We start from the raw sequence: 57,671 nt of genomic DNA on the forward strand, positions 1-57,671 counted from the left end.
GCATTATCAACGTTATCTTGGCTCACCCAAGGCGCAACGCTTTCAGCTTCTGAAGCTTTAGGCTTGTCATGTGTATGACTTGTTGTTACTTGAAGCTCTGCTGCAGGTTGTTGTGTATCATCAGCAATGAAGCTAGGCTCAACCATTCGTTGTTTGCCTATAGCCGCATGCTCAAGGCTAGGTTCTACTCTTGCAGTATTAAAATCATTTTTCTGTGTAACTGCCGCTACGTTTGATGAACTAATTGTTGACTCATCGTCCTCATCATCGTCGTATTCTTCATCATCTTGACGAGAATTACGGCGCTCTTTGAAACGTTCTACTACAGATAAGAAACCGCGAGTATCTTCAGTATCACCAATCTCAGGTTTAAATTTACTCGGAAGATTTTTAATTGATTTAAATAACCAGATCGTTGCATAGCCGGTCAGATCTATTACCGTTAGCCAGCTTATGCCAGTTAACAGCGTAAAGCCTGCCCCCACAAAACATAGTAGCAATAGCGTCGTACCCAGCTTGTTGAAGTAAGGCAACATAGCCTGTGCTATTACATCGCCTGCGACCCCGCCAGCTGAAAAACCATAGATCCCATTCGCGTTCATGCTAGCTAATGCAGCTAACCCGAGTGCTATCAATAGAAAGCCTATTAATCGAAGGCCAACAGAAAAGTAATCAATTTCAAGTAATTTGTGGGTACGTTTAAACAGTAACCAACCTGTTAACGCTATGATGATTGGGATGATGTAGGCGCAATAGCCAAAGAAATATAACAATACATCAGCTAACCAAGCGCCTACAGCACCGGTTAAGTTATTTATTTCGCCATCAAAATTTGATTGGCTCCAACCTGGATCCGAAGAATGAAAACTACTCAAGGCTATTAAGACGTATGTTGCTAACATGCAACAAATAATGAGACTACCCTCAAGCAATCGTTGTACGCCAGAGAGCGTTTTAACGCTATTTCCCTTAGACAATGGAAAACCTACACTGAAAAATGTTAATTGAAGACAAGATACCAGAATTTAGGACTTTTTGCAGCGTTTGCCACTTTTGCGATTTCTTGCATAACTATGCAAAAACCAATTTTGCATCATTTTGTATCATTTGGGATTTTGTATAAAAAAAGGAGCCATTACGGCCCCTTTTGTAGCAATAAACACCAATTACGCATCTGCAACCGTATTAATTGCAACACGATTAGTTTGTTTAACTTCTTCCATCACGACATAAGTACGAGTGTCTGAAACTGCAGGCAGTTTAAGAAGTGTTTCGCCTAGAAGTCGACGATAAGCAGACATATCTGATACTCGAGTCTTCAATAGGTAGTCAAAATCACCAGACACTAAATGACATTCTTGGATATCATCTAGCAATTGAACTGCCTTATTAAACTTATCAAACACTTCAGCAGTATCGCGGTTTAACGTAATTTCAACAAAGACTAGCAACGAAGCGCCCAGATAATGTGGGTTAACTAATGCTGTGTATCCTTTGATATACCCTTGCTTTTCAAGCCTTTTAACGCGTTCAAGACAAGGCGTAGGACTTAACCCAACGCGCTTTGACAATTCAACGTTTGAAATTCGGCCATCAATTTGTAATTCATTAAGTATATTTCTATCGATACGATCTAAGTCTTTTATAGGACTCTTTTTATTATTAACCATATTTATAACCCTGATTGTCGTTAATAACGATATTTTTATCTGCGATTGAAAAATCTTCAGCAGCATAAACTACGGAATGAATACTATACTAGATTTCCCTGAAACATTCACGTTCAGGCAATATAAAATAACAATTACACCCATATAAAATGGGTTTTTATGCGAAATTGAGGCTCGAAGATGATTATAGGTGTTCCTAAAGAAATCAAAAATCACGAATATCGTGTTGGTATGGTTCCATCAAGTGTTCGTGAGTTGACGTCACGCGGTCATGAGGTTTTTATTGAGACAAATGCCGGCTCAGGTATTGGTTTCGCGGATCAAGATTATATCGCTGTCGGTGCAAAAATACTCGACACAGCAGCAGAAGTATTTGCACAAGCTGAAATGATAGTAAAAGTAAAAGAACCTCAAGCAGTTGAGCGTGCGATGTTACGTGAAGACCAACTACTATTCACTTACCTTCATTTAGCTCCAGACCTCCCACAAACAGAAGATCTTGTTAAGAGCGGTTCAGTCTGTATTGCCTATGAAACCGTTACAGATGATCGCGGTGCCCTACCACTGCTAGCTCCTATGTCTGAAGTAGCTGGTCGTATGTCTATTCAAGCTGGCGCTATGGCTCTTGAAAAATCAATGGGCGGCCGCGGCATGCTACTTGGCGGCGTACCAGGTGTTGAACCAGCAAAAGTCGTTATCATCGGTGGTGGCATGGTTGGTACAAACGCAGCACAAATGGCTGTAGGTCTTGGTGCTGACGTTGTTATTCTAGATAGAAGCATAGATGCACTACGTCGATTGAACGCGCAATTTGATAATAAAGTAAAAGCTATTTACTCAACAGCTGACGCTATTGAAAAGCATGTTCTTGAAGCAGACTTAGTTATCGGTGGTGTATTAGTTCCTGGTGCAGCAGCGCCTAAGCTTGTCACAAAAGAGCACATCAAGCGTATGAAGCCTGGTTCTGCCATTGTAGACGTTGCAATCGACCAAGGTGGTTGCATTGAAACCTCTCATGCAACAACTCACCAAGATCCAACTTATATCGTTGACGATGTTGTGCATTATTGTGTCGCTAACATGCCGGGCGCAGTAGCGCGAACCTCTACATTTGCGCTTAACAACGCAACCTTACCTTATATTATTAAACTAGCGCAGCTTGGCTATAGAGAAGCACTTTTACAAGACAAGCATCTGCTCAATGGTCTAAACGTAATGCACGGTAAGATCACTTGTGAAGAAGTAGCTGAAGCGCTAAATCTAGAATTTGTAGACCCGACAATTCTATTAAAATAATTCAAGACATTCGCGTTGGTTAGTTGATGCGAAACGTATAAAAAGGGAGCCTTAAGGCTCCCTTTTTAATTATCGAAACATCAACAGGATAGATTCTGCTTCGGTTTAACTTGCCTCAGCAAAGCTATACCCTTTCCCTCTAACAGTGTTAATTAATGTTTTTGGTAACTGCTTTTCAAATAACTTTCGCCGCGTGTTACTTATATGCATATCAAGGTTACGGTCAAACTGGCCGAGTTCTTTTTGTAACACTCTTAGCTGTAATTCTTGTTTAGTAACAACCTGCCCTTTACGCTCAAACAAATATTTAAACAACTTAAACTCTGTTTGGGTAAAAGCAACTGCACGCTCAGCAATTGAAATGATAAAGCGGCTATCGTCAAAACTTATGTCCTGGATCGGTTGAGCTTCGCCTGATTCTGCACGAATGACCTCTATGCGGCGTAATAAGGCTTGAATACGAACAACGAGCTCCCGATAACTAAATGGTTTACTTAAAAAGTCATCAGCGCCTAGTTCATAAATTTTTATTCTATCTTCTTCTGCTGTTAATGCTGAGATAACAATAACTGGCGCTTTATCCACACGAAGCTTTAATAAGTCGATGCCGTTTAGCTCTGGCATGTTAATGTCTAACAAGATCAAATCTGGAGTGTGTGATTTGAGCTTAGCTAGCGCTTCTAAACCATTATTAGCAACTGTAACTATAAAACCTTCTCGCTCTAGAACAGGTAATAAAGCACTTTGGAAAACAGGATCATCATCTACCAATAAAACGTGTTTCATCTCAATTAAACTTAATGCGAATTATTTTCATTTAGATTACAATAACTGCAACTGATTTACTAGCTGCTTTAACTAACAAACATAATATAATGCTAAGAAGTGAACAAAAAAAAGCCAATAGTGTTAGCTATTGGCCTTTTGATTGAAATTATTTACCGATTAATATGAGTTACTTGTTTAGCATCAGTTCGCGAATGTATTTAACTGGCGCGCTGCCATAACTCAAAAACTCTTCGTGAAAGGCTCTCAAGTCAAAGTCCTCACCTTTCAAGGCTTTGTACTCTTCCCTGAAGTCGTAAATCTCTCGATAGCCAGAATAATAGCTAGTCAACTGAACTTGGCTTAAAGTCGCTCGGCGCCATTTACCTTCTGCTTCAGCTTGCTGCTGAAATGCTTCGTTCATCATTAGGTCTAAGGCTTGCTCTTCAGACATATCTTTGACTTGAATGCTGTAATCTAAGATGGTGTTGGCAATAACTCGCAGATTCCATTTATAATACATAAGCCACATTTCAGGCTCAAAATCACCATAGCCTTCTTCTAACATCATGCGCTCGGTATATACAGCCCAACCTTCAACCATAGCGCCATTACCAAATAAACTCTTGATAAGACTTGGAGATTCATTTGAGTAAACGAGTTGCGTGTAGTGTCCAGGGATCGCTTCATGGATATTGAGCACTTGCAGGATCCAGTGGTTATATTCACGAAGGTAACTTTCTGCAGACTCCTCACTCATGCCATCAAGCGGTGTTACATTGTAATAGGTATTGCCTGATTTTTCATAAGGTCCAGGAGCGCTAATTGATGCTCCTGCATAGCCCCGCATATAAGCTGGTGTTTCTCTAACAACCAAAGGCTTATTTGGATCGAGTGTGACTAAGTTCTTTTTATTTACAAAATCGATTAACTCTGGAATTTGAGCCCGGACCTCGTCAACAAAGTCTTCCCGTTTTACGTGCTTAGCAGATAACTTATCAATCAACTGCTTTATGGCAACCTTATCGTCTTTCGGTATCGGCTTATCAATGTATTTACTCCATATTTTATGAGTAATTTTTGCCATTTCAGTCTGAACACGGTTTTTATCATTTACCGCCTTCTGGTAAAGTTCTTTTGCAGACATGCCAGCTTGAATATCAAACGCAAATTTCTGCTCATACAACTCCTCACCGATTCGGAAGCTGCGTGAGCCACCTTCTGCAAGTTTTGTTTCTAATGCTTTTAGCCAAGCAATATGTTCATTAATCGCCATTGTGACTTTATTAAAGCGATTCGCAAATAGCGCTTTTTCATCATTAGTTAAACCAGATTTAATCGCTTTATCAAGTAACTCTTTTGAAAATACGGAGAATGCGCCTTCATTTTGCATTATCGCAAGCTGTGTATGTTCTATTGTTGGGTTGGCGATATTCTCTCTTGCTGCCGCATAATAAGCTGGAACGTTTTCCATTCGTGCTATAACGGAGCGTAAACGCTCATCTAGCGGAGCAAAATCTTCATTAATTATTTGTGCAAACCCACCGGATACATTGTAACTTGCAGGGTTCCATTGCCATGAGTTAAAGGTTTCAAGATCCCATTTCATTTCACCTAATAGATTTTCGATTAAGCGATAATCAGTTAGCGTGGCAGGTGCCATAGATTGTGGATCGAATTTGGCTAAAGCTGCTTGTTGCTTTTCGATAAAAGCCATCGTTGCAGCCCGTGTTGCCGCATTGGGAACTTTTAAAACACCATCATATTTATGAAAGCCGCTATATAATGCCCAAGTTGGAGACTCTATCCACAAAGCATCAATGAAGTTTTGACTAAATTGGTCAAAAGCAAGTTTCTGGTCGGTAATTTCTACTCCAGCGGGAGCGGTTGCAGGCTGACTTTGACAGGCCGTTAAGCCGAGTAAAGAGAGCGCTATAGCCAATGGCAGCGCAGCTTTTTTCATGATGTGTTCCCTTAATTTGTTTATTTGTGGTCTTTGCCACTTTAAAATCGCCTCAAGTAAATCACGTTCTCTTTAATTTTTCAGTAATTAAACCGCAATAGACAACCTTTGTTACATAACTCAAACCGGCTATTGCGATTTATAATCCTCAAAGCTACTGATTCATATTTTTCTTAACCCAAGCAAGTACCTCAGTAAATCGATATTGCTCAAATTTTGCAAAACCAGATAATTGACGCATTTTAAGTTTGGTAAAAATCGGCGTTGTTAAGCCGCATAAAAAACGACTGATTAATACTGGAGTCGCTTTTTCTGCAAGTTTACTAATTGCATCACTACTCACTTGATTAAAACTTGCATCCGTTAAAGGATTGAGTGCTCGTGGTGCCGGTAAATATGCTGGTTTGCCTTGGCATACACTACAATGACCACAAGGTGAAGTTAAACGAGGATCAGCGAAATACTGAGCCAATTGCTGGCTTAAACATGACTCACTATCGAAAAAATTCACTAATTGGTTGATGCGCTCGATTTCGCTAGCTTCTTTCATGCTAAAGCGTTCAAAAAGGCGCGGCGCTAAAGTGTCATTAATGTTCGCACTAAAAACATCAAATACTTGAGTTAATTGCTTGCTTTCCAATTCAATCAATTGCTTCTGATGTAAGTAATCAAGTGCTTTTATCGCTCGGTCTCGGCTATTTGGAAGTATTTGCTCAAGCTTTGAAAAATCAGCGCTATACCAAATCTTGGCTTTAACTGAGCTATTAATAACTTGTGTAATAAAGGTCTGGCGTTCTTGGTCAAATTTAGACAGTAGCTCTTCCATAGAGCAAAGCAATTTAAATCTATAATCAGCAAAATAACTGTATTTGGGTTTAATGACACGCAGCATCTCTAAGTACACTAATAAAGTTTTTAAACTCAGCGCGCGGATATTAGATCCATTTGATAACGGCGTTAGCAATAACTCCCACTGGCCACCCTCTTCTGCCGCGTGGGTGATCTCATTTAAAACATATTCTATCGCGCTTGGCTCTGGCGTATCACCATAAACAAAGTTTTCTAGCACGTTCAGATTATCCCTGTTGGCTAAGACTAAACAATCTGAGTTCAACCCATCTCGTCCAGCGCGCCCAATTTCCTGTGCATAATTTTCTATTGATTTTGGTAAATCGTAATGGGCGACAAAACGAATATCACTTTTATCAATGCCCATACCAAAAGCAATTGTCGCCACAATAACCGGGATCTCTCCTTGCATAAATCGAGTTTGAATACTTTTACGCTTATCACTATCCATGCCCGCATGATACGCAGTGGCATTGATGCCACTTGCCAGCAAAGTTTTAGCTACCGATTCAGCAGTATGTTGCAGGGTCACATAAACAATGCCACTTTGCCCCTGCTTGTGAGTTAACCACTGTTTCAAATATGCCATTTTATCAGCAGAACTAATTCCGACGGCTTGCAAGTTTAAATTCGCACGGTAGAAGCCTGTCAGTGTGACACATTGCTTTTCAATGCCAAATTTACGCCCCATATCTTCAATGACTTTTGGGGTTGCTGTAGCCGTTAGCAAAAGAACTTGTGGGATATTAAGTTGTTTTTGGTATGCCGGTAACTTTAGATAATCCGGACGGAAATTATGGCCCCATTCCGAAATACAATGTGCCTCATCAATTACTAACATTGAAATAGGTACTGAAGATATAAACCGTCTAAATCGCTCATTGTTTAAACGCTCGACAGAGATCATCAAAATTTTAATACGGCCATCCATTACACCTTCTACTACAGCGCTAGACTGCGCATTAGTTTGCGTTGAGTCAATCGATGCTGCTGGGATCCCCTTTTTGTTTAGAAACTGTAATTGATCATCCATTAATGCCAGCAAGGGAGAAACCACTAATGTTAAGTGCGGCAGAGCAAGTGCTGGTAACTGATAACATAAGGACTTTCCCGAACCTGTAGGAAAAATAGCCGCAGCGCTATGGCCACTAAGCACATTGGCAACGACTTCATCTTGGCCTGGTCTAAATTGATTAAAACCAAAATATTGTTGCAGTAACGCTACGGCGTTATCCATATAATTTCCTATTATTGAGTGTAGCGATCCTGCTGCCAGACATTAATACAGGCAACAGAATTCAGTGGATTGGATAAATTGCGATTATTGGCAAAAGCTACCAACTAATTAGTAGTAACGGCACTATTAAGCTTTTTGGAAGGATACTTCTTTTGCAAACGAAAATAAGCTTTTACCGGATTATGATCTGAGCTTTCAGTGATTATAGACTCTGCTTTTACCAGCTCTAAATCCCGGTAGTAGATATGATCGAGTCTATGACCGAAAAATGTGGTGCGTGAGTCTTCATTCGGGATGGCTTCTATCAGACCGGTATTTTTTAGGAGTTGCGCAACAGCTTCACTACGCTGTTCACTCCACGTATTCATATCACCAGCAAAAATAATTGGACCAGTGTGGTTTAGTAGCGCCTCTTTAACCACACTTAGCTGGGCCTTATATTCGTCTAATCCCCAGGTAAAATTAATACTGTGAATGTTCACAGCGAGAAGCTGTGTAGCATCTGACAATAAGTAATACGATATCAACATTGATTTTGGGAAATGAATATAAGGCTCAGCTTTTCTAAATACGCAACTACTCAATGCGCGATCTCTGCTAAGATTCATTACCCCAATCGGTTCCTCTGCAAAGGTAAAAGCCCTAGCAAGCAACATATAGAGTTCTTGCTCTTCAACAAACGATTTCAAATCAGCGGTGTATTTTGCCTCTTGTAGTAACAACAGGTCAGAGCGCTCTGCAAGTTGCTTTAACGTCACATCCCAGCCAGAGCTGTTCTGCTTATATAGGTTCCAAGTTGTAACGTCTAGATTACCGTGCCTGTCCAACGGTTGCTCAACTTTTTGAGTAATACATTGAGCATTTTCGTCTAAGCGCGTCTCATTAGTCAGAAGCAGATCTTCAGTTGAGATCACCGCAGAGTCATATGCATATAGAACCACAGCGACGATTGCGATTATCGCTAAAAAAACAATTTTACGAATAATTTTGCCCATAATTGACTAATTCAACTCAGTGCTTAGATTTAAGGTAATCTTTTCATTATAATAGCTTATTAGTTTTGTTCCATCATCAATCCATCTTTAGATTAATAAGCTAAAGCTCATAGCTAACGTCACATAACCGTTAGGCACAAAGCCTAAGGATAGAATTATCAGACACAATATGTATGAATTTTATCAACTGCTTACCATAGCTGGCGTTTTTCTTTACTGGTTGGTTATTGCTGGTATTAGCATTCGCGTTGTTGCTAAGCGACGTACTATTGGTGTTTCACTCGCATGGTTGATGATTATTTATATCGTCCCACTAGGCGGCGCATTTGCTTATTTGCTATTTGGCGAGCTTAACTTAGGAAAAAAAAGAGCTGCACGCGCAGAGATGATGTTTAAACCCTATGGTGAATGGTTTAAAAAACTCTATGAATATCGGCAATATCGACCGCATGTAGCGAGTCTATACGGGCAATCTATCAGTGCTATTTGTGAAAAACAGGTTGGGATCCCTGCTCTCGCAGACAACCACCTCACTCTTTACGGCGAAACTTATGAGATTTTAGATAATCTTATTGATGATATTGATCAAGCGACCACGAGTATTTTGCTAGAGTTTTATATTTGGCACCCAGGAGGTCGTGCTGACGATGTCGCCAATGCGTTAATTTCCTCAGCAACGAGAGGCGTCAAAGTTCGTTTATTACTAGACGCAGCAGGCAGCCGTCACTTTTTTAAAAGCCATTGGCCTAAATTGATGAGAAATAGTGGTATTGATGTAGTAAGCGCATTAGAAGTATCACCGTTTCGAATGTTCTTTCGCCGCTTAGACTTACGTTTACACCGTAAAATAGTCGTTATCGATAACGCTATTGCTTACACAGGCTCAATGAATCTAGTCGATCCTAAATATTTCAATCAAGATGCTGGCGTTGGCCAATGGATTGATGTCATGGTACGAATCACGGGGACATCCGTGCCTGTACTCAATAGTATTCATGCTTGGGACTGGGAAGTAGAGACCGATGAACGTTTCTTACCAGAGCAACCTAAGTGTCTTTCTCACGAAGATAGTGAAATTACAGATTTAGTTCAGGTGATCCCTTCAGGACCAGGGATGCGTGAAGAAGTCATTCACCGAGTTTTGCTGCAAAGTATTTTCCAAGCACAACAAAGCATCGTTATTACTACCCCCTATTTTGTTCCCAGTGATAATTTACACACTGCGTTAGTCATTGCTGCTCAGCGTAACGTTAAAGTCGATATCATTATTCCAGATAAGAACGACTCAATAATGGTTGAATGGGCGAGCCGAGCTTTTTTCAGTGAACTATTAGAGGCTGGGGTCAACATTCATCGCTTCCAAGGTGGCTTACTACATACAAAATCTGTAGTTATTGACAGTAACCATTGCCTGATCGGCACCGTAAACTGGGATATGCGTAGTTTATGGTTAAATTTTGAAGTGACCTTAGCTGTGGACAACCTAGGATTTACCCAAAAGCTTGAGCAATTGCAGCAAGACTACCTAAAAGATTCGCTGCAAATTAGCTTCGAACAGTGGCAAAAAAGGTCTTTACCAAATCGTATTGCTGAGCGGCTTTTTTATCTATTTAGTCCTTTGCTGTAGCACTTGCTTTTATAAAAGTAAGACATGCAATCAGACTTACGAAACATCGAGTAGTTATCTATTTAGACCACTTAAGCTAAAATTACCCACGTTGTTAGTGGCTTAAGTTCATCTCGTACCATCAGGACCCATATGACCAAAGTTTTTATTATTGGGCTGCCAAGAACTGGCACAACTAGCATAAGTGTGGCTATGCTAGATTACGGCTATACCGTAGCCCACACAGCCTACACAAAACATGCTTTTCACTTAGCCGATGTGATCTCCGATTCCCCGTGCTTTTGCGATTATCAGCAATTAGATAAGCTGTTCCCAGGCTCTAAGTTTGTTTACCTTGAACGAGCACTATCGCTTTGGATCCCTTCAATGCAGATGTTAATCAATAAAATGAAGGCACAACTCGACTTTAAAACCGGCACTTTCAATCCGATTTTAAAACGAACATTTAATGAAACCTTTGATTTATCAACAACGGCGGAACCTGACGATGCAGAGCACCTTGCAATGTGTTACCGCCGCCATCAGCAGCAAGTGTTTAACTACTTTAAAGACCGAAAAGACTTCATCAGTATAGATGTGAGTGATACAGATAGCTTAATGAAGCTTTTGTCTTTTTTGGACGTTGAGTATCAAGGGGTGCCCTGCTTTCCACATCTAAATATTGGAAGGAAGGTTGCCTGCTGGAAAGAACATAAACATCCAAATAAAGTAAACTCAAATAGCGCTGGGCCAGAGCATCGAAAGTTTTTTGAATATGCATCTCGCTAACGCAAAACGTTTTTTGCAAGCAACAATTAGAGTCCTAAACTCGGACTCTTAGCGTTAGGCAAGTAATGTGATTGTAGGCTTGAGTTTTACGAATAGATAATAAAAGCTAGATGATAGAGAGTAAAACCTAGACAGCAGAAAGCCCGTTATCTTGCGATAACGGGCTTTCCTATATATGGCGGTGAGCGAGAGATTCGAACTCTCGTTAGGGATTAACCTAAACACACTTTCCAGGCGTGCGCCTTCAGCCACTCAGCCAGCTCACCGATGCAATATCTTTTACGTGTTTAGCACCACGGTTACCTTTAAACACCTAATAAACAGATATTTGCTAAGCAACGGAGCGCTACTTTACTGAAAACACCTAAGTGCGTCAAGACAAAAAGTGCTCTCGATAAGTGTTTGCATAATTGCTAGCCAATTTATTCCGCAATTGAAAGCAACTCGGTATTTAAGTTGCAAAAAAGCCCGTTAATACGGGCTTTTTATTAATAAACAATGATTAGGGTTTATGCGTTACCTTTCACTTTCATATTTAAAGTAGCTGCAAAATCTAACATTCTATCAAGCGGTTTTAACGCATCTAAACGTAAAGTGTCATCAACAAATATTTCATGGTCGCTTGAGTCTTTATTCTCTAATGCGCTTTCTATTGCCTTAAGACCATTCATCGCCATCCAAGGGCAATGTGCACAGCTCTTACATGTAGCACCGTTGCCGCCAGTAGGCGCAGCAATTAAGTTTTTGTTTGGAGCCGCTTGTTGCATCTTATAGAAGATGCCTTTATCAGTCGCAACGATAAACATATCGTTATCCATGGTCTGTGCAGCTTTTATTAATTGGCTAGTTGAGCCAACTGCATCGGCTAAGTCAACCACACTTGCTGGCGATTCAGGGTGAACTAACACCGCAGCTTCTGGATGCAGCTTTTTAAGCTCACGTAATGCTTTCGCCTGAAACTCGTCATGGACAATACACTCACCCTGCCACATCAGCATATCAGCCCCAGTTTGCTTAGCGATATAACTGCCTAAATGGCGATCTGGACCCCAGATAATTTTCTTATCTTGGCTATCTAAGTGTTCAACAATCTCTAACGCAATACTTGAAGTGACTACCCAGTCAGCACGAGCTTTAACAGCGGCTGAGGTATTAGCATAAACCACAACAGTATGATCTGGGTGAGCATCGCAAAAGTCACTGAAGGTTTCAATTGGGCAACCGAGATCCAATGAGCACGTAGCTTCAAGTGTTGGCATTAAAATGGTTTTATCTGGACTTAAGATCTTTGAAGTCTCGCCCATAAACTTAACGCCAGCAACAATTAAGGTCTTTGCCGGATGGTCACGACCAAAACGCGCCATTTCCAATGAATCAGAAACACAGCCGCCTGTTTCTTCTGCTAAGGCTTGAATTTCAGGGTCGGTATAATAATGCGCGACCAAGACTGCATCTTTTTCTTTTAGAAGCTGTTTAATTCTTGCTTTAGACTCAGCTTTTTCTTGATCAGATAAAGGAGTTGGCTTAGGCGGAAAAGGATATTCAATATTTTCGATAATTGGGGCTAACGCGCTCATAGAACAACCAATGGGCAATAACAGATTAGCGGAATTATACGGAATTGTTTACAAATTTAAAACTACTAATACTGATTGGCTTAATAGATTTAGGACTAAGTCATCCATAAAAAAGGCGCTATCTCTAGCGCCTTTAATCGATAAATAATTTCTATTGCATTGCGAGTAACATTTCTTGCGGCTGCTCTAGATAGAGCTTCCACAAGTTACAGAAGCGAGCAATGGTGCCGCCATCGATTACGCGATGATCTCCAGACCAGCTTACCTGCATGATCTTACGTGCTTCCACTTCCCCTTTATCATTAAAGCGAGGCAGAACTTGCAGCTTACCTAACGCTACAATGGCAACTTCCGGTTTATTAATGATAGGTGTTGCAACCGTGCCGCCCAATGCCCCGATATTAGAGATAGAGATACTGCCACCTTTTAGATCACTCGGTGATACACGACCGCTTCTCGCTGCAGTCGTTAAGCGGGTTATTTCCGCTGCGATTTCTAAAATGGTTTTGTCTTGTACATCTTTAACATTAGGGACTAATAGGCCAACTTTAGAGTCCACAGCCATACCGATGTTATGACTTGCAAGGAACGTCTGTTCGGTACAGTCAGCATTCACTTGACTATTCATATCAGGGAATTGGCTTAACGCAAGCGACATCGACTTCATAAAGAAAGGCATCATGGTGAGCTTAAGTTCATCAGTGGAATACTTTTTCTTCATGCTTTCACGAAGCGCAACTAAATCGGTTAAATCAAACTCTTCACAATAGGTAAAGTGAGGGATCGTTGAAACCGATTCGGTCATCATCTTCGCCATAACAGCGCGAACGCCTTTAATCGGCTCGACTCTATCACCTTGTCGCTTATCAGATTCTGATCCAGCAGTTTGGTTTACCACCGTTTGGCTGGTAGCTACCGGCGCAGTGTTAGCCACGAAACCCGACTGATGGCGTTCAATATCTTCTTTGTAAACTCGGCCATTTTTACCAGAGCCTTTTACCGAAGCAATATCGATATCCAAACTACGCGCCAAGCGGCGAACCGCTGGACTCGCAAGCGCTTTGCCTTGTGCAACAGGTTCATTGCTCTGTTGGCTAGGCGCCTTAGTTGGCGTGCTTACTTGAGCGGGCATGTCACTAACCACATCACTGGCAACTTCAATTGCAAATAACGGCGCATGCACCTTTGCAAGCTGGCCTTTACGGTAATGTAACTTCGCAATTTTACCGTTTTTAATCGCTGGAATTTGCACCAGTGCTTTGTCTGTCATCACATCAGCAATAGGTTGATCTTCAATAACCGTATCGCCTTCTTCGACTAGCCACTCAACAAGTTCACATTCAACAATTCCTTCACCGATATCCGGCAATAAGAACTCTTCAATAGTGAAGCCCGCAGGCGATGTATTTTGTGACGCTTCTGTAGCTTGAACATTTGTAGCTTCAACATTTTGCTCGTCAGCAACCTTGGTTTCAGGTTGGTTTGCAGCAGCATTGTCACCCTCTTCAACCACATCAACCGAATACAAAGGCGCATGTACTTTGGCAATTTCACCTTTTGCATAAAAAAGCTTAGTGATCACGCCGGCATTTGGCGCAGGGATCTGCACTAAGGCTTTATCTGTCATCACGTCAGCAATAGGTTGATCTTCAACAACACTATCGCCCTCAGCAACGAGCCATTCAACTAATTCGCACTCAACAACGCCTTCGCCAATATCCGGAAGGATAAAATCTTTAATCATGGCCGGCTCCTAAAATTTGACCGAAGCAATAATCGCTTCAAATGTCTTTAATGCGTCAGGCATATATTCTTTTTCGTGGATCAAAGGATACGGTGTATCTAAGCCACATACTCGAGCAATGGGAGACTCAAGGTATAAGAAGCATTCTTCTTGGATAGTTGCTGCAATCTCACCCGCAAAACCACCAGTTAACGGTGCTTCATGGTTGATCAACAAGCGGCCAGTCTTTTTAACTGACTCAGCAACTGTGTCCACATCCCAAGGAGATAAGGTTCTTAAATCGATGATTTCGCAAGAAACGCCTTTCTTTGCCGCCATGTCGGCCGCATTTTCAAGGATTTCCATCTGTGCGCCCCAACCTAATAATGTAATGTCGCTGCCCTGCTTAATCACTTCCGCTTTACCCAGCTCAATAACATGATTGCCTTCAGGCACTTCGCCAACTGATGCACGGTATAAGCGTTTGGGCTCAAAAAAGATCACCGGGTTTTTATCGCGGATCGACGCAATGAGTAATCCTTTAGCTTGTTCAGGGTTACGCGGCACAACGACTTTAAGACCAGGCGTCTGAGTAAAGTAAGCTTCTGGAGACTGAGAATGATAATGACCACCGGCAATGCCGCCACCATAAGGCGTTCTAAATACCAGTCCGCCAACATCAAATTCGTTACCACTGCGGTAACGGAATTTAGCACTCTCGTTCACAATCTGGTCAATTGCGGGGAAGATATAGTCGGCAAACTGAATTTCAGCTACAGCTGTCATCCCGTTCGACGCTAAACCGTTAGCAAAACCCGCAATGCCCTGTTCGGTTAAAGGCGTATTGAAACAGCGATCACGACCAAACTTCTCTTGCAGACCTGAAGTTGCTCTAAATACACCACCAAAATGTCCGACGTCTTCGCCAAACACCGTCATTGTTTGATCCGCTTCCATTTCCGAGCTTAGGGCTTGGTTAATGGCTTGCAACATATTCATTTGAGCCACGGCTTATACTCTCCCTGCGCTTTTTGGATAGGATTCTGGATATTTCTTAATATGCTTTTTAAGTTCAGCTAATTGCTTTTGCAAAATTGGAGTCGGCTTGTCATACACATCTTCGATAATGTAATCGATGTGCGGAGTCGGTACTTTTTCAGCAACTTTAAGCTCAGATAACACTTCTTCACGGTATTTAACGTAAAGATCTGCATCTGTTTGCTCATCCATCCAACCTTTGTTAATCATCCACAATTTAAAGCGCTTAACAGGATCATGTTGTTCCCACTTAGCTTCTTCATCTTTTGAGCGGTATCCCGATGGATCATCTGATGATGAATGAGCGCCCAGACGATATGTCATCGCTTCAATCAAGACCGGGGCATTATGTTCTAGCGCGAACGCTCGTGCCTGTTGAGTCGCAGCAAGCACTGCAAGCATGTCATTACCGTCAACGCGGATGGTATGCATACCATAACCCACGCCACGACTAGCAATACCATTGCCTTTAAATTGCTCTTCAGTAGGCGTTGAAATGGCGTAACCGTTATTACGACAAAAGAAAATAACTGGTGCATTCAATACGGCAGCCATATTTAGGCCAGCGTGAAAGTCACCTTCAGAAGCAGCGCCTTCGCCAAAGTAACAAATGGCAATATTGCGTTTATTTTGTCGCTTCAGGCCATAAGCTACACCAGTTGCTTGGGGGATTTGAGTGGCCAGCGGAGATGAAATGGTTTGATAGTTAAGTGCTTGGCTGCCGTAATGAATTGGCATTTGTCGGCCTTTACCAAAATCTTTTTCGTTACTGAACATCTGATTCATAAATTGTTCAGTGGTAAAACCACGATAGCGCAAAGCTGCATGCTCACGGTATTGCGCCAAGATAACGTCACCGTCATCTAAAGCAGCTGTACTGCCTATAATAGAGGCTTCTTCACCGGTACAGGTCATATAAAAGCTAATGCGACCTTGACGCTGCGCACCCAACATACGCTCGTCCAATACTCGAGTGAATACACAAGTATCGTGGACCTTTTTGGCCAAAGACTCGTCAATTACGGGTAACACTGCATTTTCATAAGCAGTGCCATCGGCTTGTAAAATTTTTAAGATCGGGATCGACAATGAGTCTTTATCGAGAAAGCTCACGCGATGGACTGTTTCAGCATTCGTTGTTGCGTTGCTCATAATGTGCTCTTGTTATTGATGGTGTTACTAAATAGCCTGTAGCAACACCTTTCTATTTTAATACGCGGGAAGAACATTACGTTAACGTAAACTAACTCTCAATACTTCCCATCATTGAAACGATAACTTAGCGGCTTATTGCATGTATATATTGGTTTACATGCACGATTATTCAGTCAACCTTAATCGATATTGCTGTCGTCTGCCGTCTTTAACATCAGAACTGTGCGCTGCCCCACTGGAACTTTGGCATTAGGGAAAACAATTGATTCAAATTCATGCTCAATTTTAATCTCATGGCCACCCTCTTTAGCTAAAGTATATCCTCGCGGGAACGCCGTAAAATTTTCAACATCATTAGCAAAGGTAAACTCAAAGTCGTCAAAATGCTTGTTAACTGAACGACAAACTTGATAAAGGTTAACGCGTTTTAAATCAAAATCTGCAAGTTGCAAATCTTTACCCGTCATTAGAAAAGTTAACATCTCTTTCATCGCTATAAAGCGAGTCATGTCATTTTGTCCCATAGGGAATACTTTACCGAGTTCGATAGTAAATGCGTCTGCATGGTAATTTTCAGAAGAGAAATAGCTAAAGGTAGTTGTTGGCTCATGGTGGAATAAGATGGTGTTGATGCCACAAGCCTCAAGGAACATAATTTGCTCGCGACTGTACTTTCGTTGACCTCTATAAGGATAGATAGCAAACTTTTCATGCTTCGAGCCGCGTATCGCTGTATGTAAGTCGTAATGAATACGTTGACGCTCCCCCTCCTGCGAACCAAAAAACTTATCGACATATAGCTCAAGTTTTTGTGCTCTTACCCGCTCAGGATTATTTAACCCTGGTCCTCGTGAATGTTCACCGTTAAATAAGCGATTGAGGTTTTCATCAATAAAGCGAGTGCCATTATGAATCGCTGCAGGGTTTCCGATAAGAAACATGACCCGTTCAGTTAATGCAGTCTCTTGGCTAAGCAGTTTATGCATTAGGTCATTGCATAACTCAATTGGAGCGGTTTCATTACCGTGAACCGCACAAGATAGGACGATATCTTTAGTGTGTTGCAGATCTAGCGGCTCAAAAACGATAACACCTGTATCCCAAACCTGAACATTAACTTGATTGTCGAGAGTAAATTGAAAACTTTCAGGTAAGTGCTGTGGATGAGCAAGGGTGAATGCTAAAAAGTCCTTCGACTGTTTCAATTCGTGAAACATAAACTACTCCTTATTATTGTTATTTTTGCTTTATGTCACTAGATATACACAAAAAATCAGTATATCGGTTTAGCAACCTAAACTTATTCTGCGACGCATAGTAGCATAATTGCTCGCCAATTCGGTTTAGGATTTACCTCGATTTGCACAACAAATACTCAGGCAGTCGAATTAACACTTGCATCCTTTATCAAAATAAAACAAGATAAAGCCATCTAGCCATCCAAATGGCTAAATAGGTTTAAAGGTTTTAAGGAGTTTGACATGGCATTAGCAACATTTGGCGCAGGCTGTTTTTGGGGTGTAGAGTACTTTTTTAAAAAAGTAACCGGCGTAACGGACTGTACCTGTGGCTATATGGGCGGAAAGGATCAGTTTACCCGCTACGAAGATGTCAAAAAAGGGATAAGCGGCCACGCAGAAGTTGTGCAAGTCGAATACGACCCAACCCTTGTCTCTTTTGAGGATTTACTCGACATATTTTGGCAAAATCACAATCCAACGACGCTCAACCAGCAAGGTGGCGACATTGGTAGCCAATATCGTAGTACCGTTTTTTTCCATAATAAGCAGCAAAAAACTGCAGCAGAAGCCGCTAAGCTTGCATTAGTTAGAAGCCAGAAATGGGGTTCTCGAGCAATCGTGACAGAGATTGTACCTTGCCAGCAATTTCATAAAGCAGAAGAGTATCATCAAGATTATTTGGCCAAAAACGACTTACCAAGTTGCCATATTAGCTATTAGTCATCACTAGCTAGTGGACTTCTCGCCGATTATTGCTTTTGAAGAAAAGTAATTTTATCTTTATGAAAATGATAAAGGCACCCAAAGGGTGCCTTTATTTATTCAGCGTTAGCTGATACGTACTGATTTACGCAATTTTTAAAGCTAACTTAAAGCCTGTGCGACGATTTCTTGCGCTTCTTTTAATAACTGAGATAAGTGCCCTTGGCTAACAAAGCTTTCACCATACAGTTTAAATAAGGCTTCTGTACCTGATGGACGTGCTGCAAACCATCCATTTTCAGTGACAACTTTAATGCCACCAATAGCAGCGCCATTACCTGGTGCGTGAGTTAGCTTTTTAGTAATCCTATCGCCAGCGAGACTATCTGCAACAATCGAATCTGCGTTAATTTTAGAAAACTTGGATTTGTCTTCTAGGCTCACAGGGCTATCAATACGCTGGTAGTAACTCTTACCAAATTGTACTTCTAGCTCTTCGTATCTTTGTTGTGGCGTTTTACCCGTTACAGCCAAGATCTCTGCCGCCAATAGGCAAAGAATAAAGCCATCCTTATCTGTACACCACGTACTGCCGTCTTTTCTTAAAAAAGCCGCACCTGCACTTTCTTCACCACCAAACGCAAATTCGCTATTTGCTAGGCCGTCCACAAACCATTTAAAACCAACAGGTACTTCAGACATCTGCTTATTGTGCATAGCACACACTTTATCGATCATCGCACTCGACACTAATGTCTTGCCAATCACCATATCAGCCGTCCACTCTGGACGATGGGTAACAAGGTAATCAATTGCTACCGCAAGAAAATGATTGGGGTTCATTAGACCGCTACCAGGGCAAACAATACCGTGACGGTCAAAGTCTGGGTCATTACCTAAACACAAATCAAAATTATCTTTGTGTTGCAGTAGACTCGCCATCGCAAAAGGCGATGAACAGTCCATTCGAATTTTGCCGTCTTTATCTAAGGTCATAAAGCTGAAACTTGGGTCAACTTTATCGTTAACCAAAGTGAGGTTAATGCCATAATGATCGGCGATCGGCTGCCAATAGTGGATCCCTGAACCACCTAATGGATCAATACCTAGACTAATTTTTGCATCAGCAATCGCCTGCATATTAATCACATTGGCAAGATCTTCAACGTAAGGTGTAATCAAATCTTTCTCAATTAACAAACCGCTGGCTAGAGCATCGCTATAGCTGATGCATTTGACACCAACCATATCGTTAGCGAGGTATTGGTTAGCTTTATCTTGGATCCAGTTAGTGATCTCACCTTCAGCAGGACCGCCATGAGGTGGATTATATTTAATACCACCATCTTGCGGCGGGTTGTGTGACGGTGTAACAATTAAACCATCAACTAAACTGGTTTCGCTTTTATCTCTGTTTGCACAAATAATAGCATGTGACACAACCGGAGTCGGTGTATAACCATTATTCTGATGAACAATAACCTTAACCGCATTAGCGATTAGAACTTCGATGACGGACATCGCGGCGGGCTCAGATAATGCATGAGTATCAATACCCAATACTAAAGGGCCAGTAATCCCTGCTTGGATTCGATAATCTGCTACAGCTTGTGCAATCGCCAAAATATGCGCTTCATTAAAGCTTTTGTTTAGCGCACTGCCACGATGACCAGATGTACCAAATGTCACCTGTTGTGTTATATCAGTAGCATCGGGTGTTAAACGATAATATAGGCTAACGAGTTTAGGGATATTGACCAAATCCTTTTGCTCAGCAATCAATCCAGCTCTATTATGAGTAGCCAAGTCATTTCTCCTTTAAACCGCTCTGAGGGCGGCGATGACAATTGTTCATACGTTAAATTATTGGTATTAACGCTTTCTAGCGGTTGGTATCTGTACCTCAACTTGATTGCAAGGTCTGAATTTGGCTTAATTCTTTAGTTGCCCTTAAGACACTTAGCGATATTCTCAAGCCTATCAATGCTGATTTAGGCTAACAATAATCTTCAAGTTGGGAATACTTCAAAAGCTCACCACTTTTTTAGCAGTGAGCATTTGGTTTGATATTAGATCTTAGCGGTTAACTCAGCGATTTGAGTTTCGTCAGTTCGAAATTGTGATAGTACTTCAGATAAAATAGTACGCTTTTTAGCGGTATTATTATTGGTAGTGACCCAGAAACCACTTTGACCAATCTCTTTTGGATTAGCTGATTTACTTGCTTTTAAAAGCGCTTCTTTCGAAGTCGCAAAATACAAACGATCGCGGCCTTGGATCTGTAATACTTGCTCAAACTGCTTTGGTGAAGCTTGATAAACCATATCGAGAATAAATAAGAAACGCCCCACTGCACCTTTTTGTCCAGCTAATAATTCGCTATCAATTAAATGGCCGAACTCTGAGACAGTTTTAACTGCAACAGGTGCTACTCGTACAACCTTTTCTGGTTTTGGTGCTTGCTCTAGGCTCGGGTGACTGATCTCTTCTGGTGCATCTACAACAACGGATTCAACTTGTAATCCCAATATACGGCGCAAAATATCTGAAGCGCTCTCGCCAATGTGTTCAGTTTTACTGGCGATATGTCGATAAAGCTCTTCATCAACTTCGATATATTTCATAACAGTTATCTTCCTTAAGTAGAAACGGATCGATCCGATTAAGTGCAACGATCGCACTGGGATCCCGAATTATGTCTCCAGTGTAGCGAGGTTTATGGTCTTGATAAAGCGTCATTAAATGAAAACTGCGATCAAACGATGAAACTTACCATTTACTAACCAACCATTGCACAATAATTCAGCAGTAAAGCCTCCAATAAGCTACTAAAGTTGGAATCTATGGCAAAGCAAGGCACAATTTAGCCAACTAAACATCCCAAGCGAAAACACAATGCACTATGTCACTAGTGGCCAAGGGCCAGTCGTCATCCTTATTCATGGGCTATTTGGCGACCTAGATAATCTCAAAGCATTAGGCAAAGAATTGGAGCCGAACTTCACTGTTGTTCGGGTTGATGTATTAAACCATGGTAACAGCCCAAAAGTTTCGTCTATGGATTACTCAAGTCTCGCAGCAAGCATGGCCGAGCTGATTGAAGAAGTCGTACCTCCAGGTGAGCACAGTGCAATCTTAATCGGCCACTCCATGGGCGGAAAAATTGCGATGGCAACCGCACTATGTAACCCAGAAAAAGTAGGTAAACTCATTGTCGCTGATATCGCTCCGGTGGCTTACCAAAGTCGCCATGACAAAGTTTTTGCAGCATTGGAATCAATGCCTTTGACAGAAATCAAAGATAGGCGCCAAGCACTAGCTCATATGCAAACGTGTGGTATTGATGATGGCACTGCACAATTTTTATTAAAATCGTTAACCCGAACAGATAACGGCTTCACTTGGAAGATGAATCTTGTGGGTCTTAAACAAAGCTACTCTGATATCATTAGTTGGCCTGATTTTAATAAGAGTTATCAAGGGCCTTGCTTGTTTATACGTGGCGGCGACTCAGACTACGTCACTGCTGAATATCGTCAGGCTATCATCAAACAATTTCCGATGGTTAAAGCCAAAACAATTGAAGGTACCGGGCATTGGCTGCATGCTCAAAAAGCCAACATTTTTAACCGCATAGTCAATGACTTTCTGCATAAATAATGGCTGTGAGCAGAGCCAGTTTTCGCGACAGAAACATGTAAAGCATATAGCCGCTCGAAAACTTATATGGTATATTCGCGCAAATTTTTTGGCCTAGAAGGAAATGGCGGATGTTAATGCAATATATGGAGCAGATTGAAGCGTTAGGCTTAAACCTGTTTTTTGCTGCCATTTTCTTTTTTATCGGTATGGCCATTCAAGATGTGCTCAAAGAAGGTAAAGTGCCTAAGTTTGGGCGTTACATCGTTTGGTTAGTGTTATTTCTCGGCTGCGCCGGGTTTATTGCGAAAGGGATTATACAGATGACCTGGGAAGGCTCAGGTATCGGTTAAAAACGAACTCAATGGCAAAAGAAACATCAGATAGAACCACCATTGATCTGTTTGCAACAGAAAAGCGACGTGGTCGGCCTCGCAGCAATCCTTTGCCGCGAGACCAACAGCTCAAAATTAATAAACGAAACCAAATTCAGCGTGACAGAGCAAACGGATTAAAACGAATAGAGTTAAAGGTGTCACAAGATTTGTATGACGCCTTGAATGAACAGGCTATGGCCAGTAATATCAGCCGCAGTCAACTAATCGAATCTATACTTCAAAAGCTGGTTAGAGACTAACCACTTTGAAAAGCACGCACACCATTAATAGTTAACTAGATATTAAAGGAACAACAATGGCAACTGTAGGTCTTTTTTTCGGGTCTGATACAGGCAACACCGAAGCCGTCGCCAAAATGATCCAGAAGAAACTGGGCAAGCAAATGGTTGAGGTGAAAGATATTGCCAAAAGTACCAAGGAACAAATCGCAGATTACGATCTACTGATTTTCGGCATTCCAACTTGGTATTACGGTGAAGCGCAATGCGACTGGGATGACTTCTTCCCAGAGCTTGAGCAAATCAACTTTGAAGATAAACTCGTCGCAATCTTTGGTTGTGGTGATCAGGAAGATTACGCAGAGTACTTCCTTGACGCAATGGGCATGGTCAACGAAATCGTTGAAGCTCGTGGCGCAGTTGTTATTGGTCACTGGCCAACAGCAGGTTACGACTTTGAAGAGTCTAAAGGCTTAGCAGACGAAAACCACTTCGTTGGTCTTGGTATCGATGAAGATCGTCAACCAGAACTGACTGAAGAGCGTGTTGATGCTTGGGTTAAGCAAATCTATGAAGAGATGTGCTTAGCTGAGCTTGAAGACTAAAAGTTTACTCTAAAGCCAAATTTGGCTTTCTTTAACCTTTAGTAAAAGCGGCATAATAATATGCCGCTTTTTTGTCTCCTAAATATAGTGTAGACCTAGCCTCTTAAGACTAATATCGGTTATGACAATAAGCAAAGAAAACATGGTAAGCCAGAACTCAGAGCAAAACTGGGATATCTTTTGCGCTGTTGTTGACAATTATGGCGACATAGGTGTGACATGGCGTCTTGCGAAACAGTTGGCCGTTGAACATAAAATAAATGTGACGCTCTGGGTCGATGACTTAAACAGTTTTCAACACATTTTGCCTCAGCTTGACCTTAAGAAAGTGACTCAAACTTATTTTGGCATCAAAATTAATCAATGGTCCGAGCCTCTTAAATGCTGTTATGTTGCCGGAGATGTACTCATAGAGGCATTTGCTTGTGAATTACCTGCACAGGTAAAGCAGCAGCTAATAACTGCCAAGCAAAACTATGATGAAGATACTACTCAGCCAAAGCCACCCGTTTGGCTAAATCTGGAATACCTGAGCGCTGAATCTTGGGTTGAAGGCTGTCATGGCCTACCATCAATGCAATCCAGTGGCTTAAAGAAGTACTTCTACTTCCCGGGCTTTACTGATAAAACCGGTGGCTTAATTTGCGAGCAGCAGTTATTTGCACAGCGTGATGCTTGGCAGGCAGATGTTAGCAATCGACTAAGTCTATTTGAAAGCTTAGGCCTTCGAGGAATAAAAACGAGTGATACCGTCGTTAGTGTCTTTAGTTATGAAACCGATGCTTTACTGGCACTGTGTAATCTTTGGCATCATAGCGAGCAAATTGTTCACGCGTTAATTCCCAAAGGGCGTTGCCTTAATAGTTTGGTTGAGTTACTGCCCTGCTCTGTTGATAAAATCTCAGCAGGCAGTCAAATTAAACTCAATAATTTAGTCATTCATATTTTGCCAATGACAGATCAAGAAGGCTACGATAAGCTACTTTGGAGCTGTGATTTTAATATCGTGCGGGGTGAAGATTCGTTTTTACGCGCTCAATGGGCTGCAAAACCGTTCATTTGGCACATATATGTGCAAGAAGATGACTATCATCTAATAAAATTAGATGCCTTTATGCAGCTTTACTGTAATAATCTGCCGCCAGAATTAGCGAATAGCTGGAAAGCACTCAACCTTGCCTTTAACCAGGGGCAAGCAGATGCGACCTGCGAGCATTGGCAACAACTAAATTTAGCAGGTTTGCCGTTGCAGCAACACGCAAAGCAATGGCCAATCGATGCGATAAATGATGTAGATCTTGTTTCTCGACTAGTTCAATTCGTCAAAAATAGCTAAGATACTACGTTTAAATAGAAAAAACCTAAAATAGGAAATAGTGTAATGAAAACTGCTCATGAACTCCGTCCTGGTAACGTGATCATGTTAGATGGCAGCCCATGGGTTGTTCAAAAAACTGAAACAACTCGTTCTGGCCGTAACGCTGCTATCGTTAAATTAAAGCTTAAGCACGTTCTACAAGATTCTACGACTGAAAGCACCTTCAAAGGTGAAGACAAGATGGAAGACATCATTCTAGAGCGTCTAGACTGTACTTACTCTTACTTCGCTGATCCTATGTATGTTTTCATGGACGCAGAATACAACCAGTACGACGTTGAAGCTGAAAACCTAGGCGATGCTGCTGCATACATCGTTGATGGCATGGAAGAAAACTGCCAAGTGACTTTCTACGAAGGTAAAGCAATTTCAGTTGAACTACCAACTTCTGTAGTACGTGAAGTGACTTACACAGAGCCTTCAGCTCGTGGTGATACTTCAGGTAAAGTAATGAAGCCTGCTACTATCACTGGCGGCGGTACGCTAAGTGTTGCCGACTTCGTTAAGACTGGCGACATGATTGAAATTGACACTCGTACTAACGAGTTCAAAAAGCGCGTTTAATTTTAAATTCGTTTTCAAAAGCCGGCTACTTGCCGGCTTTTTTATGCTTGCCGCAAACCAAACCTGCAGAATTATCTTCTCTATACAAAAGAGCTCACACTCCTTAGAGGTAATGACTTCAATTGCAATAACCTTAGCTACATACAGTTGTTTCATTGCCTCGCGCACTTTATTCAATCAATCTGATGACCTTCGCTACTGATCCCAAATAGCTAAACTAACCGACTACTATAGTAAAACCAGCGCAAAAAACTGTTCCAAGCATCAGAATCCTAATTTAGGCTTTATATGACGACTTAGTCTCACCTTTCGATAGTTAACACTAAAAAAAGCCACCAAAAAAGCATAAACACCTAAAAATAGATATTTTAAACAACCATAATAAGATCATTATCTTTTTTATTGCTTTAAATTAGATATTTAATCCTTTATTTGTCGTTTGTTTTTAGCTATTGTGCCTGCAACAAAGTCAAAGAAGTGTTTGGCTCGTATTTTCAGCATTTTCGAGGTGTAGATGCGCCCTATTATCAAATCCAACAAATTAGATTCTGTATGTTACGACATTCGTGGTCCAGTACATAAAGAAGCCCGTCGTCTAGAAGATGAAGGTCACCGTATTCTTAAACTGAATATCGGTAACCCTGCCCCATTTGGATTTGAGGCCCCTGAAGAGATCGTTCGAGATGTCATTTTAAACCTGCCAAGCGCACAAGGTTACTGTGAATCGAAAGGTCTATTTTCTGCTCGTAAAGCGATTGTCCAACATTACCAATCACAAGGGATCTTTGGTGTAGACATCGAAGACATTTATATTGGTAACGGTGTATCTGAGCTTATCGTGATGGCGATGCAAGGTTTGCTTAATAGTGGTGATGAAGTACTAGTACCCTCTCCTGATTATCCATTATGGACGGCTTCAGTTCATTTATCTGGCGGTAAAGCACAGCATTACCGCTGTGATGAAGAATCAGATTGGTTCCCAGATCTTGAAGATATCAAAAGTAAAATCACGCCAAGAACCCGCGGTATTGTGTTAATAAACCCAAATAACCCAACTGGCGCAGTGTATTCAAAAGAACTGATCTTGGAAGTAATTGAGCTATGTCGCCAAAACGACATGATTTTGTTTGCTGATGAGATTTACGACAAGATTTTATATGACGAAGCTGTACATATCCCAGCAGCGAGCCTGTCTGATGATATCTTAACCGTTACCTTTAACGGTCTTTCAAAAGTATACCGTGCAGCGGGTTTCCGTGTAGGCTGGATGATGCTTACTGGTAACAAGAAAGCCGCTAAGAGCTATGTTGAAGGCTTAGATATGCTGGCCTCTATGCGCCTGTGTGCTAACGTACCGAGCCAACATGCAATTCAAACAGCTTTGGGTGGTTATCAGAGCATTCAAGAGCTAGTACAACCTGGTGGACGTTTACGCGTTCAACGTGATGCCTGTGTGGATATGCTTAACTCTATTCCTGGTGTTAGCGTTAAAACACCAAAGGGTGCGTTATACGCCTTCGCTAAGCTTGATCAAAAGAAGTTTAACCTACGTGATGATGAGCGTTTAGTGCTCGACTTGCTAAAAGATAGGAAGATCCTATTGGTTCAAGGCTCTGCGTTTAACTATCCAGAACCTGATCACGTACGCGTGGTGTTCTTACCTTACAAAGAAGAGCTAACAAAAGCACTTTCGGAATTTGGTGATTTCCTCGGTAATTATAAGCAGTAAGCAAAAAAGCTTTTGCTAAGTAATTCATTAAATTGTTTTTTATAATAATTTAACTAGAAAAAACGACCTTTGGGTCGTTTTTTTGTATGCTGATTATGCTAGTCTCGAATAATAGAACACTTATCCGTGAGGCATACAATGAGCCACTTATTTGCCCATTTAGCTAGAATGAAATTAATTCAACGCTGGCCGTTAATGTACAACGTAAGAACAGAGAATGTACAAGAACATTCACTACAAGTCTCTATGGTTGCCCATGCGTTAGCAATCATTAGCAACAAAAAATTTGATGGCAATTACGACCCCTACCAAGCAGCCACCATTGCTATCTATCATGATGCCAGTGAAATTATTACCGGCGAGTATTTCGTATTTTATTCGTAGTGTAAACCACGAGGCTATTTCGTAATATTACACACCTTTATACTTCTAGTTCACATTATTAAGGTTACTTATGAAACAAAGTACTTTTATGGCATGGATTACTAGGATGCCATTGTTAGAACGATGGGCACTAATGCACTGCTTCCAATCAGAGAATGTGTCTGAGCACTGCCATCAAGTGGCAGTTATTGCTCATTTGCTGACAGTGATTAAAAACAAGCGGTTTGGCGGTAATTTAAATCCTGATAAGGCTGCTACTTTGGCTTTGTATCACGAAGTGTCTGAAACCAAGCTTCAAGATATGAACACTAATACCAAATACCATAACCCTGAATTCACCAAGGCATATAAAAAACTTGAGGACTTAGCAGAAAAAGAGTGCTTAGCAACCTTGCCTGAAGACTTGCAAAGTGAAATGGAGCCGCTAATCGTACAGTCCAAAGTTGATCCTACTTATAAAGACATCGTAAAGGCAGCAGATATTATTCAAGCGTATGTCAAAACCAAGAACGAGTTACGTTTTAATAATGACGAGTTTCATCATGTCGAAGACAATCTAGCTATGAAATTGCGAGAACTTGAGCAGAGCATGCCTGAAGTAAAATGTTTTATTGAAATATTTTTAGATAGTTGCACTTCGACGTTGGATAAACTATCAGAAAGCTAATATTCACCATACCTTAAAAGATGAAGCAATCTGGCGACATTGATTGTCTCGGATTTACATTATAGTGTACAAGTATGTCACATGCATTGGAGTAGCAGTAATATATGCGTACATTGTTAGAGTTTGCGGAATTTGCAAGTAAAGAATCTAGGCGTACAGCTGATAGGAGTTTTGCAACTGGATTTAGACAGTATTGTAAAGAGTACTATGCGGGTGTAGGGGCTTTACCGCTAAATCAAGTCGGTGACATCGAATTTTTACATTACCATGCTCACCTTGTGGGAAGTGGCAAGTCTCACAAAATGATCTATGCCATAATGGTTGCACTTCGTCGGTTAATGACCCATGCCCACAATGATGGGCACGAATTTGCCATCCATCCACGCTACTTTAGCGCTCCCCCTAAGCCATCACCAGATCATTTTAACCCACTAAGTAGTGAGCAGTTAGCAAAACTAGAAGCCTTTTTGAAACGAGACATAGAAACTATTTACAAGCGAGAGGCGACATTTAAGCAAGCTTTAAAACATGGCCAGCCTATTCGTGAAACCGGTGCTAGCTTTAAAGAAACGCCAACCTATAAGGCACCATTGTCTTTCTGGAAATGGCAAATACCGCTAAAAGACTGCATTCTCCTGTACCATAAAGAGAGTCCTAAATATCCTAACAACACAACATTGGAGCAACTCTCCGATGGGGGGGAGTACGCGTCACTTAGGAAAGTTGACTATGACTTAATGAATACCCCGTTTAAGCTTGCGTACAAGCGCATGGGCGTCCAAAGATTGAAACATATAAAGCCATTTTTATCAGATGCCCCAGATCTGAACAACATTGATGTTATTGGAATTATTTACCCGCGAATTTTCGAAGTACATACCTTAATATGGGCGATCTGTCTTGAAACCGGATGGAGTCAGGATATGGTGGAAAGAATCGATTTTAATGATTATCTCTATAGCCCGATTCCTATGGAGTCAGATGTTGTATTTATTAAAACGATGAAACAAAAAGGCATTAACGGAAGCAATGGAATTAATGAAGCGAAACAGTATATTCATCCCAGTTCAAAATCAAATCCATTTAGTGCCTATAACTTAATACAGTTGTTTATAGAAAGGGCTTCGAGGTTACGGCATGGACGTAATTATGAAAAGCAAATTCAAGACATTGGGACTGAACCATTTTTTATTTATTACAATGAAAATAGAGGCTTGCCAATATTGGCTCATCACCCAGACCACACATGTGTTAGGGGAGCTACTACTAAAAAAAGTATTATGGAAAAAGAACTTGGGTTTCGGTTTGATGGACGTCAATTGCGTCCCACTTGCTTATACCTTAGGGAAAAAAATCAAAACCTGCCTTTGTTATTACAGGTCGCGCTATTTGGTCATTCATCATCCGCTGTAACGGATGAATTCTACAAAGATACAGCACTATTTCAACAGATTAGAAAAGATAAGTTGGCGGTTGAATTAAATGAAATCCAAAAGAGCATCCATAATGGATCGTTCAAAGGAACAATGGCTCCATTAAAGCAGAAAAAACAAATTCAAGACAAAATAATTACCATCTTCACAGAACATTCTGGTGAATCACCATTAGCCGTCTGCAATGATAATCGAAATCCTGACTGGCCTGGTTTTGAAGTAGAGTTGAGGACTAGTTCTGTCTGTCGTCGCTTTAATAAATGCCTACTTTGTTCACGTTCAACGATTTACAGCGACAACATTCCCTTTGTTGTTGACCGTTACTTATATTTTGAGCAACAGAGCAGAAAACTCAGGAAAGATGTATTTGAAAGACTATATGGTAATGAATATCTTGCTGCGAAAGAAGTAATCGAAAGCTGGCCTTATCCAGAAGACATTGAAGAAGCAGAGGAGCGGACAATTATGGATGATTACCTGTTGCCACCTATCATATCGGAGTCGTTCCAATGAGTTTAATTAACTTTCGTAAACATGATTTTAGTAATGACGTTCCGGTAATAGACAACGTTATGTTCAACAGTTCCAAGTGGCGCATACAATGGGCACAGTCCGAGCACATTGTACTGGATTTTGAAAGAGTAAGACTCGAAGGAACTAGGTTGATCGACCATCCTGAGTTAGATCGATTTGCAAAAATAATGACCTATTATGCTTTTCCAAAAAAAATAAGATTAACCATTACAAGCTGGAGCACTACCAAACTTCACCATGGTGCAGTCTTAAATTTTATTAAAAACTTTTGTTGGCCGAATCAATTACTGTCAGCAAAAATGCTGTCTTCTGTTACACAACAGCAGTTGCAAAACCACTTTAATACCATTGTTGAACGACTTGAATCAGGAGTATCTGGCAGTTTGACAGCTTTCGCGAGTTTTCTTCATTTTATTAAAGATTGGTCTGATTTGACCCGCAGAAAATTACTTCCCAAGGAGTACAATTTAGACGTCAACATTGAACTCATTTTAACCAAGGATGTGATGAGTAGATGCAGACAACTAATTGATGAGCAAACTGACACTTGGCAGCCATTGCCCCCCGAATACATTGAAGTCACTTATAAAGAGGCCCATCGCTATTTATACGAATATGCGCCTTGCATCATTGAATGCCAAGACTTAATTCGAAAAAGACCTACAGTGGGCATAGTAAGCAAAAACCTTGGAGCCGTCAGAAAGGATGGTCGGTCAAAAGAGCTGTTTGAAATATTGCTCAACAAAGACGTACCGATGATCGACTCAGAAACAAAACTTTTTAACTTTGTGCCAACAACAAAAAAAGTAAAATCCAAAGGCTATGCGCGTGGTTGGCAATATAGAACAACACTGGATATCACCGAAGTAAGGCCCGAAGTCATAAAGCTTAAGCGTGCTTGTGTCTTTCTGATTGGTCTGTTTACCGGCATGAGAAGACGAGAAATAGCTGAATTAAGAGCTAAGCCTGCCTTCAAGAAAAATCGGGATTGGTATCTTGCTATTACGCGGTTTAAAACGTCTGATGATGCATCGGGAATTGGTGAGCCGGATTTAATTCCAGTGCCAGATATTGTGCGCGATGCCATTGATGTCTTAATCAAATTGTTTAAAAACAACCGTGAGCAGATGGGCAGTGATTACTTGATGGTTTCTGACATCATGACTCGTAAAAAGTTTGAAAAAATAAAAATTAATACCGTAGGTAAGGACATTAGGAAATTCATCTTTAATACAGCAGGGATAAGCGCACACTCTCATCAACTTCGTAAAACACTGGCTTGGTTATTGATTTCACGCAGTGAGCATAACATCGAGCTGATTCGCCAGTTGTTTGGTCATAAATCGTATGGCATGACATTAAGGTACATATTAAGAAATGAGTTGATTGTAGCCAGTGTGATGGAATTGCTGGAGCATAATTATACTGAAGATCTAAACGATGTATTTCAATCTATTGCAAATGGTGAAACGGCTGGTGATCTTTCCAATCGCATCAAAGAAAGGATGGACCAACAACAATATAAAGGACAAATATTAGTTACTGATATTGAAAGCTTCATTCATGAAGCATTGCAAGCAGGTGTGCCAATCTTTGTGTCTAGATTACCAATAGGCGCATTTTGCATAAAGGCAGGCGACACTGACACTTTGCCTCCTTGCATGAAGAAAAGTAAAGCACATACGCCACAAGTTGAATTTTGTGATTATAAAAAATGTTCACATGTACTTCATAACGATGAATCAGTAGCCAATATTGGTGCGCAGATCGTTTATTACCAAAAAAAACAAAAGAACTTGCCAGAAGACCTTAATGAGCGTGTCGTTTCCTACTACGAAACGCAGGTTATTGAACATCAGGAGCTATTAGAGCGACTTAATCGAAATACTACCAGTGTAGTAATGGAGGAAATTGTTCATGCGTAAAGATATTGATAGGGAAATGGTTAAAGGGGCGATTGCTCTACTTAAATCGACAGATGAATATAATGTTTCGAAACTAGCGAAAACTATGGAAGTATCAAGACCTTTCTTATACAAACATTTCGATGACCTTTTGGAGCGGACTGAGATAAGCCCAAACGAGGAGAAAATTAAAACCGCTATTAAAGTTTTACGCGCAAGAACCGGAACAAAAAATCAGTCAAAATCTGCCGTTGCTGCCGAGGCAGGTATAAGCCGTCAATCAATAATAAGGTACTATAAGCACCTTGAGCCTTACATATATGGAACGAAGGATTTTGATGAAGAGGATGATTTGTCGGAACAGATAAGCTTGGAGATTCAAAACAGAAAGCTTAAAAAAGAAATCAATGCCCTAGAAGCTAAACATCAAGAAGAATTGAGTCAAGAAAAAGATTCAATACTCACGACGTTGATGCTACAGGATTTGAAAACATTTTCGGCCCAAGAAGCAGATCTGTCTCTTAACAAACTGCAAACACAAAATGATGAATTAAAAAGCCAAAGCAGACAGCAACTGAATGAACTGGCAAAGTTGAAAGCCGACTTAAACGACATGAAACAGCAACTATCAGGCGGTGTTGCAACTGAGATTAAAGGACATTTTAAAGCCAATTACGACGCAATTACTAGTGAATTGACAGACAAACAGCTTCTAAAATTGTTTTTGGCTGAGGAACAGCAAAACCTCCAAGATGCTATTGAAGCCTGTATTACTTCGCAACCAGATGCCATTCTGTTCTTTCAGCCTTTCTTGTCATGTAGTATTAAAGAGGCCCGGATCAATATTAATGCAAAGCGCGTTGTTATTATCGAAAGCAATTTGTTTCTTAGCAAATACTACAAAGAACTCATCGACAGCCTTCCCAATACGCCCATACATGCTATCTCAGCACAAAATATAAAGCTCACAAAGGCACTATTTTTTTGTAGGGCGACCTATGGTACTGACAAATTTAACGATGATTTTTTGACTAAGTTGCTCGAAAAAATTTGCCCTCCTTCACTTCAAGACGGTTTTGCTTCAACGTCCGTTTTCGCAACTGAAAATACTCTGTCTGTTGTGAGGCGAGCATGAATATTATACGCGAACTTGTGGAATATCGTTTTGAAAATAAAGTCTACTCACATCATGTGCTTCTAGCGGAAAATAATAACAAAATACTGCTTAGTGCTATCAACATTTTCTTAAAATCACATGCCACTTACAGCATACAAACCAGTGAAAGATATTCTTCTTCGATAAAACGCTTTCTTGAGTACCTCATCGAGCAACAACCTCAAGGAAGCGCAGACCACAATATTTGGCGAAATGCAAAAGTTGAAGATATTCGAAAGTGGCAAGGGAATATCGTCACTGAAAGGGATACCAAAGAGCTTAAAAAGCCAACGGACAAAACCATTCGAGGTAATGCCAAAATTGTTTATCAATTCTATTGCTGGGCCAGTAAAAACGGCTTCCCTGTGTTAATTAACTCGACTAGCAAAGCATGGAACTACAATTTCAAAGATGAAAGCAAACTTGTGCAATTAAAGAGTATGATAAGCGGCACAGCGCCTGATCATGCCAATATTGACTTGGGTGGCACAAGTACCAAGCGAGAAAGCACAAGCAAAAAGCTCCACATAATGTCAGATGAAGATATTTCGTCGTTGATGAAAGCATACAAAGACCCTGTATACCCTGCCCTACTAATGCTAGCAATGGCTACAGGAATGCGTGAACAAGGGTGTGTATCAATTCCCTACATCGGTGTGGGTTTTAATGGTCATATACGGACTTATCCAGACATCAAAAACGAAATAAAAGATGGTAATAAAGCAAAAATGTTTAGCTTCACTGTTACTGAAAAAGGTAGCAAAGAAAGGACGCTGCAAGTAAATATGGCTGCATGGAAAACCATTTGCAGCAAATTCCTGCCGCACTACTACAAACGTCGGAAAAAATTCAAGAAAAAGTTTCCAACTAAAAACGTTGACGCCTATTTCTTTCTAAAGAAAAATGGCGAACCTGTCACTGCAAAGAATATTGCCGATCAAACTTATAATGCAAAAAAGCATCTTTCATCCTTCCCTTGGACTTTTCACAGCGCTCGAGACTGGTATGCGACCAATTTTATAATTAGACACCTAAGCAAAGCTGAAATTAATAATCTACATTACGATGCCGCTGTTGAAGATCAACTGAGAAAACAGTTAGGACACAGCGACATCAAAACCACATATATGCATTACGTACGACAAGCCTCTCTTGTTGTAGCGTTACAAAGCGGTCAACTCGATTACACACTAGGGAAAGACGATGATTTCTTCAACGGCTTAGTAGGCGATTAATCTTTTGAATTAAAGTCGCTATGTTACTTAGGTTCCGAAGCAAAGTCGGATTTGTCCAAAACGAGTTATTGATTAGCAGGGGCTCGAAGTTAGTTAACTTTATGTTTGGTACATACCAGTCTGGAATTCAGCCTTCTTATTATGAAGTCCACAGTCTTCTAAACAAGAGTAAAATCTACTTCTAGTAATCGAAACACCGCGTTCGATTAGTTTTCTTAGGATTACAGCTTTTGAGGTCTTGGTGTCGAGGAGGTTCAATATAAACGCCGTATGCTCATCAAGCCTGGACTTAACCTTCTGTCCCTTTTGACGGCCAGATGATATCCCTTTGGCCTTTCGTGTAGAGTGACTTGCTTTGGCTCGTTGAGAGCGTTTCAGAGCCTCTACAGCGCTGGCAAAAGACTGCCCAATAACTGTAAAAATGATTTCAGCATTATCAACGTTCTCAGAGTTAATTATGGTGTCGTTGTATGCCAGATGCAGCTCACCGTATGAAGCTATCTGGCCGATAGCGCCGACCAACTCAATAGTTTCATAATCTATCTAAGGGAGTATATCGTTTTCTTATAATAAAGTTTGAGCGTTTTTAAACACACTTTTGGACAGAAGTGAGCTAGATAATTTACTCTAGCTCAGACATTTTGGATTAGGTAAAGTAATGGAACATTTCAAGTCGTAAAAAGCAAGACCTGACCCCAGGAATCAACGGGTAAGGGCGTAGATATTTAAGATAATTCAATTATCCTTTAGTAGAATATTCAATAAATGCATCACTGGTGCAGAAACTATGTGTTTGGGTATGTATGGTTCGTCGCCTTTTTGGATAGCCATACAATCGATATCATTTTCACCAATTTCCCAAGCCTGACGAACTTCTAGCTTATGAACTGTAATACCAGGTTTAGTTATGCGCGAATCCAAACCATCGTTTCTTAAAATAGCGTCACAACCAAAGTAAAAATGACCATTTTGCTCATACTCTTTTAAAAAACGGTCTAAATTTTCACTGCTATTTGGTGTCATAGTATTTATGCGACTTATCATCGTCATTTGTTTGCTAGTATTAGCTATATTAATATTTTCAGAAATAACTATTCTGTAGTGTTCTGGGTCTTTCACTGAAATTCCTTTAACAATAGTTATTCTCAATCTATTGTTATTGTCATCTTCACCAATTTCATTTAAAAGATCTAAAAAAATATCTAAACCTTCTTTACAATTATCAAATGTTAAGTATATACCTGACATACCATCAGGAAAAAGACAGAACGCTACCCCACTCCATTTAGCTTTGTCCCATAGTCTTGGTTTGATCAGCCCTTGGATTGACATATCTTGATGATGAATATTTTCAGGGTTAGTGAGAGATTCTAGTGGTTCTCCAGTCCCCTGCTTTAAATCAGCCGAAAAAGTATCTAATTCAGGTTTAGGGTAATCCTTATCCCACGCTTCGTTGAGAAGCATTGGGTAGCTTTTCGAATCTAGTTTATTAGTAAATAAGCTTTTGATTTGCCTAACTAAATCTTTTCCTAAAACGTTTCCTGAAGCATTAAAGCAAGCTCCTAAAGATATCGACCTATCTAGTGCTGCATCTTCAAAGAACATCTTTGTAAGGATTTCTGTATTATTGACTATGAACATTTCAGGTATCAAGTCAAGAACCAACTCCTTAAACCAAGTCTGTATTGTTGCTTGCTTCTCAAGGCCTGAAGTTCCTTCATCAAACCCAGAACATATTACTTCTAGGTGAAGTTTACCTGATCTCTCATCTAATTCATGGTTTACTTCAAACTCGTCTTCATCATCAACGATTACTTCAATTGAAAGATAAGCTTCTTTAAGACGTAACTGATCAACAGCACATGTTGCAAATACACTCTCTAGTAGAGACAGTATGCCTTCAGAAAACTCAACAAAAGGAGTTCGATTCGGAGAGTTAATAGCAACATGGCAACCTAATAGTTGCGATGAATGTACAGCTCTTTTATCGAGGTTTATATTTAATCCTCTAGGATGAATACCAAAATTAAAATCACGCATTTTGACTAAATATTCGAATAAATCGTCATCAACAGGTGTTTTATATTCCTGCTGAAATTCGTCTGAATACCCTAATGCAATCAATAAAAATCCAGATGAGTTATATAAACCAAGTCCATCAAGTACACTAGGAAAATTTTCCAGACGCTGAATAACGTTAGAACGACTGTTAAGTATTAGTTGGCTAATAAAGGCCTCTAAGTTCATAACATTCTTTTCACTTATAACGTTTTCATTCAAACCTGATTGAATAAGCAATGTTAGTTCATACCACTTTAGCGCATGCCCTAGCCTGCCTAATTTAAGTTCAATCCAGCATAGTTGATGATAAGTTCGTACTTGGTGAGCATTTAGTTCATCTCGCGTCCAAAATTTATCAGTTAGCAAAGAAGCTGCTAACAACATGCTGGCTCTTGCAGCCCAAACTAACCCAACATTTTCATAAGCTGTTGAAATCACCCTCAGCGCTAAAATCATTTGATCTACGGACTCTTCTTTGTACAGAAGCGTTAACGACCTCCCTACTAACTTGATAGCTTGGTAAGGTTTACCACTATCTAACCTTTTGATACCGCGTTTTAATTGAAGCATGGCGCTGTTAACTTCACCATCTCGCAAGTATGATTGTTCAGTAAGGTAATCTAATAAATCTTCAAACGATTCAACGTCATCAAAAACATCATCGACGCCATTAACTAAGTTAAATATTTTATCAAAGGGAAAGCCGACTAATCGTTCACTTTGTTTGAGTATCGCCAAAAGTTCTTCAAATGCAGGCGTAGACTCCTCAATGGATTGAATTTTATGTAATTTAACAATAGCTAATTGAGTTTTAGCGAAAAGGGAGTTACTTGGTCTAGTTTCGTCGTGAGCGATAGTATGTAATTGCTCTAAAGTATTTTTTTCAATCGCTGCAATATCAATCGTTGGAGTTATGTTATTTAATTTTGTATAACTGCGGTGAACGGTTATTAATGTTACAACAGTTTCCCATTTAGTCGCACTAGAAGATAGTTGTGCGCAGCAATACACACCGGACAGGTTTTCTTCAAATGTTTCAAAGTCTTCCAGCCAAAAATGAGCCTTCCATGCGAATTGATAATGGGCATCAAGTAATTGTTGTTTAGTTCCAAATTTCTTTGCTATTTTTATAGCGCGACCAAATAGACCTTGTGTTTCAAATATAGGCTTTTCTAATTCCGCGCTCAATATTGCAACATCTAAGAAGTAATCAACTTGCTCTTTGGTAATCTCGACAGGGTTAACATCTGTATTTATTTTTTGTGTTATTTCATCAAGTTTTTTTTGTTTTTGATAATCATTAATACCTACACAGCGATCCCTTTTGAAATTTACTGGCATAGATAAAGTTTCAATCGCCAGACTTTCTAATTGATTCTTATAAATTTGATCTAAAATCCAACTTATATCAAGTATACGAACATCCATCCCAGTCTCTGTTTTTAAGCTATCCTCTAGCTCAGATCGTTGATTCGACTTTGCATATTGATTGGTGATGCAAAATGCTTTGGTATATCCCCGGTTTGTTTGATGTATTTTTACAACATCTTGTCTGCATTTAACCTTCCAGTCGACTCTTGTGCTTACTGCAAATGCCCATCTTTCTTTATGTGAAGAATCATTAATCCCCTCAAACCAAAGAAGTTGATTTTGTTCGGATACTGGAAATGTTTGAGTATCAGTTTTACCATCACCGCCAGCTACAGGCCCTGTCTGTTCGAGTAAATTTGAGCAGATAACTTTTTCACACAGTCTTTTGGCGAAATCTTCGAATTGAAGCTCTTGGTTTCGGGTGTTCAGTTTAGCAAGGAAATGTTCTAAAACGGGTCGTTCTAAAACACCAACTTCTGTGATTACTGAATCTGAAAATTTTTCTGGCCGGCGACGTTGCAAAAATTCTTTAGGGGAGAATTTAGATTGGTGCTCTTCTATCATTACTCATTTCCATTAATAACTAATTGAATGACTTAGCTTTCAAGTAATAACATAGCTGGAAATCAGGGCCAGGTCTTTAATTTTTTCTATCCATTAGAGGGAGTACTTAGATGAGATGATTGTGTTAGAGTGCCCCATTACTGAGCCGACTCCGCACAGTTCCTCAAATAAGTAAGACATCTATTATCATTTCTACCTAATCGTACTTAATCTCAGGTGATTGACTTGGATTATTCCTAACATAAAGGGGGGGAGCGAATTAGCGACAGATACAGATAATAAACTAGCCTTACAGCCATTACTCCGAATCACCAGAATTATGCTTGGCTAACCTAGTGCCGATACGGCTGAAGCCGTCGAAAACATGGATGTTTTCGTTGAGCCTACACGAACGTACTAGCGGCGAGCTTCAGAAGTGTTTGCACATGCGCCCGCTGCAGGCGATTGATAACTATGAAGCTGAAACTCATAACTTGCTATCAGATAGCGCTCCCTCGAAAAATATAATCAAGCTTCATTCCAAAGCTTAGTAACTTTGGGGCATTTTCGAGCTAGAAAATGCCATGTGTTAAAATTCAGTTTGTTAAGCTTTTGGACAGAAATTGGTTAGAGCTTAAGCTTTGAAAGCAACGACTGCCATTAGGGAAAGTAGGCAATTAGGTATACGGTAACGCCGCGTTAAGTGGTGAGCGCCAGAAGCTAAAATTTAGCTATTGACGCCATAGTCTCTTGTTAAATGTAAAAACTACAGTACATCTAATAGTTGCTCTTTTTTACTGACATACACATCCAGTTGCTGCCCTTCCATTATATTGGCGACCACTATACCTGCGGTAATCAGGTAATTGGTCAGGTTTGCTACATAGAAGTGATAGTCCGTGCTGTTACATTTATCATTGATTGAAATATCCACACTGCCTGTTGCTGGGTCGATATTAAAGTGACGAGAGATAATTGCATCTAAACTACAGTGCGACTCTGCGCTTAATGTTGGGTATAACCCTTCATATTCAGCCTCCATATTCGCACGACTAAACTTATCTTTTATCGAGTAGCAGAGTTTGTAGTCTTCATTACCCTTCAGTTTGTCGATTTCAACAGAAATTAAGGGAAGCTTCTCATCAGCGTATGGGGACATCGAAGACAAATAAGGGTTATCATTTGCCGCGGCCTTGAATAAACGCTGATCCTGTAGATAACTACCATAATCCAATTGATATACATAATGAGGATCTAATTGTAGATTTCTTAAATCGACATAATTCTCCATAAATGAGCGATAAATTGACAGTGATCCCGTATAGTTTTGACTATCCATGAGCGTGTAAAATGAATCTGATAGCTCTATTAATGTGCAATAAATACCCATGCTATAGGCTGCCAATTTACTCTTAGAATTGAACTGGAACAAAACCGCCTTTTCAGTCGAAAACTTAATTGTTTCCTTTAAAATATCTTGCATAACTGACCTTTACATTTAACCCCTTGTTCAGCGGATAAAAATGGTTGGTTAAAATCTCGAAGCGATAACCAACCGTTTTTATTCCGTTTAAGTAACTTGTTATATGCTTGTATGACTTAGTGTTTTTATCATATTCTCAATGTAAGTTACAACTAGCTCAATTTGATTTTTAAAGTTATTTACACTTATATATTCAAGATCTTCAAGTGTTTCATTTCCTTTTTTATCTGATGCATACCTAAAAGAAAATGAATCTTCATCAATTTGGTTAAACTGATTAACAATAAGGCGTTCTTTATTTGGAGTTGAGGTAAATACGAGAGAGATTTTCTCAGCCTGTATAAAGCTATCATATTGCTTGATTGCAGCATCCCACAATGGCAACAGTTTATGCTGCGCAAGAGTTTTATCTGCTCTTGTATAACTTAACTTTTTGTCTAGCTCTCTGATGAGGTCTTTTAGTGTTAACTCAATATATTGTCGATAAAGAAACACAATAGGAAATACTAGAGTATCTTTTTCGTTAACAGGTCTATTGGCATAATCGTTAGTCAATTCTCGTGCTGCAGATTTATAACCTTCGTTATAAAACGGGGCTCTGTCATTCATCCAGCCAATGTCTGCGTTTGTTTCATCTTTTGCAATTCCAGCAAATAACTTTGTCAATTTATACTCCATAGATGTAAAGCAAATAACGCCCAATTAACGGGCAAAAAATTGTTGGCTAAAATTAGCGACGAAGGAGCAAAAGCCAACTATTTTTTGTCCCTGTTTAATTACTTGTTAGATTTATTTTCAGTATCAGGTTCTGTGACAATATTTCTAATTTTTTTGCTAATTTCTTCACTTTCAGAGTCGAGAGACATATTTTCCAATACTTTTTGAAATAAGTTTGTGTACATCTGCTTAACCTGCCAATCAGGTATCCCTGCATTAGTCTTCTGTTCTTCAATAAACTCCATAGCGTTAACTATAGAGGGATCTATTTGTTTTCTTCGTAAATATGCAGGTAGGTTCATTGAAAAAACTCCTAGTCCCATCAGATGCCATATTTTAATCGCTGAAATACTTATAAATTCAATTGTTTTAAGAGCGGGGCTGAATAACCCTATTAAACCATCTAAAATAACACCAATAAAAACCCCAATACTAGTACCTCGAGGATTTGAAACAAATAAGATATTAAGTGCCTTTCTAATAAATATTGTTAGGTCGTCTTCGTTCATATTTTAACTCCGTCTGTAATATGATCTTTGCTTTCTTCTTTTTTTAATTCAGGATTTGGTATTATTTTTTTAAGCCCGCCTGAATCATTAAAGTCACTTTTATTTGCGTGAGCTGTAATAAAATTAATTATTTCTCTTCCTTCAAATGAGTTAGTTCCATACAAGCCTTGCTTCACTCTGTACTCGATTAACTTATGGTCTATATGCATCCCTAGCATCCCTATTCCTACAACTGAAAATACAAAACCATTCAGTTCAAGCTCGAAAAATAAAGAAAGGCCTAGATTTAAAATAAAAGTTATAACTAAGAAAAACTGAGCTTTAGATGAGTTTTTTAATTTTTCACCTAACATAAGGCCAACAATTGTTTTTGATTTCTTTGACTCTTCAGATGCCTTTACAATTTCTTCTGATATCATACTAATGGAAGAGAGTAGACTTGAATTTACTTTTAAAGCGACCGTTCTATATATCCACTTTTTTGGTATGGTACCAAGTATGATTGCATCAATTGTTCTTAAATATGCTTTTACATAATTCAGTGAACTACTTGGCTTTAGTAACTCTAAAAGAGCTTTATGAATATTACTATTTTTAAGTAGATCATATCCTTTAGCTGCTATTACTGCGACAAAAATGCTTATTCCAGCGGAAGACCACCACTCATTTTTTAAAACTTCTGAAACAACTTCGACAATAGTTGACATAAACTCCCTCATAAATCTAACAGCTTATTATCCAGCGTCTCGGATAAATCCCTGCACTTTTTTAATTTACGTCAAAGTTAGCAACGTAACTCATTGATGTAAAGCAGTTAATCTTGCTGGTGTTAACAAATTTGAATTTACCTTCTCCGCAAAGTAATGCAGAACATTTATCGGGTCTCTTGTAAGATTAAAGCGGAAATCTAACTGCATGATAAGCAAGTGCTATTTCAGATGTTAAAAATTTATCGATGCAATTATTTTACTTTTTAGCATCGATAAATCTGTCTGATTCATCAAGCTCATTATACCTGTACAGGATTACAGTTATTTTAGTTTGCTATAGGAAGGTAGAATCGGAAGAATTGAGCTTAAAGAAAAAAGACAGGCATTACTTATGGTGTACGCAAAACCTTTCACATTAGCTTTTCTATAGTCAAAGCTTACATGTGCCATTTACCATTTAGATTCGTGAAAATAATATTGGGGCATAAGTGAGCCAGCGAAGATCTCGCTAACTCGAAAGTAGAAAGACATGGGCGAAAATTTATGCTGACTAATTTTGTGCAAAACGTCTTATACGCCCTATCTCGTGACGTTTAGCCTGAGAAGCTGCAAACTTTATTGTGACTATCAATGAAAAACCGCTACACTGTATAAATATACAGTTTACGTTGTTTTTGAATGAATATTATCCCAATTTCGGCCAGTGCAGGTATTACAGGCTTTGAATCTCCTGCTACCGACTATAGACAGCTTCCACTGAGCCTTGATGAGTTATTGATTGAGCACCCAAGCTCAACATTCATCGGACTCGCCAATGGTGACTCTATGGAAGGCGTTGGTATTTTTGATGGCGATATCTTGATTGTTGATAGGCATGTTGATGTGCGCAATCAAGATATTATCGTTGCTAACTACAATGGCGCATTTGTGTGCAAGATTATCGATAAAGTAAACCGACTGCTTTTGTCTGCCAACGAAGCGCACATGAGCACACCTATCCTTGAACACGATACCTTTAGTGTTGAAGGCGTGGTTATACGCTCAATACGCTGTCATCGTAAAAGCCCTATTCTTGAGAATGATTAATCATGTATGCGCTTGTCGATGCCAATTCTTTCTATTGCAGTGCTGAACAGGTTTTTAGGCCTGAATGGCGTAACCGCCCCATCATTGTGTTGAGTAACAACGATGGTTGTATTGTTGCAGCCAACAGATTGGCGAAAGAAGCGGGAATTAAAAAGTTCGGTCCTTACTTTGAAGCCAAAAGGCTGTGTGAGCAAAAAGGTATTATCGCGTTGTCTTCAAACTATGAGCTTTACGGCTCTTTATCTGCATCTATGATGGAGGTGATTGGCCGTTTTGCCCCACAGCAGCATATCTACAGTATTGATGAGTCTTTTTTATCGTTTAAGCACTGCTACCCCGCTATACCTTGCCTAACTGAGCACGCATTAAAACTTAGGCGAGCCGTTTGGAAAGAAACGAGGTTGCCTGTTTGTGTTGGAATTGGCGAGACACTTACTTTAGCCAAAGTCGCTAATCATGCTGCAAAAAAACTCCCTGGTTATAATGGCGTTTGCGCCATTACTAACAATGAGCAACGTTCAGCAATTTTAAAAACCATGAAAACCAATGATGTCTGGGGCGTTGGCGGCCGCATAGCTAAAAGGCTCGCTACAATGAACATTCACAATGCTTATGCCTTGTCACAAATGAAAGCCGGCATCGCCAGAAAGCAATTCAGTATTGAACTTGAACGAACGGTACGAGAGCTAAACGGCGAAGTGTGCAAGACTTGGGATGAAGCAAGAGCTGACAAGAAACAGATATTTTCAACTCGCAGTGTTGGCAACAGAGTGACTGATTTGCCTTCATTATGCCAAGCATTAAGTAAACACGCTTCAACTGCAGCCGCTAAAGCAAGAACCCAAGGTTCTCTGTGCAAAAGCATGCTGGTGTTTGCGTCAAATTCACCTTTTGATGAACAACTAAACGGGTTTAAATATCTGCACCATTTTGCATTCCCAACAAATGACACCTACGAACTCATTGAGGCAGCAACTCAGGCTGCAATGGTTAGATTCAATCCAACTATTCGTTATTACAAAATCGGCGTGGGACTGATTAACTTGTGCAGTGAAGCCAATCTGCAAGGCGATTTATTCGAGGGAGGTAGAAATCCAAGCAAGATGTTGGTGCTGGATAAAATCAACGCCAAGTACGGTACTGACACCTTGTTTCTCGCTGCCCAAGGCATATCGCAAAAATGGGGGATGCGCAGAGAAATGCTGACGCCGCAATACACTACACGCTGGAAAGACATTCCTTTGATTAAATGTTAACCAAAGGAATGTCTGATTAATTAAGTTTAATTAAATCGCGCTGATTTCAACTGTAAACCCACTGATAGTTAAGGCAAAATCAGCCAAACTATTTTCATCAGAACCTTATGAATATCCGTACACTCTCCATCGCTATTGCAGCACTGCTGCCCTTAACTACGTTTGCCCAGTCAGGCGAAGGCAATACAACCATAAAGTCATTTAATAAAGCAAAGAAAACACTCGAACGTAAAGTTTATTACGACCATCGTGTAACGCTTTATTGTAATGCAGAGTTTGATAGCAAGAAAAACATCAAACTTCCACGTGGATTTACAACTGAGAAGCACGTTAAGCGTGCCAAAAGAGTTGAATGGGAACATGTTGTTCCTGCAGAAAACTTTGGCCGAACCTTTTCAGAGTGGCGTGATGGCCACCCTAGTTGTGTAAATAACAAAGGCAAAAACTTTAAAGGTCGTAAATGTGCCGAAAAAGTAAATCACGATTACCGTTTAATGCAATCTGATTTATATAACTTGTATCCAGCGGTAGGCGCAGTGAACGCTACCAGAGCTAACTACAACTTTGCAATGCTTCCCTCTTCAGGTTCGAGCTTTGGTAGTTGCGAAGTAAAGGTTCATGATAGAAAAGTTGAGCCGACAATTGGCTCAAGAGGCAGAATCGCAAGAACCTATTTGTATATGGAGCAAGCATACCCACGATACAAAATGAGTAAACAGCAAAAGCAGCTAATGACCGCTTGGGACAAGCAATTCCCTGTAAGCAAGTGGGAATGTAAACGAGCTCAGCGCATTGAGACCCTTCAAAAGAATAGAAACTATATTGTTTACTCTCAATGTGAAACTATGGGTTACAACTAGATTAGAAAGCGTATCCAAATAGCAAATAGCTACGCCTTGAATAGCTCTTTTAGGATAGGCATATATTAGAACTATTCTGGATTAGCACATATTATTTGTCAGTCCAGAAGATACCTCCCCCTCCAAATGCAGCCTTAAAAGAAGCACTCTAGGACAAACCCTGACATAGATTCGGTAGAGCCTGAGATCTAAAAATGACTATTTGTAGTGGTCAACTAAAACTGTTAAGAACTCTGAATAAGCGAATATGCAAATCGATATGTAAAGCATTAGCATATTTGATAACGCTGTACGTGACTGTTATCAAATATGATAACAGTCAGAGAGTTTTTTCAAAATGGTGACACCATAAATAAGGTTTTCGCATCAAAAAGGTGAGTTGAAAGTAGATACCACCTTTTCTCTAAAGCCACCTAAAATCTCAAAAGATGGCGATTGTCCCCAAGTGAGGTCTCGATCGTTAGGTGGTGCTAAAATGGGAAATAGTGATTCATTTTTGTGTGGTGTACTAAACCTAACTTTATGCTCATCTTGAGATGAGGAATTTGATCGTATTATCTCGATCCCCCCCTGCACTGCAGAGTCTGTAACAGTTTCAGACTCCCTGAATATGACGGGTACACCAGGTATTTCTTCAGCGATACGATTTGCAAATTCTACAAGCTTTGGTTCTGCAAAAGTATATAGCCAAGCTTCTTGGTTTATAGCCTTATTCACTCTTAAAACTCTGCCTAATACTTGCCTGAAATAGAGTTCAGTTTTGACTCGACTAAGGTGGCAACAAACCTGCAGTCGAGGGATGTCTGTACCTTCACTTATCATGCCGACGCTGACTATCCAGTTCGTTGTACTGCTCTTAAATTCATTGATTTTAAGTGAAGGTAGCGCTTCCTTATAGGTGACTATTTCGGCGGTTTGCGCATATTCACTTCGGAGCATGTTAAGAATGTATGCAGCGTGCTCTATCGATGATGCAACGACAAGTCCTGCAGCATTTGGGTTGTGTTGTCTGATGTCGTCGAGTTTTTTGGTCGCCAGCGTTAAGACATGCCGAATGGCCACACTGTTTTTGATGACCGATTGATAAGTAACTAATGAACCTTGGAATAGAGCATCTAGGCAATTAAACGTCTTAGTTTTATTTTCTTCGTCAGTAACCGAAATTCTTTCATTATCAATTAATACAATATTTGGGCTTCGGCATACACCGTCTGCAACGGCTTCCCTTAAACCGTAGATATAATCACACTGTATTTGATTGTCTGGGTCTGTATAACGAGATAAAGTTATCGGTGCTTGATCAGAGCGCCATGGAGTGCCTGTTAGCGCTAGAGTATATTCGGCTTGGTTTTGAATATTTAATAAGATCTCTTCTCCCCAGGCATTAGCATCTTCAGGAGAACTGCCAGAGCAATGATGGATCTCGTCAAATATCACGAGTACCCGATTTTGTTTTAACAGTTGCCAGAAATCTTCTTTGAAAGACAGCATGCTTTGATACGTATAAGAGCAACCAACGGCACCTATGACTCCATCGAAACGACATTCCAGACGTGTCGAGAAAGTATGCTTAATACCTTGCGATATATTTATCGAAGGTGAAAAGCAAAGTACAAATTCGATAAGGTTTTGATCAAGTAGCTGAACAGCGACTTCTGATGCCATAATCGTCTTACCAGCCCCTGGAGTTGCCAAACAAAGAAAGTGTTTATGTTTGGCACTAAAGTGCTCTAGAACGCGATTGACGCACTCTGATTGCCATTGTCTTAGATGCATTAAAGTTACTTTTGCTGATGAGCGAGAACAGACTTAATCGCTTTGATTTGGCCGAGTAGTTTCGAGCTTTTTTCACGGGCTTGTAAATACTGGGATTCAAGGTGCGCTTTCATCTCTGGGAAAGATTGATACAACCGCATATATTCTTCTGACTCGCCAATGCTAGTGAGTAAATCAATTTCAGATTCTTTCAAGCGAGTTTCAAGCTTCTGGACAGCGAGAGTAGTGTTTGCATTAATCAACTTGGGTTTCTCAACCTTTCTTTCAGTGATAAAAATCACTTCATGAAACAAATCCGATTTCAGATACGTAACTCTTTTAGAATTTTTCGTTCCTTTTTTTAACAATAGACCTTTCTTAACTAGTCTCAGAATTTGTCTGTACACATACTTGCGAACCTCTACAGAATCCTTATTAGTAGGAGATATAGCTAAATATGCATCACGTAATTGAGATACACGGAAATTGTTAAAGCTCTCATCCTGGAGAATAGTATGCAACCTTGTGCATATTTTCATTGAAATTTTCGACATTACTTTCTCGCAAGAGGCTCTTTATTTCTAGCTCACAGGGCCAGAAGAACTTGATATCAACAATACGGATTATAATCCGTGGCTTTATAAGCCGCAACTTTGGATAGTCTTTCTCTTTAACTGAGTGAAAAATGAAAGACTTAGCTATCCAATTTGGTGCAAAATTGCGTGATAAACGCAAGACACTCGGCATTTCACAAGATAAATTAGCTCTATTAGCAGATATTGATCGAAGCTATGCTGGCCGAGTTGAGCGCGGAGAAGTAAATATTACGCTTGAAAAAGCATACCAATTAGCAGAGGTTTTAGAGTGTGATATAAGGGATCTGCTGCCTTAACATTTATGGCTGAATTACCCCGCTATCGGTATGCTTCGATGAAGTAGAACTACGAACAAAAGTTGAGTTCGAGAGAGCGTGACAACAGGTAGTGCTCTCGCTGCATAGTGTCCAGGTAGAAAGTAACAGATCACCGAACCAACGATAGATAAAACTCTACAACAGCCAAAATGAGGCTCAAACCTGAGATCTCCATGCTATCCCTTAACGCTCCTTGTTAATGGTAAAAAATATAGAAACTGTTCAATTTAAGGATAATGTGAATTATTTAATTTCTGTTGAGGGTCACCGGCTAAAACGCTTCAGTCGGTTAGACGACATCAATGTTTCTGCAAATCCTGACTGACATGTTCCTGCCCCATTGTGTTTTAACACTGTGCTGTGCCTCATTTTAAATGTACTTAAGTTGACCTACTTTTTCTTATGCAACAAAGTGATTCTGGTTCGAAGAAAATAGTAATGTGGAGTGAAGAAATGGCTAGAGCAAAAAATGCAGCTTGTCCCAAATGTGGGTCTGAAGAAATACGTAAAGAGAGAATGTTTGGCGTACAGACTGGTGATTTGATTTGCTCGGACTGCAAATATACGAGTACCCGAAATGAGTTTGTAGAGGCTTTCGTTCAAAAGCCCCCTGAAAACGATGATTAGGAATGATTCATCAAATCGAAGACACAGCGATAACAACCTAAATTATGTGTACAAACGTAGATATAAGAGGTAGAAAAGTGAACTTGATAACAATGCCTCCAACAGTTGGTGCGATTGAAACTTCTGAAAATGATGGGTTGAGATCAAATTTTGTTTCTGAATTAATTCAACAAAAATCTGAACATAAAATAGTTGGCTGTGATAAGACTCTTATACCTAAGGTAATAGTCCAGTTTTGGGATAAGGCCGATGCTCTCCCACCTGATGTCAGAAAATGCATAAATACTTGGAAAGAGCGTGAAGTTGAAGGCTTTCAACATTTACTGTTTGACGAAATAAGAGCAATAGAGTTCATTTCTACTGAGTTGGGTTCAGAATATGTTGACGCTTTTAACGCTTGCTATCACCCTGCGATGAAAAGTGATTACTTTCGCCTATGTTACATTTATGTCAATGGTGGAATGTACGTGGACGTTGATGACGTTGATTGTCAGCAAGATATTACTGCTCTTTTTTCAGACTATAGACTTAAGCTACAGCCATTATGCTACGACATTGAGTCAGACAGCATGATAGAACCAAAACACTTCACTCAGAAAAGTGCATTCTCAGATAAGTGGATCTACTACTTCAATAACAATCCAATCATTTCTGCAGCAGAGAATCCAATAGTTGGTTACGCACTCAATCGAGCAACAAACCGCCTCCGGCAAAGTGATGGTGAATTCCCAGAAATCCAATCAACAACTGGACCTGGTAATCTAACAGCTAGTGTTGTTGCCTTTCTTTTTGATAATAAATCTTTTCCGATATCTAACTACATAAATATTCAACCGGATTGGAATGAAATTGCGAGTACGGTTTGGCAATTAAGCTATCGAAATGATAAAAGGAATTGGCGACTTGCTAATGGTATGCCTTCCAATAAAGCCACAAAGGATAGAGAACTCTCATGAATAGAAACCGTACATTGGGCCCCATATTGAGTTGGGTTTATAAGGCCTCTCTCAAAGTTCGGAAATTAGTGGGACGCAAGAAATGTAGTGCGTTTAGCTCTAGCAAAAAAGGAAGCTCCTTTCAGAAAATTGAACGTATCTTTGTAATTAACTTAGACCGTCAGCCACATCGACTTAATAACGTTTTTAAAGAATTCTCTCCTGTACTAGATGAGAACTCATCGTCGTTAAAGAATATTATTGTCAGAGTTCCTGCAGTTGATGCTTCCAAATTGGATAGTGATAGCTTGAATCAACTTGAAACCGTAAGGAGAACATATACTCTAGCTGGCCAGTTATATGTAGATCCCTGTAAAGCCTTGCCTCAGAACCTTGACTTAGATATGAGTATAGAGATGAGTCAACAAGAGATTGCTGTTGCTCTTTCACATATTGAAACTTGGAAGAAGGTAGCACATGGCGATGAACAATATGTTTTGGTCTTAGAGGATGACATATGTTTGCATCACAAGTTTCCAGCATATGTGGAGAACATCTGGAAAGAACTCGAAGAAGTGAAAATTAGCTCTCCTCTCTTTGATATACTTTTTCTTTCATTTAAAGAGGTCGATCAAGGAGCAGAAAAAGTACGTATATCAAAGAATACCTTCAAGTTATTTCGTGGAATCTGGTATATGTCAGGGTATATTCTTTCAAAAGAAGGAGCTAAACGCTTATTGAGCATGTTGCCGGTGCAAGGCCCTGTAGATCTATGGATAAATCATAAATTTTCTGAAATAGAAGCGTTAATGACCGCTAAGTCAGTAATCCCTCAACGTAACGACGAAGTTTCTGGGAATTTCTACTCGGTTTTACCAATTCTATCTCAAATAGGTGTTTTGAATGATGGGGCGCCAAGTGTATTCACTAATATCCCAACAGCTAAACCCATATTTGCGATAGGCCGACTGGGTGGAGGACTAACTTCTCTAGGTATGGCTATATCAATGTTGGGATATAGATGCTGCAGTGACCTTTATGATTTACCTGATGATGAGAAAAACAGTTTGCTAAAAAACGATGGTTATCGAACTTTTGATGCTTATGTCAATGTTGGAACAATCGATAAAAAGATAAATGAGCTAGCAAAGATCTACCCAAACGGAAGATTAATTTTATTTACAGAAGGTTATGCTAAAGTAGAACTAGAAGACATTCGTAAACTATGGTTTAACAGGGCTCTGTTTTTATCTTTGGATAATATTGGAGCTTGGAAATCAATATGTGAGTTTCTAGGTATAGTCCCTCCTGTATGTGCATACCCAACATTAATAGAGTTAGGTAAACGACAACAATCTAAATTCGACAAGGACTCACTTGGATACCGAAATTTATCCCATACTGTTTTGAAGCACGATGAATCGCCTTGGGTAATTTCAGAGAAAAAGGGGTGGTTCGGGTTACCTGTAAGTAATCCTCATATGCAAACCATAGGACAGAAACTTACAACTGCCTATATAACAGATGATTTTTCTAAACTTGATACATCTAACTGGTTTTTGCGAAATGATACGTTTCCTGGCAATCAGGCCATGTTTAATTCAGACAACTTTTCAGTTAACACGGGAAATGGCGCATCAATAATACTCAAGAACCAAGATATGAAAGTGAGAGAGTATAGTTCTGGAGCTATTACAAGTAACAGTCTCTTTTTGTATGGTAGGTTTGAAGCAGTGATAAAACCCCCTCAGGCTTCGGGGTTAGTTACTGGAATTTTCCTTCATCGAGATTCGCCTAGACAAGAAATTGATATTGAATTGGTTGGTAAGTCACCCAATAAAGTGCTTATTAATGTCTATTACAACCCGGGGGTGGATGGTGCACGTTTTGATTTTGGTTATAGAGGTACGCCTGTAGAAATAGACCTTGGGTTTGATGCTACTGAAGATTATCACTCATATGCTATTGAATGGGATTCAACGGAAATTCGCTGGTTTGTCGATGGTAACCTTATCTACAAGAGAGTAAATTGGGCACCAACGCCTATCCCTCATCTTCCGATGAAATTCCATATAAACTTATGGCCTTCTATTTCAAGTGAATTAGCTGGAAGAATCGACAAGAACAAACTGCCTGCGAGCCTACATATTCAATCTGCAAGAGTTGCTGCACTTAATCAGAATGTTGGAATGGACCTATCTGGTGAGACTGAATCTAAGGTAAATACAGAGGAAATAAGCCAGCCATTGTAATCCACCGAAATGACGGTTCGCTATGCACACATTCCAGTGACGCTAGCGAACTGCTCATAGCAAGGCTTCTTGAATTAAGTACTCAATAACTCTTCACCTGCAAGTTAAGCCATGTGGTGGAATAATTGATGTTTGAAGTTATTTGTACTACCAAAACTGGATACCTCGCTAAGCAACTTTCCAATATCTAAAATTATTCATAATTTGCTAAATTATTAGAACTACTGGCAAAGTTTTGTCCAAGAACGCGTTTAAATTTGCTCAAACTCTATTAGACTCCGACAATTCAATTTAACGGTGTCAATAGAAGAGTTATCTTTTGGTGCTTATTGATTATTGCCATAGTCTGGACATTGAAAGCGTTGTACGAATCGAACAACTCACCTCGTGTGTCATAAAGCTCACCACTGTATTCAACTCGAAATTCAGAAATTTGCTTACCCGCGCTATTAAATGCAGATTCAATCTCTGGCTGAAATAGGTAAAGCAAGTTTTCATCGGTAGATGCAGTTTCATTATAAAGCTGGGATTCTAACTCGTGCTCTATTCTGAAATCTTCCAACACATCGAACAGACGTCGAGCATCAGATAGAGACGTAACTATTTTAGATACGCGATCATGTAATTTGTTTATTTCAGTTTCTAGATTGACACTTTTACGACCCAATTTAATGATCTGCTTAATTTCTTTTTTTACTGGCCTGTAATCGGCGTGAAACGAGTGTTGTCAGCAACACTTGCATATAAGTGAATCAAACTGTTGTACGTAAGATCAGTAATACACTGCTCGTGGTTATCTAATTGCTCGGCCATATTCGATTGATACACAGATTAGGTCTTTGAATTGTTTCTTTTTAAAGCAGAAGACAACCAGTTACTATCGGTTAAACAAAGCTTAATCAAAAATAGTAGTTCAAAGCTGAATGTGGCAATACTTTAGATTTATTGAGACAGCAATTTTTATACTTAGCACCAGAACTGCATGGACATAGATCGTTTCTTTTTATTTTTGCTAATTTGCGTTGCGGTTCTGCCTTTGATGTCAGTTTATTAAGCTCAGTCACTAACTTGTGAGTACTAGCTTTAAATTGGTTTTGAAATTGTTCTGTGATATCCGTAAAAAGAACTAGGAGATATCGTTTCGCTAATAAATTCCCGAAATCTGATGCTTTGGTTAAGTAAAATTTAGCTAAGCCTAAATCCTGTTCCCCCCCCTTCCCTTCATAGTAAGCGATGCCGAGATGCGCCATTGCAACCGGGCAATCTTGTTCAATTGCCCTCATGATATAGAAATGTGCCTTATCTCTGTCAACTAAGCAGGCTTTTCCGGTTGTGTAATAATAAAACATTGTGCATAACGCCGTCGTATCATCACGCGCAACCGCCTGAGACAAATATTTGAATGCCTGCTCATATTCTTCCTGCTCAAACAGTAAAGAACCATACAAGGCTTCGGCAGGCCCATACCCACGCTTTGCGGCAGCTTCTAAACAAAGTATACCTTTTTGTGATATATCTTCAGGAAAGCCATCAGTGATAGCTAACGCTCCGTATCGATATAAAGGTTCAAGATCGCAAAGGCTCTTCTCAAGTTCCTTTATCGAGCGACCGTCATGTGGATATAGATGCATAAAATCATCTACTGGCGCCGAGCACGAATATGACGACTCGTAAAAGCTAAGAGCTATATTGGCTATCCCTTGAAGATGAGCTGCTTTATCGTTGGGAATTAACAAAGAAATAGAGGCGCACTGCTCATCTAATTCGGTTTCAGTGGCAATCCCTGCTAAGAGTTTCATTTTAGTGCATTGTGACCTGAGGGCATTAAATACAAGCTCGCGCTGATCTTGAACTCCAACATCAACTAATTTTACATCGTCAATGACTGCAACTTGATTAATTGTAGCCAGAGCTTGCTTCATAACATTAATCGTCAGCACTCGGGCTTCGACGGCCAACTGCGACAGCTCTAACTTACGCTTGGCAAAAGATTCTGAACCGCCTTCTCCCCGCTCATTAGTATGCGCACCTCGGTTACCAAGCTTTCTTACAGAATGAAGGTGTGAAGCTAAGTTCTCATCGATAAAATGTTCAGCCTCTAAGCGAATTATCCTGTTCATCAGGCTGCAATTACTATTTTCAGGTACGAGATGAAAATCTTCCAAAGCATGAACAGTCGAGCTTATAGTTTCTCTAAATTTTAATAGTGTGTAATCAGGATTTGAGTAGATGAATTCAAGCGCAATGCTGTATTCATTAAATATTTCTAATGAGAGAGATTTAGCTAACTGAAGATCGGTGATTTGTGCGTTCATTGGCGTCCTTACCGCTGAAAAGCCTGAAAATTAGCCTCTCTTTATACCTAGAAAATCGTTATTATTCAGCCTTTTTTTAAATAAGCTCTAAAAGCGACATTGTTGTCTCTTTCTGTCTTAATTGGTTTAATGCTCATATTCTTGCCCTATTAATTCTATTCTGTATCTACTTTGTCGTATTCTGTACGGGTTCTAACTAACCCGATGTAACATATCTTATACTGATAATTCACCGGCACAATTTACACGAAAATACTTCCAGATTACTTTGCTAAATAAACACACTCAACACCAGAACAACTGCCAAGGCAAATATCAGGAAGTTTTTAGCATTTATCCAATGCTGTTCAGGCTTCGCCGCCGCAGTAGCTTCCAGAACTCTTATTTTTGAATTTAACTGTTCTATTTGACTATTTTTTGTTGCAAAAAAGTCTTCGATGCTTGTATCGACATAATTGTGCTTGCGAAGACTGGTGGTACTAGGATTTAAAAGGGAGAGGTCATTACATTCGATGGTTCCAGAAAGTTCATCCTCATTATAGATTACCTTAAAGCCACTATTTGTGTAGAAGTGATGTCGTCTTTTAAAGTTATCTATATTGCCGTCTTTCTCAGTCAGCTTACCTGGACGCAAAGAGTGTCCAGCAAATTGAATTTTAGCTTCTGCTATCACAGCGTTGCGAGTTAGAGAACCGAGACCAACTCCTTTTACATTCAGAATAATATCTGGGGCTAGGCGACACTGTTTTTCAGTAGATTTGTCCAGTTCAATCGACCAATCAGCGACATTGTACGGTAAATCAAATTTCGTAAATCGTTGGTTATTAGAGAAATGGACGGTAGTTACAGCGCTAATCGATTCAGGACTTTTTAGTACAGTAACACTAATGAAGCTGGTAAACCCATGCTCTACATGTAAGTAGAACTTCTGCTGAAAACTCATAAACACTCCTACTCAGATAAGAGACAATAATTGATTAAGATATGCCACTAACTGAGGTTCAAGAATTAAATGCGCACGCATATTATTAAAAAAGATTACCTTCCCCCCGGTAAAGCGGTACTCATGTTGGGACTACTGAAACGCTCAAAAAAGGAATCGCCCCAAATGTCGCTGAAAGCATACATTGACATAAGATAACCATAGTCTGACAAATTTAAAGCATAACCTAACAAATTAATAAAAATAGAAGCACTAATGTGATTAATGCTTCTATTCAACCTCTCATTTCCAAAGTCTCTAACAAAGAAATACCCCATTACGTATTTGGAGTGACTACTATCTTGTTATATCTATCCTTCGCTTATCCCAAATAATTTAATACTGTATAAAAATTAGTACTAAATCTGACAGCTACGGTTGCACAGTAGCTGTCAGATTAGAGTTGAATTAGAATAACTTACTAAACTCGTCAATAGTTTTTGAGTTTATTCTAAATTTCTTATCACTAGCATTTTTCACAAGCTCAATATCATTAACAAGGTCGATAATCTTTTGCATTGGTAGGTCAATTCTATCTACCAATTTATTTTGATATATCAATGTGTTTTCAATAACTCTCCAAAAAAATACGACATCATAGGTTGATTGCTTAACCAAATCTGAAAATGATGGAGTATCTTGCAAATTAAAAATTGCTATGTTTCCAACGCCTGACTCCCAATGTAAACGTCTAATAATCAAGCTAAGTAAAGCATCTTCCCATTTGTCTATATCAATGAAATAGTTAATTTCTCTCATTTCATTAGCGGCTTTCAACAGCGCACGATATAAGTCGAGAATTTCATCTTTACTGATACCCCCGTCATCAATATACCTCTGAGCCATCTGATCTAAAATGGCCAGACCAACAGTAAAACCAAGTAAAATCAAACGTATAGCTTCAGTACTACCTTTATATCTGTCAACTCTACTATCTTGACAATCTCCATACTCAACAATTTCCCTCAATAATCTTGTGTTATTCCATAATCTAATCCAATTTGAGCTCGGGGAGTTAGACATCGCAATCGAATATGCTAGTAAGTGAGTTGAATTGTTTGGAATTTCTTGCGAATTCATGTTGAATAATCGCGAGCTTTCGATTAGTTGTGCGCCTTTATCATCATTCCAACTATCAAAATCTAGGCTCCACTCGTCAATAAAGTCACTACATTCTTGTTGGGTAATAAAGCCATTGTATGAATGTAAGGCGAGTACAGCTCTATATACCCAACGCTCCCAAACTGGGATTGACTCAGACGATAACTGAAAGTTGGAGCTTAGTTGGATTGATTGGCCAATTGCCTTTAGTAGTGAATTGTTTCTATAAGATACAGACGTTACATTATCTTGATCATCGCTGCCAGATATCATGAGCTCATGCATTAGCCAAGTAGACCAGCGTGCAAATAATGGATGTGAGTCCTCTCTTTGTGCTAACAATGTAATAATAGGAGAATTTAATTCATCTATTTCATTTTTTGCTTTGGCTTCATCTTCGGGTGATAAGTTACTATGAGGCAGTCCGTATACTGCTTGCTGAATTCCTTTAAGTGCATATACTAGAAGCAAAGGCATGAGGACAGAGCCATTCCACTCTCCATCTTTTTCAAATGAAAGCGGAGCTAATTTTACGATTTCTTCCCAACAAGAGTAGCTATTATCAACTCCAATAGCGAAAAGGCAAACATCAACAAGATAGGGGTTCTCGAATTTAGATATCCTTTGAATAAACTGTTCATTATCTAGTGTTTTAAGTACAGAAAATACTACCAACTCACCACTATATGACCAAGAATCGAATCCTCTCAGTCCCCGCCAAATCTCTGTCAACTTTTCGGATGTTTCTTCCCAAAATAGTAATGCATTCTCTAAAGTACCTCTATGTCTCTCGGAAATTATTCTTCTATCATTTTCTTCTAAAGCATTTATAACCTTATCGGATAGTGCTATAAATGAGCATTTATCTTCAGGGTGGATTTCAGTATGTACTAAGATCGATTCTTCAAGCCAAAATTTAATGTTGTTAGAGTTATAGAATATTTTCTTTATGTTTAACCAAGTATTTAAAGTTGGAGATTTAACAATAGCTAAAACACATATCCATGTAGAAATTAGATCCACTTTATCTTCTGTATTATAATTAACATCTACATCAATAATGCTAGACTTCACCCCTGAATGTAGCTCATTATACTCAACTCCAGATTTAATAATTAAGTCAGCTAATAAATCGAGTCTTTCTTCAAGCTCTTTCTCGTAATTATCTATAAAAAAGATTAAATCTTTTCTTAGGTTTAAAAATTCATCTTGATATTTTTTGTTTTTTTCATTGGGCCATTGTGTTGTCATTTTTTACCTACTGCACCTTCAGCTGACCATACTAAATTAAAGAACTCTATTGCGCCATGTTCACTTGCGTCCCACCCTCTTGAGGCTGCACTGACTTGGGAATGGAACCCTCCGACCGTAGCACCAAAATGCCAGAGTTCATCATCTATAATGGCAAAACGGTCATGTATGTGGTCAAAGTTTGTTGTTAGGTTAAACTTAATATCAATATTACATTTCTCTTGGCCCTTAACTCTGAATCCATTGAGTAATAGAGCATGTTCTTTAAACTGTATCAATATATCATCATCAACATTCTTATTTGTAATAGTGTTATGTGACTTTGTGATTATTTTTATATCATAAGCGTCTAAAGTCTCATGTAATTGGTCAATTACAAATTTTATTCTATCTTGTCTACTGCCTTTGTTTTTTTCAGGGTTAAAGAAATAAGGATCAATAATCCATAGTCTTTCTTGTGCACTAGAAAATGTAGCCCAAAATGTTTGTAGAGG

General features: G+C 39.6%; 47 protein-coding genes, 1 tRNA gene and 1 pseudogene (2 of these 49 cut by a window edge). 23 read left to right on the forward strand and 26 right to left on the reverse strand.

The features are described 5' to 3' along the window. Both AB4298_RS12560 and lrp read right to left on the reverse strand, forming a co-directional pair. A protein-coding gene (locus tag AB4298_RS12560; RefSeq protein WP_371986963.1) for a DNA translocase FtsK crosses the window boundary here: on the reverse strand, positions 1-977 show its beginning. It extends 1,645 nt beyond the left edge of the window; only the first 977 of its 2,622 coding nucleotides appear in the window; it begins with the start codon at positions 975-977; the stop codon falls past the left edge of the window. 189 nt (positions 978-1,166) lie between these two features. Continuing rightward, positions 1,167-1,670, reverse strand: coding sequence for a leucine-responsive transcriptional regulator Lrp (gene lrp / locus AB4298_RS12565; RefSeq protein WP_248997171.1), 504 nt, complete (start codon positions 1,668-1,670; stop codon positions 1,167-1,169). 180 nt (positions 1,671-1,850) lie between these two features. Between lrp and ald the strand changes: the two genes are divergently transcribed. Beyond that, on the forward strand, positions 1,851-2,966 hold the full coding sequence (gene ald / locus AB4298_RS12570) for an alanine dehydrogenase (RefSeq protein ID WP_248997172.1): 1,116 nt from the start codon (positions 1,851-1,853) through the stop codon (positions 2,964-2,966). 105 nt (positions 2,967-3,071) lie between these two features. Here the strand turns inward: ald and AB4298_RS12575 are convergent, their stop codons facing one another. From AB4298_RS12575 to AB4298_RS12590, 4 genes are all read right to left on the reverse strand, one after another. Continuing rightward, the gene (locus AB4298_RS12575) at positions 3,072-3,752 is read right to left on the reverse strand and encodes a response regulator transcription factor (protein WP_371986964.1); all 681 of its coding nucleotides are present in this window, start codon (positions 3,750-3,752) and stop codon (positions 3,072-3,074) included. Positions 3,753-3,921: 169 nt separating this feature from the next. Further along, positions 3,922-5,694, reverse strand: coding sequence for a DUF885 domain-containing protein (locus tag AB4298_RS12580; protein WP_371986966.1), 1,773 nt, complete (start codon positions 5,692-5,694; stop codon positions 3,922-3,924). Positions 5,695-5,848: 154 nt separating this feature from the next. Further along, positions 5,849-7,780, reverse strand: a complete 1,932-nt coding sequence (locus AB4298_RS12585) for a RecQ family ATP-dependent DNA helicase (protein WP_371986967.1) — start codon at positions 7,778-7,780, stop codon at positions 5,849-5,851. A 104-nt stretch (positions 7,781-7,884) separates the two neighbouring features. Then, positions 7,885-8,775 carry an endonuclease/exonuclease/phosphatase family protein gene (locus tag AB4298_RS12590; RefSeq protein ID WP_371986969.1) on the reverse strand — a complete coding sequence of 297 codons (891 nt, stop codon included), beginning with the start codon at positions 8,773-8,775 and terminating at the stop codon, positions 7,885-7,887. A 169-nt stretch (positions 8,776-8,944) separates the two neighbouring features. On the opposite strand from AB4298_RS12590, the gene cls reads away from it, so the two are divergent. Then, a complete protein-coding gene (gene cls / locus AB4298_RS12595) occupies positions 8,945-10,402 on the forward strand; it encodes a cardiolipin synthase (RefSeq protein ID WP_371986970.1) in 1,458 nt (485 codons plus the stop codon). 132 nt (positions 10,403-10,534) lie between these two features. Next, entirely contained in the window at positions 10,535-11,170 is a 636-nt protein-coding gene (locus AB4298_RS12600; RefSeq protein WP_371986971.1) for a sulfotransferase, read from the forward strand. Positions 11,171-11,346: 176 nt separating this feature from the next. Here the strand turns inward: AB4298_RS12600 and AB4298_RS12605 are convergent. The 6 genes from AB4298_RS12605 to astE all read right to left on the reverse strand — a co-directional run bounded on the left by AB4298_RS12605 (position 11,347) and on the right by astE (position 17,880). Beyond that, positions 11,347-11,436: transfer RNA gene (locus AB4298_RS12605), tRNA-Ser, on the reverse strand. Between the two features lie 243 nt (positions 11,437-11,679). After that, positions 11,680-12,747 (reverse strand): quinolinate synthase NadA, encoded by a 1,068-nt coding sequence (nadA, locus tag AB4298_RS12610; protein WP_371986973.1) that lies wholly within the window; start codon positions 12,745-12,747, stop codon positions 11,680-11,682. 151 nt (positions 12,748-12,898) lie between these two features. Next, complete coding sequence (locus AB4298_RS12615; RefSeq protein WP_371986975.1) at positions 12,899-14,491, reverse strand: dihydrolipoyllysine-residue acetyltransferase; 1,593 nt, start codon at positions 14,489-14,491, stop codon at positions 12,899-12,901. 9 nt (positions 14,492-14,500) lie between these two features. Further along, positions 14,501-15,478 carry an alpha-ketoacid dehydrogenase subunit beta gene (locus tag AB4298_RS12620; RefSeq protein ID WP_371986976.1) on the reverse strand — a complete coding sequence of 326 codons (978 nt, stop codon included), beginning with the start codon at positions 15,476-15,478 and terminating at the stop codon, positions 14,501-14,503. Between the two features lie 3 nt (positions 15,479-15,481). Beyond that, the gene (locus AB4298_RS12625) at positions 15,482-16,660 is read right to left on the reverse strand and encodes a thiamine pyrophosphate-dependent dehydrogenase E1 component subunit alpha (RefSeq protein ID WP_248997182.1); all 1,179 of its coding nucleotides are present in this window, start codon (positions 16,658-16,660) and stop codon (positions 15,482-15,484) included. A 182-nt stretch (positions 16,661-16,842) separates the two neighbouring features. Then, positions 16,843-17,880 (reverse strand): succinylglutamate desuccinylase, encoded by a 1,038-nt coding sequence (gene astE / locus AB4298_RS12630; RefSeq protein ID WP_371986977.1) that lies wholly within the window; start codon positions 17,878-17,880, stop codon positions 16,843-16,845. Between the two features lie 264 nt (positions 17,881-18,144). Here astE and msrA point away from each other — a divergent pair, with 264 nt between their 5' ends. Next, a complete protein-coding gene (gene msrA, locus AB4298_RS12635) occupies positions 18,145-18,624 on the forward strand; it encodes a peptide-methionine (S)-S-oxide reductase MsrA (protein WP_371986979.1) in 480 nt (159 codons plus the stop codon). A 144-nt stretch (positions 18,625-18,768) separates the two neighbouring features. On the opposite strand, the gene pgm is transcribed toward msrA, so the two are convergent. Both pgm and seqA read right to left on the reverse strand, forming a co-directional pair. Next, positions 18,769-20,412 carry a phosphoglucomutase (alpha-D-glucose-1,6-bisphosphate-dependent) gene (gene pgm / locus AB4298_RS12640; protein WP_371986980.1) on the reverse strand — a complete coding sequence of 548 codons (1,644 nt, stop codon included), beginning with the start codon at positions 20,410-20,412 and terminating at the stop codon, positions 18,769-18,771. Between the two features lie 263 nt (positions 20,413-20,675). Then, positions 20,676-21,230 (reverse strand): replication initiation negative regulator SeqA, encoded by a 555-nt coding sequence (gene seqA / locus AB4298_RS12645; RefSeq protein ID WP_248997186.1) that lies wholly within the window; start codon positions 21,228-21,230, stop codon positions 20,676-20,678. 271 nt (positions 21,231-21,501) lie between these two features. Between seqA and AB4298_RS12650 the strand changes: the two genes are divergently transcribed. The 13 genes and pseudogenes from AB4298_RS12650 to AB4298_RS12710 all read left to right on the forward strand — a co-directional run bounded on the left by AB4298_RS12650 (position 21,502) and on the right by AB4298_RS12710 (position 34,450). Next, positions 21,502-22,266 carry an alpha/beta fold hydrolase gene (locus AB4298_RS12650; protein WP_371986981.1) on the forward strand — a complete coding sequence of 255 codons (765 nt, stop codon included), beginning with the start codon at positions 21,502-21,504 and terminating at the stop codon, positions 22,264-22,266. 110 nt (positions 22,267-22,376) lie between these two features. After that, positions 22,377-22,598, forward strand: a complete 222-nt coding sequence (locus AB4298_RS12655) for a DUF2788 domain-containing protein (protein ID WP_220781652.1) — start codon at positions 22,377-22,379, stop codon at positions 22,596-22,598. An 11-nt stretch (positions 22,599-22,609) separates the two neighbouring features. After that, a complete protein-coding gene (gene ybfE / locus AB4298_RS12660) occupies positions 22,610-22,882 on the forward strand; it encodes a LexA regulated protein (RefSeq protein ID WP_248997188.1) in 273 nt (90 codons plus the stop codon). Between the two features lie 56 nt (positions 22,883-22,938). Next, positions 22,939-23,466: a flavodoxin FldA gene (gene fldA / locus AB4298_RS12665; RefSeq protein WP_220781650.1), complete on the forward strand. Its 528-nt coding sequence runs from the start codon at positions 22,939-22,941 to the stop codon at positions 23,464-23,466. 142 nt (positions 23,467-23,608) lie between these two features. Next, positions 23,609-24,802 carry an elongation factor P maturation arginine rhamnosyltransferase EarP gene (gene earP, locus AB4298_RS12670; protein ID WP_371987033.1) on the forward strand — a complete coding sequence of 398 codons (1,194 nt, stop codon included), beginning with the start codon at positions 23,609-23,611 and terminating at the stop codon, positions 24,800-24,802. Positions 24,803-24,847: 45 nt separating this feature from the next. After that, a complete protein-coding gene (gene efp / locus AB4298_RS12675) occupies positions 24,848-25,408 on the forward strand; it encodes an elongation factor P (protein WP_220781648.1) in 561 nt (186 codons plus the stop codon). A 514-nt stretch (positions 25,409-25,922) separates the two neighbouring features. Further along, entirely contained in the window at positions 25,923-27,137 is a 1,215-nt protein-coding gene (locus AB4298_RS12680) for a pyridoxal phosphate-dependent aminotransferase (RefSeq protein ID WP_248997190.1), read from the forward strand. Between the two features lie 138 nt (positions 27,138-27,275). Further along, positions 27,276-27,500, forward strand: a pseudogene (gene yfbR / locus AB4298_RS12685) (5'-deoxynucleotidase); the annotation flags it as partial. A gap of 91 nt (positions 27,501-27,591) precedes the next feature. After that, positions 27,592-28,188, forward strand: coding sequence for a 5'-deoxynucleotidase (gene yfbR, locus AB4298_RS12690; RefSeq protein WP_371986983.1), 597 nt, complete (start codon positions 27,592-27,594; stop codon positions 28,186-28,188). Between the two features lie 104 nt (positions 28,189-28,292). Beyond that, a complete protein-coding gene (locus AB4298_RS12695; protein WP_371986985.1) occupies positions 28,293-30,134 on the forward strand; it encodes a site-specific integrase in 1,842 nt (613 codons plus the stop codon). Further along, positions 30,131-32,080, forward strand: a complete 1,950-nt coding sequence (locus AB4298_RS12700) for a site-specific integrase (RefSeq protein ID WP_371986986.1) — start codon at positions 30,131-30,133, stop codon at positions 32,078-32,080. Before AB4298_RS12695 ends, AB4298_RS12700 begins: the two co-directional genes overlap by 4 nt. After that, on the forward strand, positions 32,073-33,194 hold the full coding sequence (locus AB4298_RS12705) for a hypothetical protein (RefSeq protein ID WP_371986987.1): 1,122 nt from the start codon (positions 32,073-32,075) through the stop codon (positions 33,192-33,194). The genes AB4298_RS12700 and AB4298_RS12705 overlap by 8 nt, the downstream gene beginning before the upstream one ends. Then, positions 33,191-34,450, forward strand: coding sequence for a tyrosine-type recombinase/integrase (locus AB4298_RS12710; RefSeq protein ID WP_371986988.1), 1,260 nt, complete (start codon positions 33,191-33,193; stop codon positions 34,448-34,450). Before AB4298_RS12705 ends, AB4298_RS12710 begins: the two co-directional genes overlap by 4 nt. Positions 34,451-35,185: 735 nt before the next feature. Here AB4298_RS12710 and AB4298_RS12715 read toward each other — a convergent pair. The 5 genes from AB4298_RS12715 to AB4298_RS12735 form a co-directional block, all read right to left on the reverse strand. After that, positions 35,186-38,446 (reverse strand): hypothetical protein, encoded by a 3,261-nt coding sequence (locus AB4298_RS12715; RefSeq protein WP_371986989.1) that lies wholly within the window; start codon positions 38,444-38,446, stop codon positions 35,186-35,188. A gap of 745 nt (positions 38,447-39,191) precedes the next feature. Continuing rightward, positions 39,192-39,830: a DUF5677 domain-containing protein gene (locus AB4298_RS12720; RefSeq protein WP_371986990.1), complete on the reverse strand. Its 639-nt coding sequence runs from the start codon at positions 39,828-39,830 to the stop codon at positions 39,192-39,194. Positions 39,831-40,007: 177 nt separating this feature from the next. After that, positions 40,008-40,574: a hypothetical protein gene (locus AB4298_RS12725; protein WP_371986991.1), complete on the reverse strand. Its 567-nt coding sequence runs from the start codon at positions 40,572-40,574 to the stop codon at positions 40,008-40,010. Between the two features lie 110 nt (positions 40,575-40,684). Next, positions 40,685-41,134 (reverse strand): hypothetical protein, encoded by a 450-nt coding sequence (locus AB4298_RS12730; protein WP_371986993.1) that lies wholly within the window; start codon positions 41,132-41,134, stop codon positions 40,685-40,687. Beyond that, entirely contained in the window at positions 41,131-41,841 is a 711-nt protein-coding gene (locus AB4298_RS12735; RefSeq protein ID WP_371986995.1) for a hypothetical protein, read from the reverse strand. Before AB4298_RS12735 ends, AB4298_RS12730 begins: the two co-directional genes overlap by 4 nt. A gap of 681 nt (positions 41,842-42,522) precedes the next feature. On the opposite strand from AB4298_RS12735, the gene AB4298_RS12740 reads away from it, so the two are divergent. The 3 genes from AB4298_RS12740 (at position 42,523) to AB4298_RS12750 (ending at position 45,046) form a co-directional block, all read left to right on the forward strand. After that, positions 42,523-42,930: a LexA family protein gene (locus AB4298_RS12740; RefSeq protein WP_310654675.1), complete on the forward strand. Its 408-nt coding sequence runs from the start codon at positions 42,523-42,525 to the stop codon at positions 42,928-42,930. Positions 42,931-42,932: 2 nt separating this feature from the next. Continuing rightward, on the forward strand, positions 42,933-44,186 hold the full coding sequence (locus AB4298_RS12745; protein ID WP_371986996.1) for a Y-family DNA polymerase: 1,254 nt from the start codon (positions 42,933-42,935) through the stop codon (positions 44,184-44,186). Between the two features lie 107 nt (positions 44,187-44,293). Continuing rightward, positions 44,294-45,046, forward strand: coding sequence for an endonuclease (locus AB4298_RS12750; protein ID WP_371986998.1), 753 nt, complete (start codon positions 44,294-44,296; stop codon positions 45,044-45,046). Between the two features lie 366 nt (positions 45,047-45,412). Here AB4298_RS12750 and AB4298_RS12755 read toward each other — a convergent pair whose 3' ends face one another. Both AB4298_RS12755 and AB4298_RS12760 read right to left on the reverse strand, forming a co-directional pair. After that, on the reverse strand, positions 45,413-46,822 hold the full coding sequence (locus AB4298_RS12755) for a DEAD/DEAH box helicase (RefSeq protein ID WP_371987000.1): 1,410 nt from the start codon (positions 46,820-46,822) through the stop codon (positions 45,413-45,415). A 5-nt stretch (positions 46,823-46,827) separates the two neighbouring features. Beyond that, positions 46,828-47,355, reverse strand: a complete 528-nt coding sequence (locus AB4298_RS12760; RefSeq protein ID WP_371987002.1) for a VspR family transcription factor — start codon at positions 47,353-47,355, stop codon at positions 46,828-46,830. A gap of 131 nt (positions 47,356-47,486) precedes the next feature. On the opposite strand from AB4298_RS12760, the gene AB4298_RS12765 reads away from it, so the two are divergent. From AB4298_RS12765 to AB4298_RS12775, 3 genes are all read left to right on the forward strand, one after another. Then, entirely contained in the window at positions 47,487-47,693 is a 207-nt protein-coding gene (locus tag AB4298_RS12765; protein WP_371987004.1) for a helix-turn-helix domain-containing protein, read from the forward strand. A gap of 725 nt (positions 47,694-48,418) precedes the next feature. Next, positions 48,419-49,297: a glycosyltransferase family 32 protein gene (locus tag AB4298_RS12770; protein WP_371987006.1), complete on the forward strand. Its 879-nt coding sequence runs from the start codon at positions 48,419-48,421 to the stop codon at positions 49,295-49,297. After that, the gene (locus AB4298_RS12775) at positions 49,294-51,528 is read left to right on the forward strand and encodes a family 16 glycosylhydrolase (RefSeq protein ID WP_371987007.1); all 2,235 of its coding nucleotides are present in this window, start codon (positions 49,294-49,296) and stop codon (positions 51,526-51,528) included. Before AB4298_RS12770 ends, AB4298_RS12775 begins: the two co-directional genes overlap by 4 nt. A gap of 286 nt (positions 51,529-51,814) precedes the next feature. On the opposite strand, the gene AB4298_RS12780 is transcribed toward AB4298_RS12775, so the two are convergent. The 5 genes from AB4298_RS12780 to AB4298_RS12800 all read right to left on the reverse strand — a co-directional run. Continuing rightward, positions 51,815-52,195: a hypothetical protein gene (locus AB4298_RS12780; protein ID WP_371987009.1), complete on the reverse strand. Its 381-nt coding sequence runs from the start codon at positions 52,193-52,195 to the stop codon at positions 51,815-51,817. 232 nt (positions 52,196-52,427) lie between these two features. Beyond that, positions 52,428-53,843 carry a DUF4145 domain-containing protein gene (locus tag AB4298_RS12785; RefSeq protein WP_371987011.1) on the reverse strand — a complete coding sequence of 472 codons (1,416 nt, stop codon included), beginning with the start codon at positions 53,841-53,843 and terminating at the stop codon, positions 52,428-52,430. A 271-nt stretch (positions 53,844-54,114) separates the two neighbouring features. Then, positions 54,115-54,786 carry a hypothetical protein gene (locus tag AB4298_RS12790; protein WP_371987013.1) on the reverse strand — a complete coding sequence of 224 codons (672 nt, stop codon included), beginning with the start codon at positions 54,784-54,786 and terminating at the stop codon, positions 54,115-54,117. 447 nt (positions 54,787-55,233) lie between these two features. Then, positions 55,234-57,177, reverse strand: coding sequence for a hypothetical protein (locus AB4298_RS12795; protein ID WP_371987014.1), 1,944 nt, complete (start codon positions 57,175-57,177; stop codon positions 55,234-55,236). After that, a protein-coding gene (locus AB4298_RS12800) for a hypothetical protein (RefSeq protein WP_371987016.1) crosses the window boundary here: on the reverse strand, positions 57,174-57,671 show its 3' portion. 171 nt of this gene lie beyond the right edge of the window; 498 of the gene's 669 nt are visible here — the last part of the coding sequence; its start codon lies off the right edge, out of view; the stop codon is at positions 57,174-57,176. The genes AB4298_RS12795 and AB4298_RS12800 overlap by 4 nt, the downstream gene beginning before the upstream one ends.

It is taken from the genome of Shewanella sp. 10N.261.52.F9 (genome assembly GCF_041471165.1).
GTDB classification, from domain to species: Bacteria; Pseudomonadota; Gammaproteobacteria; order Enterobacterales; family Shewanellaceae; genus Shewanella; species Shewanella marinintestina.

What these genes read in the sequence shown, in the direction of transcription:
- AB4298_RS12710 (WP_371986988.1), top strand. Translation starts at nt 33,191, where the DNA reads ATGAATATTATACGCGAACTTGTGGAATATCGTTTTGAAAATAAAGTC.
- AB4298_RS12735 (WP_371986995.1), bottom strand. Translation starts at nt 41,841, where the DNA reads ATGTCAACTATTGTCGAAGTTGTTTCAGAAGTTTTAAAAAATGAGTGG.
- AB4298_RS12695 (WP_371986985.1), top strand. Translation starts at nt 28,293, where the DNA reads ATGCGTACATTGTTAGAGTTTGCGGAATTTGCAAGTAAAGAATCTAGG.
- AB4298_RS12655 (WP_220781652.1), top strand. Translation starts at nt 22,377, where the DNA reads ATGTTAATGCAATATATGGAGCAGATTGAAGCGTTAGGCTTAAACCTG.
- AB4298_RS12650 (WP_371986981.1), top strand. Translation starts at nt 21,502, where the DNA reads ATGCACTATGTCACTAGTGGCCAAGGGCCAGTCGTCATCCTTATTCAT.
- AB4298_RS12785 (WP_371987011.1), bottom strand. Translation starts at nt 53,843, where the DNA reads ATGAACGCACAAATCACCGATCTTCAGTTAGCTAAATCTCTCTCATTA.
- AB4298_RS12760 (WP_371987002.1), bottom strand. Translation starts at nt 47,355, where the DNA reads ATGTCGAAAATTTCAATGAAAATATGCACAAGGTTGCATACTATTCTC.
- AB4298_RS12625 (WP_248997182.1), bottom strand. Translation starts at nt 16,660, where the DNA reads ATGAGCAACGCAACAACGAATGCTGAAACAGTCCATCGCGTGAGCTTT.
- seqA (WP_248997186.1), bottom strand. Translation starts at nt 21,230, where the DNA reads ATGAAATATATCGAAGTTGATGAAGAGCTTTATCGACATATCGCCAGT.
- AB4298_RS12590 (WP_371986969.1), bottom strand. Translation starts at nt 8,775, where the DNA reads ATGGGCAAAATTATTCGTAAAATTGTTTTTTTAGCGATAATCGCAATC.
- ybfE (WP_248997188.1), top strand. Translation starts at nt 22,610, where the DNA reads ATGGCAAAAGAAACATCAGATAGAACCACCATTGATCTGTTTGCAACA.
- AB4298_RS12775 (WP_371987007.1), top strand. Translation starts at nt 49,294, where the DNA reads ATGAATAGAAACCGTACATTGGGCCCCATATTGAGTTGGGTTTATAAG.
- AB4298_RS12730 (WP_371986993.1), bottom strand. Translation starts at nt 41,134, where the DNA reads ATGAACGAAGACGACCTAACAATATTTATTAGAAAGGCACTTAATATC.
- nadA (WP_371986973.1), bottom strand. Translation starts at nt 12,747, where the DNA reads ATGAGCGCGTTAGCCCCAATTATCGAAAATATTGAATATCCTTTTCCG.
- AB4298_RS12745 (WP_371986996.1), top strand. Translation starts at nt 42,933, where the DNA reads ATGTATGCGCTTGTCGATGCCAATTCTTTCTATTGCAGTGCTGAACAG.
- efp (WP_220781648.1), top strand. Translation starts at nt 24,848, where the DNA reads ATGAAAACTGCTCATGAACTCCGTCCTGGTAACGTGATCATGTTAGAT.
- AB4298_RS12580 (WP_371986966.1), bottom strand. Translation starts at nt 5,694, where the DNA reads ATGAAAAAAGCTGCGCTGCCATTGGCTATAGCGCTCTCTTTACTCGGC.
- AB4298_RS12795 (WP_371987014.1), bottom strand. Translation starts at nt 57,177, where the DNA reads ATGACAACACAATGGCCCAATGAAAAAAACAAAAAATATCAAGATGAA.
- earP (WP_371987033.1), top strand. Translation starts at nt 23,609, where the DNA reads ATGGTAAGCCAGAACTCAGAGCAAAACTGGGATATCTTTTGCGCTGTT.
- AB4298_RS12755 (WP_371987000.1), bottom strand. Translation starts at nt 46,822, where the DNA reads ATGCATCTAAGACAATGGCAATCAGAGTGCGTCAATCGCGTTCTAGAG.
- ald (WP_248997172.1), top strand. Translation starts at nt 1,851, where the DNA reads ATGATTATAGGTGTTCCTAAAGAAATCAAAAATCACGAATATCGTGTT.
- msrA (WP_371986979.1), top strand. Translation starts at nt 18,145, where the DNA reads ATGGCATTAGCAACATTTGGCGCAGGCTGTTTTTGGGGTGTAGAGTAC.
- lrp (WP_248997171.1), bottom strand. Translation starts at nt 1,670, where the DNA reads ATGGTTAATAATAAAAAGAGTCCTATAAAAGACTTAGATCGTATCGAT.
- AB4298_RS12615 (WP_371986975.1), bottom strand. Translation starts at nt 14,491, where the DNA reads ATGATTAAAGATTTTATCCTTCCGGATATTGGCGAAGGCGTTGTTGAG.
- AB4298_RS12700 (WP_371986986.1), top strand. Translation starts at nt 30,131, where the DNA reads ATGAGTTTAATTAACTTTCGTAAACATGATTTTAGTAATGACGTTCCG.
- fldA (WP_220781650.1), top strand. Translation starts at nt 22,939, where the DNA reads ATGGCAACTGTAGGTCTTTTTTTCGGGTCTGATACAGGCAACACCGAA.
- AB4298_RS12715 (WP_371986989.1), bottom strand. Translation starts at nt 38,446, where the DNA reads ATGATAGAAGAGCACCAATCTAAATTCTCCCCTAAAGAATTTTTGCAA.
- yfbR (WP_371986983.1), top strand. Translation starts at nt 27,592, where the DNA reads ATGAAACAAAGTACTTTTATGGCATGGATTACTAGGATGCCATTGTTA.
- AB4298_RS12680 (WP_248997190.1), top strand. Translation starts at nt 25,923, where the DNA reads ATGCGCCCTATTATCAAATCCAACAAATTAGATTCTGTATGTTACGAC.
- AB4298_RS12740 (WP_310654675.1), top strand. Translation starts at nt 42,523, where the DNA reads ATGAATATTATCCCAATTTCGGCCAGTGCAGGTATTACAGGCTTTGAA.
- AB4298_RS12750 (WP_371986998.1), top strand. Translation starts at nt 44,294, where the DNA reads ATGAATATCCGTACACTCTCCATCGCTATTGCAGCACTGCTGCCCTTA.
- AB4298_RS12790 (WP_371987013.1), bottom strand. Translation starts at nt 54,786, where the DNA reads ATGAGTTTTCAGCAGAAGTTCTACTTACATGTAGAGCATGGGTTTACC.
- astE (WP_371986977.1), bottom strand. Translation starts at nt 17,880, where the DNA reads ATGTTTCACGAATTGAAACAGTCGAAGGACTTTTTAGCATTCACCCTT.
- cls (WP_371986970.1), top strand. Translation starts at nt 8,945, where the DNA reads ATGTATGAATTTTATCAACTGCTTACCATAGCTGGCGTTTTTCTTTAC.
- AB4298_RS12575 (WP_371986964.1), bottom strand. Translation starts at nt 3,752, where the DNA reads ATGAAACACGTTTTATTGGTAGATGATGATCCTGTTTTCCAAAGTGCT.
- AB4298_RS12765 (WP_371987004.1), top strand. Translation starts at nt 47,487, where the DNA reads ATGAAAGACTTAGCTATCCAATTTGGTGCAAAATTGCGTGATAAACGC.
- AB4298_RS12705 (WP_371986987.1), top strand. Translation starts at nt 32,073, where the DNA reads ATGCGTAAAGATATTGATAGGGAAATGGTTAAAGGGGCGATTGCTCTA.
- AB4298_RS12600 (WP_371986971.1), top strand. Translation starts at nt 10,535, where the DNA reads ATGACCAAAGTTTTTATTATTGGGCTGCCAAGAACTGGCACAACTAGC.
- AB4298_RS12585 (WP_371986967.1), bottom strand. Translation starts at nt 7,780, where the DNA reads ATGGATAACGCCGTAGCGTTACTGCAACAATATTTTGGTTTTAATCAA.